Source organism: Frankia sp. EI5c (assembly GCF_001636565.1).
Lineage (GTDB): Bacteria > Actinomycetota > Actinomycetes > Frankiales > Frankiaceae > Parafrankia.
Genome location: NZ_LRTK01000005.1, coordinates 1 through 57671, shown reverse-complemented (window position 1 = coordinate 57671; position 57671 = coordinate 1). Strand labels below are relative to the sequence as shown.

Below are 57671 nucleotides of genomic sequence, written 5' to 3'. Positions count from 1 at the left end.
GGTGTGTCCGCCGGGACGTCCGCCGGGCCCACCAGAGGCACCGCCGCGGGGGCGCCGCCGGCCGCGGGCGGGCGGCCCGGCCCGGCTCCTCCCCCCGGCCACCCGGGGCCGGCGGTGCCCCCGAGTGGCCTTGTCACGAGGCCCGGAACCGCAGCACGGCGTAGTTCTCGTACACCCGGGTCGGCAGGCCCTGCTCCAGCACCTCGTCGGCCACGGGGCGCCGCTCCTGCAGCGTCGTCCGAACCTGGGTGCAGAGCTCCTCATACGTCCGGTAGGCGCCGGAGCCGGCCATGAAGACGGTGTTCGGCCCCGCCTCGGCCAACGCGCGCTCGGCGACCGTGACGCCGTTGGCGGACTCGTTCCGCTCCTCGTAGTCGACCCAGTTCACCCGGTCCGGCGGCGCGTAGGTCGGCACCACGTAGACCTTGAGCCAGGACGGGAGGGTGCGTGCCAGCCCGGGCCCAAGCTGGTCCGGGCACACGAGCAGCACATCGCCCGGCTTCGACAGCCGGGTGAGGACGGCCGCGGCCTCGCCCGCCTGCGACCGCTCCCGGCGTACGTCGTTGGTTCCGGCGATCACCCCGGCCAGCGCGGCCAGAACAAGCACACCGCGGAACACCCGGCGGTCCACCAGCATGGCGGCGCCGAGTCCGACCACGAGCAGGAACGGCACGAAGGCGGTCGCCGTGTACCGGTCGGCCCAGGCGTTGCCCACGGCCTTGCCGGCCGCGACCGCGACGATCAGCGTTCCGGTCGCCAGGAAGAACAGGGTGCGGCCCGGCTCAAGGCCCCGGAGGTCGAGCAGCATGAACCGGCCGCCGAGCGGGCGCCCGGCGATACCGGCGGCGACCAGGCCCGTCACCAGGAACAGCAACAGCCGGCCGAGCGTGGTCGGGCCGCCGGCCCACTGCCCGTAGGCGTGGGTGACCGCGGCGAAGGTCGCCGGCTCGCCCCAGGGCGTACCGGTGTGCGCGAGCTGGGAGAGGAAGTTCGGCAGCCAGGGCGAGAAGACCAGTCCGCCGGCGACGAGCCCGACGATGCCGGCAAGCGGGCCGCGCCGGTGCCAGCGCGGGACGGACCGGCGCTGCCCGCCGGCCGCGTCGGCGAGCAGCTCCGCCGGGTTCCGGTCGCCGTCGCCGTGGCCGGTGCCACCGGGAGTACCGGCCGCCGCCCCGGTGGTGGGCACGGGCGACGCGGGCAGCGCCGGGCCGGCCGCGGCCCGCTGGGGACGGGGCGCACCCGACCGGTGTCCACCGCGCCGGGCTCCCGGCCTCGCCGAGCGTGCCTGGCGAGCGGCCTGCGCCGCGGTGAGCCGGGGGAGGACGACGACCAGCCCGATCAGCCAGGCACCGACGGTCAGCAGCAGGTACAGGCACCAGTAGTGGGTCAGCGCGAGCGCTCCCGAGCACAGCGCCAGCAGCGCGACGTTCTTCGCGTTCGGTGCGCGCAGCACCCGTTCCAGCACCAGGCCGCCCAGCGCGGTGAGCAGCACGATGAGGCTGTACATCCGCGTCTCGGTGCCGAAGTACAACGCGAACGGGGAGGTCAGGTACAGCACGACCGCGACCTTCGCCGCCCGCTGCCCGACCAGGTTGCGTCCCAGGAAGTACAGCGGTACCGCCGAGCCCAGGTTGATGAGCGCGGACAGCGCCCGGACCGCGCCCGCGCCCTCGCCGACCAGGCTCACCCAGAAGTGCAGCAGGATGTAGTACAGCGGCGGCGAACCGTCTTCGAGGAGTCCGTCCCACATCGTCGGACCGACGCCGGACAGCGGGAGGCGGGCGATCGCGACGCTCTGTGCCTCGTCGAGCCAGAGCGGCTGGCGCGCGCTGAAACGCACCACCACCGCCGCGGCGATGATCAGTACCAGCGCGGCCCGGAAGATCCGGTCCTCGCGGCCGGGTCGCGTTCCGACCCTGTCGACCGGCTCGGGGGGGTTTTCCGCCGGCCGCACCGCGACGTCGGTCACGGTCAGTCCCTTCGGTGCCAGGGGCCCGGTACGCCGCGGCCGGAACCCCGCGGGCGGGCCCCCGGCGCGCGCTCGCGCCCATTACTGCTGCTGAACGTGGACGCGCTCACCATGACGCGTGCGACCGCGCGCCAGCGCGGCGGAAGCGCCCGGGAGTCCGCGGGATCCCACCTGATCGCTGGTGGGATCCCGCCGGCCCGGGCACTTCCGCGCCTTAGGCGCGCTTCGGGGAGGAAACCTCCTCGTGGTAGTCCTCCTCGACGTTGACCTCCCAGACGTCGTGGGACTTCCCGTCGATGATGTTCTCGACGGTCAGCATCGCGGTGAGCATCGAGTGGTCCTGGTTGTTGTACCGATGCATACCGTTGCGGCCCACCGGGTGCACGTTGGGGGCGTTGTCGGCCAGCCAGCCACGGATGATGTCGACGTTCTTCTTGTAGTCCATGTCGTAGTACGGGTAGGCCTTCGGCATCCGCACCACATAGCCGGCCTCGACCTGGTTGGCCCGGACCAGGCCGAGCCGGGCCAGTTCCCTGGTGCCCAGCGCGATCAGGTCCTCGTCCGAGGAGTTCCAGGTCTCGTCACCCTCGAAGACGAAGTACTCGAGGCCGAGGCAGGTCTTCCCGTCCTTCACCAGGTAGGGCGACCAGGAGGCGAAGTTCTGGATACGGCCGACCTTGACGTCCGNGGCGTGAATGTAGATCCAGTTGTCCGGGAATCCGACGGACTCGGGGACGACCAGCGCCACGGTCAGGAAGTCGCGGTACTTCAGGGCGTTGGCGGCGGCGAGAACACGCGGCGGAACCGGCGGGTCCATCACCCGCACGAGCGAGGAGAACGACATCGAGGAGATGAAGTGGTCTCCGGTGTACTGGAGCTCGGCGCCGAGGTCGGTCCGTGACGCCTCCGGCGCGCCGGCACCGGGCCCGTAGCCACCCGTGACGACGGTGGTCACACCGGTCGCCCGCCCGTTCTCGTGGTGGATCTTCTTGACCTTCTCCTCGAAGACGATCCGGCCGCCCTGCTTGACGATCTTGTCGGCGGCGGTCTCCCACATCATTCCCGGCCCGTACTTCGGGTACTGGAACTCCTCGATGAGGGAGGTGATGTCCTTCTGGTTCCGCTTCGGCAGCACCGCGTTGATGATGGCGTTGCTCAGCGACAGGCTCTTCACCCGCTGGGCCGCCCAGTCGGACGGCATGTCACTGACCTGCACACCCCAGAGCTTTTCGGTGTAGGTCTTGAAGAAGGTGCGGTAGAGCCGCCAGCCGAAGCGGGCGACCAGCCAGTTCTCGTAGTTCGACTGGTCCTTCGGCGGCCGGACCCGGGAGACCGCGTAGGAGCCGATGCAGCGGGCGGCCTCGAGCACACCGAGCCCGCNCAGGGCGTTGCCGGCCTTCAGGGGGTAGTCGAAGAACTTGCCGTTGTAGTAGATGCGGCTCGCTCGGGGCCGGAGCAGGAAGTCCTCATCCGGCAGGATCTCGTGCCACAGCTTCTCGACCTCGGGAACCTTGGTGAAGAAGCGGTGCCCCCCGATGTCGAAGCGCCATCCATCCCGCTGGGCCGTGCGGCTGATCCCGCCGACCACCGAGTCACCCTCGATAATCGTCACGGGGATCTCCCGCTTCATCAGCTCCCAGCCGGCGGAGAGACCGGCCGGCCCGGCTCCGATGACGACTACCTCTGGCTTTTCGGTCACTGTGCCGGACCTCTCCTCAACTACATCGTCCGCTGTCAGTCGGGTCGGGGCGCGCAGGCGGCGCGATTCGCGCCCGCGGCTGACGGGACCCCTCCCGGCGCCGGAACCTGTTCATCCGGCCTCCGGGGCAGTCTCGCATGGGAGTTACCGCCGCTTCACCGGACCCCCCGCTCCGGGCCCGGCGGCGGGTTCCCGCTTCATCGGGCCCGGGGTGGGTGACCCGCTTGCCGCCGGCTTCGTGCTCCGTCGGCTGACCATTTCGGCCGGGATCGGCAGCGGTGGGTGACATTCGGGGCGTCGCGGGCTCCCGAGGTAGGCGCTCTGGCATCGTGCGGGCATGCCCCGCGCCCTACCCGACCCCTGTGCGCCGGAGGCGGGCGAGCCACCCCGCCGACCGGACCACCCCCGCGGGGGGAGCGCGCGACCCCGCCCGGCCGCCGGGGTCACCTCGGGTGTCGCGGGGCGCGTCCCGGTGGCGGCGCTGCTGTTGGCGGGCTGGTGTGGTGTCGCGGTGGGCATCAGCCTGTCCGACGGGCGCTACAGCCCACTGGCTCTGATCTCGGTGTTGCTGGGCGCCGCGGCGGTGGCCGGCTCGGCCGTGGTGACGCGCGGCTCGACCGGCCCGGTGGCCCGCCGGGTCACCGGCGCGGCGCTCGCGCTGTGCGCCGCGGTGGTTCTCGTCGGCCCGCTGGTGCGCCATCCGCGTTACTACGCCACCGGCCCGGCCGCGGCGGCCGCCGACGTGCTCGCCGCGGCCGCGGGAGTGCTTGCCGGCTCGGCGCTGCTCGGCGCTGCTCGGCCGCTGTGTCGCCGCGCCCGGCCGGCGCCGCGCCACCCGGCGGGGGAACGGCCTGCCTGGTGGACGCGCGGATGGGTGTTCTGGACGGTGCTCGTTCTCGCCGTCGCGGCGGGCGCCGCCACCGTTGTGGCCGCTCCACAGCCCAGGATCGACGTCTTCCACCTGCTGCAGGTCTCGACCGCCGGCCTCGCCGACGGCGAGAACATGTACCGCCAGCAGTGGGGGGCGGACAGGGCGACCTACAGCGCCACCGCCGGCGGCCTCTTCGACGTCTACCCGTACCTGCCCGGGACCTCGTTGCTGCTCGCGCCCTTCCGGTGGCTGCTCGGTGACGTCCGCTACGGGCTCCTGCTGGCCCTGGCCCTGGCGGCCGTCGCCGCCCGCGCGGTCGGTCGGGCCNGGGGGGATCCGGAGGTCGCGTCCGTGGCCGNTGGGCTCCTGCCACTGCTGCTCGTGGTGTTCCCGGAATCGATGTACGCACTGCAGCAGTCCTGGACGGAGCCGCTGCTTGTGCTGCTGCTGGCCGTGACGGTCCAGGCGACCCTCACGGGGCGGGGCCGGCTGGCCCTGGTGGCCTTCGCGCTCGCCCTGGCCAGCAAGCAGCACGTGGCCCTGCTCATCCCGCTGGCCGCCTGCTGGCCGCAGTTCGGCCTGCGACGGACCCTGGCCTCGGCCGGGCTGGCGGTGGCGATCGTGGCGCCCTGGCTCGCGGCCGCCCCCCGGGACTTCCTCGACGACGCCGTGCGCACCAACCTCGGCTACCAGGTCCTGGACCACTCGTTGTCGGTTCCCGGCTGGGCCCACCACTTCGGTGTCACCCTGGGTTTCGGCCCGGCCGCCGTGGTGCTGGGCGCCAGCTACCTGCTGGCCTGGCGGCTCCGCGGCGGCGCGGCCGGCTTCTGCGCGGGTTCGGCCCTTGTTCTGCTCGCCCTGAATTTGATGAACAAGCAGACCTTCTTCAACCACTACACCCTGCCGATGGCACTGCTCGTCCTGGCGGTGTGCGCCGCGGCGCCGGCCCGCTGTGCCCCCCCGTGCCCCCCGTGCCCGCCAGGACGGCCGGGACGGCCGGGACGGCCGTGACCGACGCGGTCAGCGCAGGGTGGAGAACCGTTCCAGCGAAGCTCCCTCGTAGAGATTGCGTTTCTCCACCTGTAGCGCGCGGTCGCGCAGGGCCGCGAGCTGGTCGGAGAGCACCGCACAGGCGCCTTCCAGGAACCGGTATCCGTCCGCGCGCACCAGCAGCACGGCGTGGTCGGGCCCGGCCAGTTCGTTGACCTCGGTGGCGAACGCGGTCCCGTTCGCGCGCTTCATCCGATCGGCGTAGTCGACCCAGTCGACGAGAGCCGGCCCGGCCTCGTCGGCGTAGACGATCTCTCGGACGTCGATGTCCCCCCGGCGCTGGATGGCCCGGTGCACCGCGGGGCCGAGCTGGTCCGGGCAGTAGGCGACCACGTCACCCGGGCGGGCGATCCGCGCGATCCGGTCGGCGATCTCGCCGGCCTGGGTCCGTTCGGTGCGTGCGAGCTGGTAGCCCCCCAGCAGCCCGCTGATCGAAGCCGTGACGAGCACCGCGACGAAGGCGCGGTGCACGGGCAGGTGGGCGATGCCCAGCGAGGCCAGCAGCAGGCAGGCGGGCAGGGCGATCCCGGTGTAGCGCTCCGCGTAGGCGCTGCCGCCGAACATGTTGACGAAGTACGCCAGCACCAGCGGTGCGAGCCAGATCGCGGCGAGGTACCGCCCGGGCGACCGCCCGGAGATCTTGACGTGGAGCTCCCGGCCCAGCGGCCTCGCGGTCAGCCCGATCAGCGCCCCGCCGAGCAGGATGATGCCCAGCAGCGCACCGGTCGACTGCGGCCCCGCCCAGTCGAAGACGGTGTCGAGCAGCACCTGGGCCTGTACCCGGGGCGCCCAGGGAGTCCCGGTGTGCAGCATCTGGAAGAGGAACACCGGCATCCACGGAGCGAACAGCACTGCCGAGGCGGCCATGGCCGCGAAGGCGCGCAGTGCCGGGCGCCGGTAGTGAGCTCGACGCCTCGCCTGGATGAGCAGGAAGGCGGCGACGGTGAACACCAGCAGGAACGTCCAGTAGTGCGTGTAGACCAGCGCCGCCGTCGCCAGCGTCAGCAGGCCCAGCCGCGGGAGGTCGGAGCGGTTGAGGGCCGCGACCGCGGCGAAGCCGAACACCAGGACCAGCAGCACGACCAGCGAGTACATCCGGGTCTCGCTGCCGTACCGGATCGCGTACGGCGAGCAGGCGAACAGCAGCAGGGCGGCGAGACCGACGCGCCGTTCGGCGGTCGGGCCGCCGCTGCCGAGGGCGGTCGCGGCGCGGCCCACCCGCCGCCCGGCGAGCCACGCCAGCGGCAACGTGCTCAGCGAGAGCAGGCCGGAGAGCGACCGGACGGCGATGTCGCCGTCCCCGAACAGGCTGATCCACCCGTGCAGCAGGAGGTAGTAGAGCGGCGGCGAGCCATCGTGGCGCAGCGCCTCCAGGAGGTCCGGTATCGGGCGGGACGCGATGCCGACCGTCAGCGACTCGTCCAGCCACAGATGACTCGGGGTGGCGAACCGCAGGATGGCGCCGCTCACCAGCGCCAGCACGACCCCCACACACAGGATCTGGGGCGCCACGGCGATGACCCATCCCCGGACGAGACCGGCCGCGGCCGCCAGGCGGATCCGCCCGTCCCGCGGTGTGCCGGGCTCCGCTTCGGTGCCCGGCGCGGTGGGCTTCGTCGTGCTCGTGCTCGTGGTTGTGGTCGCCGGCTCGCCGGCCGGAAGCCGGACCGGTGACTCCGCCGGGCTCCCGGGGGTCGCCGACCGGCTCGCGGGCACGGGGTGGCGTACCGGAACGACCTGCTCGCTCGGCCCCGCCCGCTCGATCGGCACCTGCTCGGCCGCCGCCGGAACCCCCGGATCCGGGGTGGACTCCCTGACCTGTCCGGCCGGCAGGTCGTCTGCGCTCACCACCCGAACGCTACCCATTCGTGCCACCCGCGATCTCGGCCAGGTGCTCCGGACGCTCGCTCACCAGCATGATGACCATCCCGCTCACGCGCCGGCCGGTGCCGGGACACCGCTCGCCGTGAGGCCGCCCCTCGCCGTGAAGCCGTCCACGGTGTCCTCGGCCGCGAAGTCATCGTCGTCCTCCACCAGGCCGAAGGGGTCGGCCGAACCGCCGGCGAGCAGCGCCGGGAGCAGCGTCGCCCGGCGACGCCCGCCGGCGTCGCGAACCGCCGAACGCAGGGCCGGTCCGTTCACCGACACGATCGACAGATGACTGCGGGCTCTGGTCATCGCCGTGTAGATCAGCGGCCGGTTCAGCATGCGGCCGGCTTCGGGTGGGAAGACGCCGACCACGGCGGCCCATTCGCTGCCCTGCGCCCGGTGCACCGTGACCGCCCAGCCATGCCGGAGATCCACCACCCCNTGCGACGGTATGTCCAGTTCCCCACCGGGAAAGGCCACCCGGAGCGCACCCCGCTCGCCGAGCGCCACCACGACACCGATCTCGCCGTTGGCGAAGCCCAGGTCCAGGTGGTTGGCCGTGGCCACGACCCGGTCACCGACGTCGAACCCGGAGACCGCCCCCGGGCCGGGGTTGAGCGCGGCCTTGAGCGCGCTGTTCAGCGCCGTCGTCCCGGCCGGCCCGCCGTGCACGGGCGTGACGACCTGCACCTCGGCCGACGGGATGCCGAGCGCTCGCGGGATCGAGTCGGTGACGAGCTGGACGACGCGATGCGCCGCCTCACCGGAGGAGCGCGCGGGCACGACGACCACCTCGCGGCCCGGGCCCGCCGGCGGAGGCGGCAGCTCGCCGCGCCGGACCGCCGCGGCCAGCACCGCGATCGCCCCGCCGTCCGCCTGCCGGTAGAGCCGGGTCAGTTCGGTCACCGGGACGGTCTCGGATTCCAGCAGGTCGGCGAGCAGCTGGCCCGGGCCGATGCTGGGCAGCTGCGCGGGGTCGCCGACGAGCAGGAGGTGGGTCCCGTCGGCACAGGCATCCAGCAGCGCGGCCCCGAGCTCGGCGTCGAGCATCGAGGTCTCGTCGACGACGACGAGGTCGGCGTCGAGCGGATTGTGTTCGTCCCGGGTGAAGCCGCCGCCCCGACCCTGGGCGCCGAGCAGGCGGTGCAGGGTGCTGGCCGGAGCGCCGCACAGCTCCTCCAGACGCTTGGCGGCCCGCCCCGTCGGCGCGGCGAGTGCCACCTCGAACCCCGCGGCCTCGGCGAGGCGGACGACCGCGGCGACGGTGCGGCTCTTGCCCGTGCCCGGACCGCCGGTCAGCACACTGACCCCTGCCTCGAGCGCGGTGCGGGCGGCCCGGAGCTGGGTCTCGTCCAGCCCGGCGACCGCCTGGTCCGCAGCGGCGGCGGAATCCACGGGTTCGTGGTCCGCGCCACCTGCCCGGCTGCCGGCCGCCCCGCTGTCGGCCGCCCCGCTGTCGGCCGCCCCGCTGTCGGCCGCTGAGGCGCCCCCGGGTGACGCCGCCGGCGCGGGACCGTCGCCGCCCGCCCCGTCGCCGAACATCTCGTCGTCGAACATCGGCACCGGCGCCGGCTGGTCGGGCGGTGCGGCGGCGGCCGACCCCGGACCGGCCTGGTCGGCCGCCCCCGCCTCGCCCTCGGCGGGCCGGCGGCGCCGGCGGGCCGGGCCGTCCTCACCGGCACCCTCCGGGCGCAGCGGCTCGGCGGTGGCGAGCAGCCGCTCCACCCCGTCGGAGATCGCCTGCTCGGCCATCGCGTACCGCTCCAGGGCGACGAGGTCGTCGACCTGGATCACCCGCCCGCTCTCGAAGGCCGCCGCCAGGGCCGCCGACGGCTCCGTGACCCCTTCGCGGACCGCCGCGCGGGCAACGTCCGCCAGCGGCGCGGCGGTGTCCCCCGCCCGGCTGGCGGCCCGGCCGAGCAGGTGCGCGATGACCGCCGGGCCGCGGCGCGGGTCGGTGCGGTCCAGGCCGAAGTGGCGGGCGAGGCGATCGGCGTCGCCCAGCTCCGCCTCGCCCCCCTCCAGCAACGACCACGGGTCGGCCCGCAGCGCGTCGGCCGCCGTGGGGCCGAGCGCCTCGGCAAGGCCCCGCGCGAGCCGGGCGGGCAGTCTCGCCGCCACCAGCAGCTCCACCGCGGCGTAGCTGGACTCCGCGGCGCGGAAGGCGTCGAGCAGGCGTCGCGCGCGGGGACCGGAGACGCCCGGCACGGCGGACAGCCGGGCGAGGTCCACATGCTCGCGGCGTTCGATCCCCGCCTCGCCCAGCCGGCCGGCCGTCGTCCGCCCCAGGCCGGGCCACAGGCCGGCGCCGCAGAAGGCGGTGAACACGTCGGCGTCGTCCGGCGTCGTGCCCGGCCCGTCGGGCCCGGAAAGGGTGCCGAAATCGCGTCGCCCCGTGCCGGGGGAGGTGGGGCCGCCCTCGGTGGCGGCGGGCGCAAGCGGGATGTCGACGGCGTCTTCGGGCATGGCCGAAGCGTAACGAGGCCGCCGGGAGCGCCGGGGTTGCCCGCTCGGTAGCGTGGTGGGGCGGGTGGTCCGTCGGTGGCCCGGTTCACATCGCGTGGCGTCGGCTCAGGGACGGTGTCGCGCCGCGTCCGTCCTGGTGGTGGGGCAGGTCCTGCGCTCGCTGGCGGGCGCCTCGGCCGCGTTGGTACCGCCCGTGTGCCTGCATGTGTCCGCCTGGCGGTCATCCGGTCGCCCGGCTACGTCAGCCGCCCGGTGGCGGGTGACCGCCCACCGCACGTGTTGAAGTGGAGTCAGGGTTGACCACCGTTCTGCTGGTCCGGCACGGCCTCACCGAGGTCACCGGCAAGATCCTCCTCGGCTGGACGCCGGGAGTGGGTCTCGACGACCGGGGCCGTGCGCAGGCCGCGGCCCTCGCCGAGCGCCTCGCCGGGATCCCGCTGGCCGCGATCGTCTCCAGCCCGCTCGACCGCTGCCGGCAGACCGCCGAGGCGATCGCCGGCCGCCGCCCGGAGGGCCCGGCGGCGCCGGGCGGCACCCAGCCGGTGGAGATCGACGAACGGGTCGGCGAGTGCCACTACGGCGACTGGACGGGCAAGGAGCTGTCGGTCCTGGTCAACGAGCCGCTGTGGAAGGTGGTGCAGAGCCAGCCGAGCGCGGTGACCTTCCCGGGCGGCGAGGCCCTGCGCGACACCCAGGCCCGCAGCGTGAACGCGGTGCGCGAGTGGAACGCCCGCCTCGGCCCCGACGCGACCTGGCTGCTGTGCTCGCACGGTGACGTGATCCGGACCGTGGTCGCCGACGCGCTGGGGATGCACCTGGACATGTACCACCGGATCACCGCCGACCCCTGCTCCTTGACCGTGGTGCGCTACGGCGAGCACCGGCCGTTCGTCCGGCGGCTCAACGACGTGGGCGGATCCGTGGCCGATCTGCTGCCGCCCCCCGCCGCCGAGCGAGCCGCCGCGGGCGGACCGGGCGAGGACGAGATCGTCGGCGGCGGCGCGGGTGCCGTCCGGTGACGCGCGCCGTATCGCACGCCGCATCGGGCGGAGCCGCTTCTCCTGTGCCGCCCTCGGCGTCCAGACTGCAACCGTGAGCCTTTCCGCGGCCGGGCCCGACCCGGGAAGCAGCCTTCCGCTGGACCCGCTCGACTGCGGCGGGCTGGACGCCGCACAGGCGCTGGAACTGCTGCGCGCCGGCGAGCTGGAGATCACCGGCCGGCTGGTCGACGCCAGCAACGCGACGCTGCTCTGCGAGATCGGAGCGGAGGGCGTCAGTGCCCGGTGCGTCTACAAGCCGGTGCGGGGTGAGCGCGCGCTGTGGGATTTTCCCGACGGCACGCTGGCGGCCCGCGAGCTCGCCGCCTACGAGGTCTCGGCGGCGATGGACCCGGGCGTCGTCCCGCCGACCGTGCTGCGGGCCGGTCCCTTCGGCGACGGGATGGTCCAGCTCTGGATCGACGTCGACACGACCGTGGACCTCGTCGCCCTGACCCGCGCCGACGATCCGCGGCTGCGGCGGGTCGCCCTGTTCGACGCGGTGATCAACAACGCTGACCGCAAGGGCGGCCACCTGCTGCCGGCGCCGTCCGGCCGCGTCTACGGCATCGACCACGGTGTGACCTTCCACACCGACGACAAGCTGCGCACCGTGCTGTGGACCTGGCGCGGCGAGCGACTGACCGGGGCGGAGACCGCGACCCTCCGTCAGCTGGGCGAGTCCCTCGACGCGAGCCTGGGGGAACGCCTGGAGCCGTTGCTCACCACCGCGGAGCTGGCGGCGCTGCGGGCCCGCGTCGACCGGTTGCTTGACCGGGGCCGGTTCCCGCTGCCCTCGGGGGACTGGCCGGCCATCCCCTGGCCGCCTTTCTGACCTTTCTGGCGCCTCTCGGGGCTTGCCCCACTCGGGGGCAGCCTGCGCAGCTCGTCCCGCATCCGGGGCGAGCCCGGTTACCCTGACACGCATGTACGCGTGGCCCTCTCCTCAGCTGCCCAGGCTTCCCGGACAGGGTCGCGACCTTCGTGTGCACGACAGCGCGCTGGGCGAGTTGCGGGCCCTGCGACCCGGGCCGACGGCCGGCCTGTACGTCTGCGGGATCACCCCCTACGACGCGACGCACCTGGGTCACGCGTTCACCTACCTCACCTACGACCTCCTCCAGCGGGTGCTGCGGGATGCCGGGCACGAGGTGCGGTATGTGCAGAACGTGACGGACGTCGACGACCCCCTGCTCGAACGCGCCAACCGGGACGGCATCGACTGGCGCGACCTCGCCGGGCGGGAGATCGAGCTGTTCCGCGCCGACATGACCGCGCTGCGCATGCTGCCGCCCGACCACTACGTCGGNGTCGTCGAGGCGGTGCCGCTCATCGTCGAGATGGTCGCCCAGCTCGTCGAGCGTGGCGCCGCCTACCCGGTGGACGGGGATCTCTACTTCTCGGTGGCCTCGGCGAACGAGTTCGGCCAGGTCGCCGGCCTCGACGCCGCGCGGATGCTGGCGCTGTGCGCCGAGCGTGGCGGCGATCCCGCCCGGCCGGGCAAGAAGGACCCGCTGGACCCGCTGCTCTGGCGGGCCGAGCGGCCGGGAGAGCCGTCCTGGCCGTCGCCGTTCGGGCCGGGCCGGCCGGGCTGGCACGTCGAGTGCTCGGCCATCGCCCGCCACCACCTGGGCGTCACCATCGACATCCAGGGCGGTGGCAGTGACCTGATCTTCCCCCATCACGAGTGCAGCGCGGCCCATGCGGAGGTCGCCAACGGCGCGGGACCGTTCGCGCGTGCCTACGTGCACACCGCGATGGTCGGGCTGGACGGGCACAAGATGTCGAAGTCGCGGGGGAATCTCGAGTTCGTCTCCCGGTTGCTGGCGAACGGGGCCGATCCCGCCGCGATCAGGCTCGCGTTGCTGCAACACCATCACACCGTGGACTGGGAGTGGACGGCCGACGACCTCCCGGCCGCGACGCGCAGGCTCGCGCGGTGGCGGGCCGCGGCGGCGCTTCCCGCGGTGCCGGACGCCCGCCCGGTCCTCGCCCAGGTCAGGGCCCGCCTTGCCGATGGACTCGACGCTCCCGGCGCGGTGGCCGCCGTCGACGAGTGGGTGACGGCCGCCCTCGGGGCCGGCGGCACGGGGGCGGGAGCCCCGGGGGACGCTTCGTCCGGTTCGGGTGGTTCCGGGGTGAACAGTTCCACGCCGGGTGGTACGGGCGCGCGGGAGCAGGTGACCGTGCGCGATATTGTCGACGCGTTGCTCGGTATTGATCTTGGCTCTGCCCTACCGAGAGGAACCTAGCCGATGGGGGCGCACCGCCGCCGGGACGAGCCCGGCGCCGCCATGGACCAGCCGGCCTTCGACGAGGTCGCCCAGGGGTACGACCGCCGCCAGGTCGACGACTACCTCGGTGTCCTGTGGCGGTACGCGAACGAGGTGACGTCCCGCGCGGCCGCGGCGGAGTCGGCGTTGCGCCACGAGCGGGACCGCCGGGAGGCGGTGGAACGGCTTGCCGAGGGGCTGCCCGCGCAGGCCGGCGGGCGCATCGGGCTCATGCTCGAAATCGCCCAGCGGGAGGCCGACGAGATCATCTCCGGAGCGCGGGAGATCGCCCAGACCGCGCTCCGCGAGGCCGTGGTGGAGGCCGGCGCCAGCCATCCGATCGTGCGTGAGGCCCGTGAACAGGCGGAGAAGCTCCTGCTCGACGCCGTGGAGGAGAGCCGGCGGCTGGCGCTGGCCCGACACGAGGACCTCGAGGCCCAGATCACCCGGGACACCCATTCGCTGGAGGCGCTTCGCCGCCAGCAGGGCGAGATCGTCGGCGCGGTCCTCCGGCTGCGCCGGCTGCTTGGCGAGGACGAGATAGACCGGGCCGTGACGGACCTCGTCCGTGCCGGGATCTCCCCGGAGGACATCTACGGGCCCGCGGGCGGGGCCGCCCCGGCCGGGGAGCCGGCTCCCGGCCCGTACGCGGCCGGCTCACCCGCCGGCGCCGGCTCGCGCGCCGCGGGCGCCGGCGGGCCGTCCACCGCCGGCTCGGCCGCCTTCACCGCGGCGTTCACGGCGGGCGGCACCCGCGCCGCGGCGTCCGGCGACACCCGTACCGCGGCGCCCGGCGACCGGGCACCCGACGACTGGGCGGGTGCGGTGCGGCGCGGCCCGGGCCGGCACCGCCAGCAGCGTGACGTCGCCGATGCCGAGCCCTACCCCGCGGCCGAGCCGGCGGGCGGGTTCGGGCCGGTTGACGGGCAGGAACAGGGGCACGCCCCCGGGGCGGCCGGCATGGCCGCCGCGGGCTACCGCCCGGCCCGCGAGGAGGACATCCTCGACGCGGAGATCGTCGAGGAGTGAGTCCACCCCCGCGCGGGCGCTACTCGCCCCGGCGGCGCAGATAGCGCTCGAACTCCCGGGCGATCGCGTCACCGCTGGCCTCGGGCAGGGCAGTCTCCGGCTCGCGTGACTCCAGCGAGCGGACGTACTCGGCGACCTCCGTGTCGCCGGCCGCCAGCTCGTCCACCTGCCGTTCCCACGCCTTCGCCTTGTCCGGCAGGTCACCCAGCGGGATCTCCATGTCCAGGAGGTCCTCGACCCTGCGCAGCAGCGCGAGGGTGGCCTTCGGGCACGGCGGGTTGGCCACGTAGTGCGGCACCGCCGCCCAGAACGACACCGACGCCAGCTCCGCCCTGGAACACGCGTCGGCGAACACACCCACGATCCCGGTGGGTCCCTCGTAACGGGACGCCTCCAGACCCAGCCTGGCAGCGGTCGCCGGGTCGCCGGCGGTGCCGCTGATCGGCACCGGGCGGGTGTGCGGTGAGTCCGCGAGCAACGCGCCCAGGGTGATGACCATGTCGCTGCCCAGCGCGTGCACGGCCTCGATCAGCTCATCGGTGAAGCCCCGCCAGCGCATGTTCGGCTCCAGGCCGCGCACCAGCACCAGATCGGAGTCCGACTTCGCCGGCCGGGCGACCGAGAGACGCGTCGTCGGCCAGGCGATCTTGCGAGACGCGCCGTCGGTTCCGCTGACCGTCGGCCGGTTGACCTGGAAGTCGTAGTAGTCGTCAGGGTCGATCGCACCGATCACCCGGGCGCCGAAGACGTTCTCCAGGTGCTCCACGGCCGCCGACGATGCGTCGGCGGCGTCGTTCCAGCCCTCGAAGGCGGCCACGACCACCGGCGACCGTAGCTGGCCGACGCCGGAGAACTCGATCACCTACCACCTCCTGCCGCCCCGCGGCGGCCCCCAGCCCCCGTGACGGGGCAACGGTACGTTCTCGCCGACCGCGAGAACGTCTGCCGTCCAGTCTGCCGCGTGATCGCAACCTCCGCCTCAAGGGCGCCGAAGATCCGGGCCCGGCGGCCTGCCCGCCGGGGCCCCGATGTTCCGTGACGTCCTGTCCCGTCCGAGAGGTTATGCCGGACGAGCGCCGTCTGGTTGACGGCGGTATCGCGGATGCGTCCGGGACGGGACTTCCGTCCTGTCCCGGTACCCTTCGAAGACGCGTTCCGGGCGGCCCGGAATCCGGCCGCGCGCCCGTGACGGTGGGCGGTCGGTGGCGGTGCGCGCCGTTCCGCCGAGCGCGGTGCCGGGCCGCCGACCACGGCGCGGACCCTGCCGGACCACGGCACCAGACCCTTCGGAGGGCGACACCCTGTGAGTGACATGCCGGCGGCGGTCCTGCTCGACATGGACGGACTGCTCGTCGACACCGAGCCGCTGTGGACGATCGCGGAACACGAGGCCGCCGCCCGGCTCGGTCGGGAGTTCACCCCCGAGATGAAGCAGGCCATGATCGGGCACGGCATCGACACCGCCGTTCCGATCATGATCGCGATGCTGGGCTGCCCGGAGTCCGACGAGCCCGCGACCGCGGAGTTCCTGCTGCGTCGCTCCGCCGAGCTGTTCCGCGAGCCNGGCGCGATCGTCCCGCAGCCCGGTGCGGCCCGGCTGCTGGGGGCGCTGGCCGCCGCGGGGGTCGCGACCGCACTCGTGTCCTCCTCGTTCCGGTCGTTGGTGGACCCGGTCGTCGCCGTGCTCGGCGCCCGGCACTTCACGGTGACCCTGGCGGGCGACGAGGTCGCGCGCCGCAAGCCGCATCCCGACCCGTACCTCGAGGCCGCCCGGCTGCTCGGGGTCGACCCCGCCGTCTGCGTGGTGCTCGAGGACAGCCTCACCGGCGCGGCCGCCGGGGTCGCCGCCGGCTGTCCGACGGTGCTGGTGCCCTCGATGCCGCTCCCGGCCGGCGTCGACGTGCCGCCGGTCCAGGCCCGGGTCGGCAGCCTGGACGAGGTCGATCTGGCGATGCTCGCCGGCCTGGTCCGGCACCGGCGGCACGCCTAGAACCGGGACACCTGGCCGGGACGCCTGGGACCGGGACGCCTGGCCGGGACGGCTCAGGTGGTCGCGATCGCGCGCAGGATGTCCATCCGCGCGGCCCGCCGGGCGGGGAAGACCGCGGCGAGCACGCCCAGGACCGCGCCGATGACCATGACCACCAGGATCGTGGCCACCGGGTAGGCGAAGGTGGTCACACCCTGGCTTTCCAGGGCCCCGGTGAGCGCCCACCCGAAGAAGCTGCCGACCAGCACACCGAGCACCGCGCCGAAGACCGAGATGATCACGGATTCGACGATGACCATCAGCCGCATCTGCGGCCTGGTCATTCCCACAGCCCGGAGCATCCCGATCTCCCGGGTTCTCTCGATCACCGAGAGCGCGAGGGTGTTCACGATGCCGAACAACGCGATCACCACGGCCAGCGCGAGCAGGACGTACACGAACCCCAGCAACTGGTCGACCTGCTGCTCCTGCTGGGCGACGAACTCGCTCTGGTCCCGCACCTCGACGTTGCCGAAGGGCTCGGCCACCCTGTCGATCTCGGCGCGGACCGCGGCCGGGTCGGCGCCGTCGGTCATGGTGACCATCACGAAGAGGTCGAGCCGGTCACTCGTGTGTTTCTCGTACTCGCCCGTCGAGATGATGACCGGACCGGCGATCTGGCTCTTCTCGTAGGTGCCGACCAGGGTCAGCTCCTTGGCCCCGTCCGCGAACGTCACCGGGACCGGCCCCCCGACCCGCAGGCCGTGGTCCGCGGCGGTCTCCTCGTCCACCGCGACCTGGCCGTCGCCCAACGTGCCGAGGTCGCCGTCGACCTGTTTGATCGCGAGCGACTGGATCAGGCCGGCNGGGTCACCGGCCAGCACCGAGGAGTCGTCCGAACCGATCTTGACAACGCCGCTGCGCACCCCGGTCGAGGTGGCCACGCCGGGCAGATCCCGCAGCCCGGCGGCGACCTCCGGGCTGAAACTGGCGAAGTTGGCCCCGGAGACGTAGAAGTCGGCCCCCAGGCTGCCCGAGACCGTCTCGCGCACGGACTCCTTGATGGACTGCCCGAGCACCGCGAAGGCGCTGACCAGCGCGAGGCCGATCATCAGGGCCGAGGCCGTCGACGCGGTCCGCCGAGGGTTGCGGATGGCGTTCTCCTGCCCGAGTCGACCGGTGGTGCCGAAGGCCGCGCGCAGCGGGACGCCGACGATTCTGGTCACCGGCGGGGCGAGCAGCGGCGACAGCGTGGTGATGCCGAGGAAGACCCCCGCCGCGCCCGCTCCGACGATGGTCGCGTTCGCGGTCTCGCCCATGGCCAGCCCGGCCACCACGCCGATCGCGCCGAGCGTGGCGATCACAGCGCCGGCGATGGCGCGGGTACGTAGCGACCTCGTCGGCAGTACGTAGGTCTCCCGCATGGCGGCGACCGGCGGTACCGAGGCCGCCTTGCGGGCCGGGACGAACGCCGCGACGCCGGTGACGACCAGGCCCACCACATAGGCGAGCACGACCGTCCGCGCCTGGAACACCAGGCCGCCCGCGGGCAGCGCCACCCCGAACGCGCCCACCGCCGCCCGCAGGCCCAGCGCGAGCAGCGCCCCGAGGAGCAGTCCGGCGGTGGCGCCGACGAAGCCGACGATCACCGCCTCCACCTGGACGGAGAGCTGCACCTGGCCGCGGCTGGCGCCGATCGCGCGCAGCAGCGCGAGCTCGCGGACGCGCTGTGCGACCAGCATGGTGAAGGTGTTGAAGATGATGAAGGCACCGACGAACATCGCGATGCCCGCGAAGACGAGCAGGAAGGTCGAGAACCCGCTGACCGCCTCCTGTACGGCGCTGGCGCTCTCCTCCGCGAGGGCTTCGCCGGTGATCGCCTCCACCCCGGCGGGGAGGGTCGGCGCCACCCGGTCGCGCAGCTCGGCCTGGGAGAGCCCGTCGGCAGCGGCGAGGTTGACCGAGCTGAACTGGTCGGGTGCGAGCAGGAGCCGTTGGGCCGTCGCGGTGTCGAACAGGGTGACGACCGCGCCACCCATCGTGTCCTGCCCGCCGATGCGGAAGGTGCCGACGACCGTGAACTTCTCCGGCCTGCCGGTGGACTGCACCGTCAGCCGCTGACCGAGGCTCAGGTGATGTCGCTCGGCGCTCGCCCTGTCGACGACGATCTCCTGGCCGTTCGGCGGCCGGCCCTCGGCGATCTCCTCGGAGCTCGTCGGGGAGTCACCGGTCCAGTTGGTTCCGATGCTGGGCGCTCCGCCGTTGCTGATGCGGTCGCCCGATGCCGGGTCGATGAGCGTGGCCTCGCCCCGGACCACTCCGGTCGCGGCCCTGACCCCGTCCACCTCCGACAGGCTCTGCACCAGCGAGGCCGGTACGGGAAGGCGAGCGTTCTGGTCGCCCGAGCCCACCGCGTTGACGGTGCGCACCGACACGCTGACGTTCTTGTTGATGTCGCTGAAGAGGGTGTCGAAGGTGCGGTTCAGGGTGTCGGTCAGCACCAGGGTGCCGGTGACGAAACTGACACCCACGACGACCGCGAGGGCGGACAGCGCCAGCCGGACCTTGCGGGCCAGCAGGCTCCGCAGCGTTGCGCGCAGCATCCGTCAGGTCCACCCGCCCGGGTTCCCCGGGCCGAGGCCGTGGCCACCGGTGGCGGCGCCGCCGGAGTAGCCCTGGGGGTGCGGTGGGAAGCCACCGGACGGTGGGCCGGACGCCGGGTGTTCCCCGACGGGGTAGTCGGCCGCCGGGTAGCCCGCCGCGTAGTCGTCGGCGTAACCGCCCGTGGGGAAACTCCCCGTGGGGAAACCGCTGTCGGGGAAACCGCCGTCGGGGTAGTCGCCGTCGGGGTAGTCGTCGCCGGGGTACTCCGCCGCGGCCGGGTACTCGTCGTCCTCGCCGTAGGCGGGGCCCCGGTGGTCCCGGGGGCCGCGCGGCGTGGGCGGCATGGCGTCCACGCCGTGCTCCGGTTCTGCGGTGGCCTCGCCCCGCACCAGCGCGTCGAGGTGCTTCATCCGGTCCAGGACCGCGTCGGGCGTGGGATCGGCCATCGCGTCCACGAGCCGGCCGTCCGCGAGGAAGATCACTTCGTCCGAATAGGAGGCGGCGGTCGGATCGTGGGTGACCATGACGATGGTCTGGCCCAGCTCCCGCACCGAGTCGCGCAGGAACGACAGGACCTCCGCGCCTGAACGGGAGTCGAGGTTGCCGGTCGGTTCGTCGGCGAAGACGATCTCGGGCCGGGTGACCAGCGCGCGGGCGCACGCGACCCGTTGTTGCTGCCCGCCGGACAGCTCCGGCGGCCGGTGCCGCAGCCGACGCTCCAGCCCCACGGCATCGACCACCATCTGCATCCACTTCTTGTCCGGCTGGCGTCCCGCGATGTCGAGCGGCAGCGTGATGTTCTCGGCCGCGGTGAGCGTGGGCAGCAGGTTGAACTGCTGGAAGATGAAGCCGATCCGGTCACGGCGCAGCTGGGTGAGCTGCCGGTCGCCCAGGCGGGACAGATCGACGTCACCGATGAAGACCCGCCCACTCGTCACCGGGTCCAGCCCGGCCAGGCAGTGCATCAGCGTCGACTTGCCCGAGCCGGACGGCCCCATGATCGCGGTGAACCGCCCGTACGGGAACGTCAGGTCGATGCCGCGCAGCGCGGTGACCGCGGTGGCACCTGTGCCGTAGACCTTGGTGACCCTGGAGGCACGCGCGGCGACGGACCCCCGCCCGCGGCCGGAACCGGCGGGGGAGTCGTGGTGGTCCGATGCGCTGCGCCGGGCCATGCGTTTCCTCCAAGTCGCGAACTGTCGGGCAGTCGGCGGACCTCTCCCGTGGTTCCCGCAGACGTGGCTCCCGGAGAGAGGCTCCGAAGGAACAACGGGGAAGGCGTGATCGTCATCTTTCGGGCTGACATGTTCGCTGCCGACGGTAACCGCCAGCACCTTGGGTGGTGTCGCCGGATCTTCCGGATGTGCGTCCGGCTGCCTGCCGACGGACTCGCCGCCGGCGCCGGCAGCGCGTCCCGAAGGCGCCGCGCGCACCCCGAACGGGTGGCTCACGGGGTGGCCGGCCGCGGAGCGCGGACCCGCTGTGGGGCGGCGGCCGCTGGTCAGAAGCCTGCGCGCCGGCTGGCAGCCGGCGCGTCACCCGTCGGCCTCGCACACGGCGGGGACCGCGTCATCCACCGGCAGCTCGGTTCGTGCCTCCGGCAGCGGCGGTGGTGTCCCACCGAAGGCGGGACACCGCGACTTGTGATCACACCAGTCGCACAGCCGCCCGGGGGTCGCCCGCCAGTCGCCGGTCCGGTGCGCACGCTCGATCGCCGCCCACAGCGCCTCGATCCGGCGCTCGGTCGCCCGCAGCTCGGACTCCTCCGGAGCGGCCCGCAGCCAGCTGCGGTCGCCGAGGTAGTACAGCCGCAGCTCCCGCGGCAGGACGCCCCGTGACCGCCACAGGACCAGTGCGTAGAACCGCATCTGGAACATCGCCGCGCCCTCGAAGGCCGGGCCCGGCGACCGCCCCGTCTTGTAGTCGATGACGCGCAGCGCGGTGCCCTGCGGCGTCTGGGCCTCGTCGAGCCGGTCCACGTACCCGCGCAACCGCAGGCCGGACTCCAGTACGTGCTCCACGTAGAGCTCGCGGGCGGCCGGGGCGAGCCGCCGGGGGTCCTCCAGCGTGAAGTAGCCGGTGAGCAGATCGCGGGCGCTGTCGAGCCACGCGCCCAGGGCGGCCGGCTCGTCGAAGAGGGCCGCCAGCGCGGGATCCCGGGCCAGCAGGTCCGCCCACACCGGTTGGACCAGGCTGGCGGCGGCCGGGGGCGTCCGCTCCGGCGCGGGGAGGTCGAACAGCCGCTCCAGGACGGCGTGCACCACCGTCCCGCGGGTCGCCGCCTCGCTCGGCGGTTCCGGGAGCCGGTCGACGACCCGGAAGCGGTAGCGCAGCGGGCAGTTGACGAAGTCGGCGGCCCGGGACGGCGACAGGGACGCGACTACCCGGGCCCCCTCGGTGGGCACGGGTGGCTCCTCATGCCGGCCGGGCCCGATCGCGGCCGGCCCGCGGGAGCGGGCCGCGCGGGCCGGAGCGGCGGGTGCGGCCGGGGCCGCCGGTGCCGGAGTGGCGGGGGCTGGCGGCGTGGTCATGGCTTCGACCCTAGAACCCGTCACCGACAGGATCGGCCCGGCGTTGCCCGCCAACGTGCCGTTCCGTCCCGGCGGCGAACCGGGACCACCGTGCAGCGGCGGGCATGACCGGGCAATCCGGGCGGGCGCGCCGTCCTACACCAGACACGGCGTCGGACGGTCCGTAGCATCTACACCTATGAAGGATCAGCCCGCTCCGGGCCAGCATGGCGTGTCGGGTGGCAACGAGCCCCCCGAGCGGCGGCCGGCCGAGCGCCAGCAGGGGCTGCGCGTGGGGCGGGTGCACGGGGTTCCGATCTTCGTCTCGCCGCTGGCACTCGTATTCGCCGCCCTGATCGCCTCGCTGCTGGTCGGGACGATCGGGCACCGGCTGCCCGCCGCCACCGACGAGCACGTGCTCGCGCTGTCCCTGCTGGTGTCCGCGGGTTTCGTCCTCTCCCTGCTCGCGCACGAGCTCGGGCACGCGCTGACCGCGCAGAGCTTCGGGCTGCGGGTCCGTTCGGTGACGCTGCACGGTTTCGCGGGTTTCACCGAGTTCGAGCCCGAGCCGGCGACCGCCTCCCGGGAGTTCCTCATCGCCTTCGTCGGCCCCGCGGTCAACGGCGCGATCGCCGGCGCCTGCTACCTGGGCCTGCTGGCCGTGCCGGACGACGGCAGCGTCGGGACCGTGCTGTTCTACCTCGCCATCACGAATCTCGCGCTGTTCGTGTTCAACCTGGCCCCGGGTCTGCCGCTGGACGGCGGCCGGGTGGTGGTCGCCGCGGTGTGGGCGATCGGGCACGACAAGCTGCGGGGCCAGCGGGCCGGCGCCTACGGCGGCTTCGTCGTCGCCGCCGGGCTGGTGGTGTGGGGCACGGCGACGAGCACGGACGGGTTCGGCGCGCTGTACGCCTACGTGCTGGCCGGCTTCCTGGCCTTCGGGGCTTATCAGGCTCTGCGGCTGGCGAGGGTTCGGGAACGGCTGCCCGGGCTCTCCGCCGGCCGGCTGGCCCGCCGCACGCTGCCGGTCGAGGGCGCGGTGCCGCTCGCCGAGGCGCTCCGGCGCGCCCAGGAGGTCGGCGCGACGGCGGTCGCGGTGATCGACCGCACCGGCAGTCCGGTCAAGATCATGAACGGGCTCTCGGTGGACGCCATGCCGCAGCACCGCCGGCCGTGGACGACCGTCGACGAGGTGAGCCGGACCATCGGCCCGGGGATGACCCTGCAGGCCGAGCTGGAGGGCGAGGAGCTGCTGGCCGCGGTCCAGCGGGTACCCGCCCCGGAATACCTGGTGGTCCAGCGTGGGCGGCCGGTTGGTGTGCTGGCCATGGTCGATCTGGTGGCTCGGATCGACCCCGCCGCCGCGGCCCGTATGGTCTCTTCTCGGTAACGCATCGAGCAACAGGGCGTGCCAGCCGCGGCGAGGCCGCGGGCCGCGCCGAGAGGACATCGAGATCAGTACTGACCCGACCACGCCGCACGCGGTCGCGCTCGGCACCCATGCCCCGGAGGCTCTGGGCACCGCGGACGCCGCCCCGGAGGCTCTGGGCACCGCGGACGCCGCCCCGGAGGTCCTGGACACCCCGGACGCCGCCCCGGAGGCCGCGGACACCGCTCCGGAGACTCCGGAGAGCCAGCCCCGTCTCGGGGAGAGCCAGTCCGAGGCCGGGGCGAGCCAGCCCGATCTGGGTGAGATCCCGCCCGATCTGGGCGAGATCGCCGCCGGGCTGGGCCCGACGGGCGCCGCGCGCCGGCGCGGGCGGTTCACCAAAGGCGACCGCGTCCAGCTGACCGACCCGAAGGGCCGGCGCCACACGGTGCTCCTGGAGCCCGGCAGGCAGTTCCACACCCATCGCGGCGCGATCCCGCACGACGACCTTCTGGGGCAGCCGGAGGGCATCGTCGTCCGCAGCACCGGGGGTACCGACTACCTCGCGCTGCGCCCGCTGCTGGCGGATTTCGTCCTGTCGATGCCGCGTGGCGCCACGGTGGTGTACCCGAAGGACGCGGCCCAGATCGTCATGTACGCGGACGTCTTCCCGGGCGCGCGAGTCCTGGAGGCGGGGGCCGGGTCGGGCGCGCTGTCCTGTGCCCTGCTGCGCGCCGTCGGTGATGCCGGCCGCCTCGTCTCCTACGAGCGCCGGCCGGACTTCGCCGAGGTGGCACGCCGGAACGTCGAGGCGTTCTTCGGCGGGCCACACCCGGCCCACACCCTCCGGGTGGGGGATCTGGCCGAATCGGCCGAACGGGGGATGGATCGGGTGATCCTCGACATGCTCGCCCCCTGGGAAGTGCTCGCCGTGGCCGCCGAGGCACTCATACCCGGTGGCGTCGTGTGCGCCTACGTAGCCACCACCACCCAGTTGTCCAGGACGGTCGAGGCGATGCGGGAACACGGCGCGTTCGCCGAGCCCGCGGCCTGGGAGTCGATGATGCGGGACTGGCACGTCGAGGGCCTCGCGGTGCGCCCGGGCCACCGGATGGTCGGGCACACCGGCTTCCTGGTCACCGCCCGCCGGCTGGCCGAGGGCGTGACCGCCCCGCCGCGGCGGCGCCGGCCCGCCAAGGGCTCCTACCCGGCCGCTGCCGAGGACACTGCCACGGACACGCCCACCGGCGTGGGGGGCGAGGGCGCTCCGGCGGTGTAGCCGGGGCGCACGGGTAGCCGCCCGGCGGGTGGGGTAGCCACCCGCCGGGCCGCGGTGCGGGTCCGCCGAGCCGGTTTACCCGGCGCGGCGGGCGGAGAGGTCTGCCGCGTGACGTCTGCCAGCCATCGCCAGCAACAGGCCTCGGCTATTCCTGGGGGCCGCCCGCCACCAGGGTGCCGTCCGCGTTCTCGATGTAGATGCAGGTGCCCGGGCACTGCTCGGCGGCGTCACGGACCTCGGTGAGCAGCGGCAGCGGCACCGGCACGTGGGTTCCCGGCTCGGTCCGGAGCTCGCCGTCGGAGTTCTTGACGTACGCGAGGCCGTCGATGTCGAACTCGAACACGGACGGTGCATACTGGACGCACAGACCGTCGCCAGTGCAGGAGTCCTGATCGATGCGGACCCGGAGACCAGGCAAATCGCCCGGCTTCGTTGGTGTTGCCACAGGGCTCCGATCTTCTGTCACCATGGCACCGTAACCCGCTGTTTACGGCAAAGCCGGGTCGTCATCGCGCGACCGGCCTGCCAGCGGCTCTCACAACGGTAGTGTTGGGTGCGTCCCGGTCGGCACGGGGGAGGTGGAGGCGCGGTGTCCGGTCCCCGTTCGGGCTCTGGCTCCGGTGGGAGCACGGGTCGTCCTGGTGACGCCGATTCGCAACGGTCGGCGTACGAGAAGGAAGTACACGAACTCACGACTCAGGTCACCTTCCTGGAGGAAGAAGTGGCCATGCTGCGACGGAGACTGTCTGAATCGCCCCGACAGGTACGTGTCCNGGAGGAGCGACTGGCGCAGGCACAGGCGGAGCTACAGACCGCCACCGGCCAGAATGACAGGCTCGTCGCCACCCTTCGGGAGGCGCGTGACCAGATCATCTCGCTGAAGGAGGAGGTCGACCGACTCGCGCAACCGCCGAGTGGGTACGGCGTCTTCATCCATGGCTACGACGACGGCACGGTCGACGTGTTCACTCAGGGCAGAAAGCTCCGGGTGACGGTGTCGCCGAACGTCGACATCAAGCTCCTGCAGCCCGGTCAGGAGGTCATGCTCAACGAGGCGCTCAACGTCGTGGAGATCCGCGCGTTCGAGCGGCAGGGCGAGATCGTCCTGCTCAAGGAGGTCCTCGAGAGCGGTGACCGGGCGCTGGTGATCGGCCATACCGACGAGGAACGGGTCGTCATGCTGGCCCAGCCACTCCTCGACGGGCCGATCCGGGCGGGTGACTCGCTGCTGATCGAGCCTCGGTCGGGCTTCGCCTTCGAGCGGATCCCGAAGTCCGAGGTCGAGGAGCTGGTCCTCGAGGAGGTGCCCGACATCGGGTACGAGCAGATCGGTGGGCTCAAGGGTCAGATCGAGTCGATCCGCGACGCCGTCGAGCTGCCGTTCCTCTACAAGGAGCTGTTCCTGGAGCATCAGCTCAAGCCACCGAAGGGCGTGCTGCTGTACGGCCCGCCCGGCTGTGGCAAGACGCTGATCGCCAAGGCGGTGGCGAACTCCCTGGCCAAGAAGGTCGAGGCACAGACTGGCCAGGGCTCCGGCCGGGCCTTCTTCCTCAACATCAAGGGTCCGGAGCTGCTCAACAAGTACGTCGGCGAGACAGAACGGCAGATCCGGCTGGTGTTCCAGCGGGCGCGGGAGAAGGCGTCCGAGGGGATGCCGGTGATCGTGTTCTTCGACGAGATGGACTCGATCTTCCGGACCCGTGGCTCGGGTGTCTCCTCGGACGTGGAGAACACGATCGTCCNGCAGCTGCTCAGCGAGATCGACGGCGTCGAGCAGCTGGAGAACGTGATCGTGATCGGCGCGTCCAACCGGGAGGACATGATCGACCCGGCGATCCTGCGGCCGGGCCGGCTGGACGTGAAGATCAAGGTGGAGCGCCCCGACGCCGAGGCGGCCAAGGACATCTTCGCCAAGTACGTCCTGCCCGAGCTCCCACTGCACGCCGACGATCTCGCCGAGCACGGTGGCAACCGGGAGGCGACCTGCCAGGGCATGATCCAGCGGGTTGTCGAGCGGATGTACGCCGAGAGCGACGAGAACCGCTTCCTCGAGGTCACCTACGCCAACGGTGACAAGGAGGTCCTGTACTTCAAGGACTTCAACTCGGGCGCGATGATCGAGAACATCGTGGCTCGGGCGAAGAAGATGGCGGTCAAGGACCTCATCGAGGCCGGCGTCCGGGGCCTGCGCATGCAGCACCTCCTGACGGCGTGCATGGATGAGTTCAAGGAGAACGAGGACCTGCCCAACACCACGAACCCGGACGACTGGGCCCGGATCTCCGGCAAGAAGGGCGAGCGGATCGTCTACATCCGCACGCTCGTCACCGGAACGAAGGGCACCGAGGCCGGGCGCTCCATCGACACCATCGCGAACACCGGTCAGTACCTGTAGTCCGGAGCGGGGCCCGGCGTCGGGCCCCGCCTGCGGACGCACGCGGCGGCCGTCTCGTCACGACGAGACGGCCGCCGCGCCGTCTCCGGGCGTCGTCGGTCGTCTGACGGTGTCTCCGGGCGGCTCGTCGGAGCCTGTCCGCGCCCATCGTCCCGATGAAGATAGTCAACTATGTTGACGAAAGTCCGGGAGAAAAATGATCATCGATTCGGGCTGGTCAGGGCAATGCCCGCACTCCGGAACGGCCTCCCCGGCTTGGCGCCGGGGGCCCGGTCGGTCCCTGCCGACCCCGGACGGAAGCATTCGGGCGGATGGGTCGGAACGACCAAGCGTGGCGTCCGGCCGACCCGGTGGCCCGCCAGCACCTACGCTTGCAGTGTGAGCGTGCGGCGGATCATGGGGACTGAGACCGAGTACGGCGTGTCCGTGCCCGGTCAGGCCAACACAAACCAGATGCTGGCTTCGTCGTTGGTGGTGAACTCCTACGCCAACAGGGCCGCGACCGGGGGCAGTCGTGCCAGGTGGGACTTCGAGGAGGAGTCACCCCTGCGGGACGCCCGCGGCTTCGAACTACCCCGGGAGCCGGCGGTCGATCCAGGCGCGCCCGCGAACGAGGACGACCTGGGCCTGGCCAACGTCATCCTGACCAACGGGGCCCGTTTCTACGTGGACCACGCCCACCCGGAGTTCTCCACTCCCGAGGTGACGAACCCGCGTGACATCGTCCTGTGGGACAAGGCCGGTGAGCGGGTCATGGCCGAGGCGGCCCGGCGGGCACTCTCCGTCCCCGGCACGCTGCCGGTCAACCTCTACAAGAACAACACCGACAACAAGGGTGTCTCCTACGGCTGTCATGAGAACTACCTCATGGCCCGGGCGACACCCTTCGGTGAGATCGTGCGGCATCTGACGCCGTTCTTCGTGTCCCGTCAGGTGTTCTGTGGTGCCGGCCGGGTGGGGATCGGGGTGGACGGGCGGGAGTCCGGCTTCCAGATCAGCCAGCGCTCGGACTTCTTCGAGGTCGAGGTCGGCCTGGAGACCACCCTCAAGCGCCCCATCATCAACACCCGGGACGAGCCGCATGCCGACCCGGAGAAGTACCGGCGACTCCATGTGATCATCGGGGACGCCAACATGAGCGAGATCTCCACCTACCTCAAGGTGGGGACGACGGCGCTGGTGCTCGCCATGATCGAGGAGGGCTGGCTCGACGTCGACCTCTCGGTTGACGCGCCGGTCGCCACGTTGCGGGCGATCTCGCACGACCCGTCGCTGCGGTACCTGCTGACGCTGCGGGACGGCCGGCGGATGACCGCCGTCCAGCTGCAGATGGAGTACTTCGAGCAGGCCCGCAAGTTCGTCGAGGACAGGTTCGGGGCGGACGTCGACTCGCAGACCGCCGACGTGCTCTCCCGGTGGGAGTCGGTGCTCGGCCGCCTTGAGGTCGACCCGATGACCTGCTCCCGCGAGCTGGACTGGGTGGCGAAGCTGGCGATCCTGGAGGGCTACCGCTCCCGCGACGCGCTCGGCNGGGACTCGCCTCGGCTGCAGCTCGTCGACCTGCAGTACCACGATGTGCGGCCGGAGAAGGGCCTGTACAACCGGCTGGTGGAGCGCGGGCGCTTCGATCTGCTCCTGAGCGAGGACGAGGTCGTCAGGGCGATGACCGAGCCGCCCGAGGACACCAGGGCCTACTTCCGCGGTCGCTGCCTGGCGCAGTACCCGCAGCAGGTGGCGGCCGCGTCCTGGGACTCGGTCATCTTCGACATCGGTCGTGACTCGCTGCAGCGGGTGCCGACCCTGGAGCCGCTGCGCGGTACCAAGGCCCATGTGGGCGCACTGCTCGCCCGCTGCGAGACCGCTTCCGATCTGGTGGACGCCCTGTCGGGAAACTGACATATCTCCGCCNTACGGGCGGTTTTCCGGCTGGGCGCGCGCCGGTGGCGGTTTGCTCGGCAGCGGGTGGTGACGCCCTGGCGGACCTGCGTGTTTTGCGCCCTCGGCGGACGCCGCGACGTGGTCGCGGGTTCGTGATGGAGTGGACCTCGCACCGGTCCACCGGAAGTAGTCGGCGGAGCGGGATAGTGTCGCCCCAGGCGATCGAAGGAGGCTCCCATGGCCCAGAGGGACACCGGAGGCGGGCAGCAGCGCACCGGCCGCCGCAACGACGAGACCGGCGAGGCCGAGGTCGAGGAATCTGGCGCCTCGGATCTCAAGGAAAGGCACGAGAAGCTCTCGGAGGACGTCGACTCCCTCCTGGACGAAATCGACGACGTTCTCGAGGAGAACGCCGAGGAGTTCGTGAAGGGATACGTCCAGAAGGGCGGCCAGTAGGTTCTGCCGGCTCCGCGGCTGGTTCGGCCGGGCGAATCGGCCCGGCTGGGCCGTGGCGGTACGAACCAGCCGCGGGGGCCGGCCCGGCGACCTGGGCCGCGCCCGGCCAGGGCCGCCCTACCGGCATGTGGTAGGGCTCCGCCAGGCCGGGCGGGGGCCGGGCTCGCCCCACCGGTCCGGCGCGTGGCAACGCGTGGCATTGGCAACACGTGGCATGTTGTGCGTCACCCGCGGCGTCGGGCTGGGCTGTCAGGGCCATCCCACGCCGCCGGGCCATAGCGACTATCTGAAGGGGGATGCGTGCCTGATCCAACGGGAGTCGGGCGTCTACCGGCTGTGTTCATGACACCGGGAACGTCGTCGTTCACCGATTTCCTGTCCGTGGCGGCCCCGGACCTGCTGCCAGGCGCCCGGGGCCCGTTGCCCGCTCCGGTGACCGACGCGGCTCACGGCACCACCATCGTGGCCGTGACCTTTCCCGGTGGCGTGATCATGGCCGGCGACCGCCGTGCCACACAGGGCCACATGATCGCGCAACGGGACGTCGAGAAGGTCCAACACGCGGACGAGTTCTCCTGCGTCGGGTATGCCGGCACGGCGGGCGTGGGTGCCGAGCTGATCCGGCTGTTCCAGGTCGAGCTGGAGCACTACGAGAAGATCGAGGGCTCCACCCTGAGCCTGGACGCGAAGGCGAACCGCCTGGCGTTCATGGTGAAGGGGAACCTGCCCATGGCCATGCAGGGCCTCGCGGTCATCCCGCTGTTCGCCGGTTACGACACGGAGACCGGCCAGGGGCGGATCTTCTCCTACGACGTCGCGGCGGCGAAGTCCGAGGAGCGGACCTACGAGTCGATCGGGTCGGGTTCGATCTTTGCCAAGGGCTCGCTCAAGAAGCGGTTCCGGCCGGATCACAGCGAAGCCGACGCCATCCGCATCAGCGTCGAGGCTCTCTACGACGCCGCGGACGACGACTCGGCGACCGGTGGTCCCGATCTCATCCGCAAGCTGTACCCGATCGTCGCCTCGGTGACCGCGGACGGATACCGTCGCCTCACCGATGACGAGGTCGCGCCGGTGATCGATTCGATCATCGCCGGCCGCGCGCAGAACCCAGGAGGCTGACGTGACCATGCCGTTCGGCTACGCGAGTCCCGAACAGCAGGTCCGGGACAAGTCCGAGTACGCGCGCAAGGGCATCGCCCGTGGCCGGAGTGTGGTCGTCCTGACCTACGCCGACGGGATTCTCTTCGTCGCGGAGAACCCCTCGACGACGCTGCACAAGGTCAGTGAGATGTACGACCGCATCGGGTTCGCCGCGGTGGGGAAGTACAACGAGTTCGAGAACCTCCGTACCGCGGGTATTCGCATCATGGACACCCGGGGCTACATGTACGACCGGCGCGATGTCACGAGCCGGGCGCTCGCGAACGCCTACGCCCAGACCCTGGGTGCGATCTTCACTGAGAGCATCAAGCCCTACGAGGTCGAGATCGTTGTCGCCGAGGTCGGGCAGTCCGCCGCGGAGGACCAGATCTTCCGGCTGACCTATGACGGCTCGATCGCGGACGAGCGGGGCTTCATCGCGATCGGCGGGCAGTCCGAGCAGGTGATGGCCTCCCTGCGGGAGCACCACACCGAGGGGCAGCCGCTCGCGACCGCGCTGCGGGTCGCCGTGTCGGCGCTGACGGCCGGCGCGCCGCCGGCGACGGCGCAGAACGGGGAACGCACCCTGACGGCCGCCAATCTCGAGGTCGCGATGCTCGACCGTGGTCGGGCCCGGCGGCTGTTCAAGCGGATCGTGGGTGCCCAGCTCGAGAACCTGCTCACCGAGACGGCCCCGTCGGCCTCCTGATCCGAGGCCCGCACCCCGCCGGCGTCGGTGCGGTTCTCCGGGGATCTCCCCGGTGGCGGTTTCCGGGTGATCTGTGGCCTCCGCCTGCCTTTCGGGCGGGGCGGAGGCCACCGATCGCGCTATCGCGCGAGGGCCGTCACCGTCGCCCGCCGTGCCGTTGGCGGTCTGCGTACATCCGGCGCTGTTCCCGGTGGATGCTCTTCCATCGGGCGCGTTCCTCGGCCGCCAGTCGGGCGTCCTCGCGGGACCGCATCCAGGCGCTTTCGCGCTGTAGTTTTCGGTAGCTCGTCAGTCGCCGGGCCGGCAGCGAGCCGTCCTCCACCGCGGCGAGCACCGCGCAGCCGGGCTCCGTGCGGTGCTCGCAGTCGGTGAAGTGGCAGCCGGCCGCGAGATCGGTGATCTCGGCGAAGGCTGAGTCGACTCCGTCACCCGAGCCCCACAGCCCGATGCCGCGGATGCCCGGTGTGTCGATCAGTACTCCTCCGGAGGGCAGGGCGACCAGTTCACGGCGGACGGTGGTGTGCCTCCCCTTGCCGTCGGTGCCGCGGACGGCTCCGACGGCGAGTCGGTCGGTGCCGAGCAGGGCGTTGACGAGTGTCGACTTCCCGACCCCTGACGGCCCGACGAGAACGGCGGATCGGCCGGCCGAAGACCTCCCGATCGGAGCGCTCCCGATCGGAGCGCTTTCGACCGCCGAGGCCCCGGCCAGCTCACCGCGCAGTCCTTCCAGGCCGAGACCGCTCCGTGCGCTGACCGTCAACGTCCGTATGCCGGTCGCGACTGCCTCCACCGCCGCCTGCCACGAAGGGTCGAGGTGGGCGGGGTCCGCGGAGGGAGCTGCATCCGCCTTGGTCAGGACCAGGAGCGGAGTCGCTCCGCTCTCCCAGGCGAGGGCGATCAGCCGCTCCAGGCGGGCCGGTCTGGGCGATTCGGTGATGGCGGCGACGACCAGGACGAGGTCGATGTTCGCCGCGAGAACCTGCCCGGTGGAGCGGCGTGAGGCCCCGGATCGGACGAGTGCTGTCCGGCGCGTGAGNACCTCGACGATGACCGGCTCTGCCTGGATGCCGGCCGGTTCCGGTGTGCCTGGCGGTGTGCCTGGCGACGCGGTGGCCGGTGCTCGGGAGCTGACGGGTGCCAGTGCCACCCAGTCACCTGTGCAGGGGGCATGCTCGGGGTCGGAGACGGGCCCCGGTGCGAGCCCGGCGGCGCCCGGTCCCTGCTCGGTGATCAGGTCACAGCGGTGCCGGTCGCGGCGCAGCACGCGGGCGGGTACCAGCCCGGCGCGTCGGCGGGACGTGAACGCCGCGTCATCGTCGTCGCTCCAGCCATAGTGCCTGAGCCCATACTGCCTGAGCCCGTCGTGGCCGAGTTCGTGGTGCCTGAGTTCGTGGTGCCCGGAGGCCGGGCTGGTCCCGTCGGTTGAGGTGGGACCGGGAAGCTGCTCGGGAGAAGACGATCGCGCAGAAGACGCAGAAGACACTGTGGAGACCCTTGGGTCGGGGCNTCACGGTTGGCGCGCCCCCTGAGGCGCGGCCCGGGGATGCCCGGGCGGCGAGGGGAGGGCGGTCAGCGGGAGGCCCTGCGGACGGGACGGAGTGAGTCGCCTGAAACGGGCACAGTCCGCGTGGCCATGGCCACCTCTCCGTGGGTTCCGTCCGCGGTGTCTCGCGGAGTTCGGGGTGGGTGTGGGCTGTGTCGGGGGACGCCGGACCGTCCGGCGTCCTGAGTCGACGCGCGGGAGATTACCGGGTCGGCGCGGGGCCACCAAGTGGTTTTCCCGGTGCGGCGGGGCCAGGTGTCCGCTGGCCTGACCCCGCCGCACCGGCCTGGCTGGCTGGCCGCTCAGGCTGCGCCCACGTGCCTGTCCAGGAACGCGAGGGTGCGCCGCCAGGCGTCGGCGGCGGCCTCGGGACGGTGGACGGCGGGCCGGTCGTGGCTGTGGAAGGCGTGGCCCGCGCCGGGGTAGGTGACCAGTTCCGTCGGCTGGCCCGATCGGGCGGCCGCGGCGCGCAGGTCGGTGATGTCGGCCATGGTGATCATGCTGTCCTCCTCGCCGTACAGGCCCAGCCAGGGGCTCTGGAGGGCTGGTGCGAGATCGAGGAGCGGCGGCACACCTGGCCAGGCCGGGGAACTGACCGCTCCGCCGTAGTACGAGACGGCCGCTGCCAGGGGGCGCCGGGCGGCGGTGGCCAGGGCCACCGTCCCGCCCATGCAGAAGCCGATGACGGCGGTCTGCGCGGTGCCGAGGCCGGCGTCGGAGAGGTGGTCGAGGCAGTCGTTCACGTCGGCGTGGATGCCGTCACCGGTCAGTGTGCCCATCTGCGGGATCGCGCCGGCCCACGAGTCGGTGGGGTCGACCTCGGCGAGGCCGTCGCGGTGGTAGAGGTGCGGGGCGATCGTGAGATAGCCCGCGTCCACCAGGTCGTAGCAGACGGAAAGCAGGTAGGGGGTGATCCCGCGGGCATCCTGGATCACCACGATTCCGCCGCGCGGCGGGTCGTCGGCGGCGGGGGCGATCACGGTGGCCGGGGTGCGGTCCCGGGCTGACACCTCGGTCCGCAGGTGGCGGTGCTGCTTCTCGTTTGCCTCGGCTGTCATGACGGCCATCTTTCCCCGCCGGCCGGGCAATGCATCCGGGCACATGTTCACGGTTCTGCCCTGGTCCCACCCGGACACGCCGCGCGGCGCCCCACCCCGTCCCACTGGCCCGACCTGCGCGACGCTACCCGGCAGTCGCAATCGGTATCTGGTCGGATACGACTAGTGGTTGTTCTTGTGGAGGGGTGGATGGTGTTGACGTCGGAACGCGGACGATGGCCACACCGGCGGACGGGCGCGGGCGTGAAGGCCCTCCAGCGTGCGAAGGCCGCCGGGTCCGCCGGGTCCAAGGGGTCCGCCCGGCAGGCCGGCTCCAGCGGGCGCGTCGGGCTTTCCGGGCGGGTCGGGCTGCGCGGGCCTGCCGGCGGCAACCGGCCGGGCGGGCCGGCCGGTTCCGCCGACCCGGGTGAGGGCGTGCCCGTGGGCCACCGGAAGCCCGAGTTCGGCCGGGTGGCGAAGATCGCCGTGCCGATGGCCGTCCTGCTCGGCCTGGTTGTCTGCCTCTACGGCTCGACGGTCACCTCCGTGCGTCCGCGTGGGCTTCCGGTAGTCGTCGCGGGCCCGGAACCGGCGGCCAAGGCGTTCGCCGGCGAGGTGGAGCGGATGTCGCCCGATGCCCTGGACATCCAGGTGGTCGGTGATGTCGCCGCCGCCGACCGGGCGCTGCGGCATCGCGAGGCCTACGCGGCCTTCATATTCACCGCCGACGGGCTGTCGCTGCGGCTGGCCTCCGCGGCGAGCCCGGCGGTCGCCGAGGCCCTCGTGCGTGGCATGGCCATGACGTTCCCCGACCTTCGCATCCCCGTGGTCGACGTCGTCCCGAACGCGGTGGCGGACCGGCAGGGGGGCGGCGTGTCGGCGGCCTACCTGCCGCTGGTGCTGCTCGCGGCCGCGGCGGGCGTACTGCTGGCCCGGCTGGTCCGAACGAGGCAGGAGCGCCTGGTGGGCCTGGCCGCCTTCATGATCGTCGGTGGCGTGGTGGGCACCCTGGCGATGAGCGGTGGGCTCGACGTCCTGCCCGACAACTTCCTGCGCTGCGCGGTCGTGCTGGTGGTGGTGCTGGCCGCGGCGACGGCGCCGGTGACCGGGCTGGGAGCTGTGGCCGGGGGCCGAGGTCTCGTCGCCGCCGTCGNGGGCACGGTGGTGGGTGTGGCTCTGTCCGGGGCGTCCTCCGCGCCGGAGATGCTGCCCAGACCGTGGGGCGCGCTCGGTCAGCTGCTGCCGCCCGGGGCGGGCGTGACCCTGGTGCGGTCCACGCTGTACTTCGACGGAGCCGGTGGTGGCCGAGCCGCCGCGGTGCTCGCGATCTGGGCGGTCATGGGGATCGCGTTCGTCCTGCTCGGCCGGGAGCGGGCGGCGGGCGAGGCGGCCGGCGGCCCTGGGTTGGCCGTCGATCCTGCCGGGCCGGCGGTGCCTGCCGGGCCGGCGGTGCCCGCGGTGCCCGCGGCGCGACCGGCGCCCGATGCGACCGCTCGGGTCGACGGCGCGCCGGTCGGCGGAACGTCCACCGGCGGTGTCCAGGATGTCGCTTCCGCCGCTGACCGGGGCGCCGGTGCCGACCGCGCGGCGGATGGCCCCGCCCCGGATGCGGGGGCGATGCCGCGAACCGGGCGGATCGTTCGCCCCCAAGAGGGTGGACTCGAGATCAGCCGCGGCGTCCCGCCACGCGAGGAGGGCTTTCGAGCATAGGGTCGGTGACGTGGATCGCCGCATCTTCGGTCTGGAAAACGAGTACGGCGTCACCTGTGTGTTCCGGGGGCAGCGCAGGCTGTCGCCGGACGAGGTGGCCCGTTACCTTTTCCGCCGTGTCGTGTCCTGGGGCCGTAGCAGCAATGTGTTCCTGAAAAACGGGGCGCGGCTCTACCTGGACGTCGGAAGCCACCCGGAGTACGCGACTCCCGAGTGCGATTCCGTGCCCGATCTGGTGACCCACGACAAGGCCGGCGAGCGCATCCTTGAGGGCCTGCTCGTCGAGGCGGNGCGCCGGCTGCGCGAAGAGGGCATCGCCGGCGACATCCACCTGTTCAAGAACAACACCGACTCGGCCNGGAACAGCTATGGCTGCCACGAGAACTACCTCGTGGGCCGGCACGGGGAGTTCAGCCGGCTGGCGGACGTGCTGGTGCCGTTCCTGGTGAGCCGGCAGATCCTCTGCGGGGCGGGGAAGGTGCTGCAGACTCCCCGCGGGGCGGTCTACTGCATCTCCCAGCGCGCCGAGCACATCTGGGAGTCGGTGTCCTCGGCGACCACCCGCTCGCGGCCGATCATCAACACGCGCGACGAGCCGCACGCCGATGCGGAGCGGTTCCGCCGCCTGCACGTCATCGTCGGTGACTCGAACATGAGCGAGACGACGATGCTGCTCAAGCTGGGCTCGACCGACCTCGTGCTGCGCATGATCGAGGCCGGGGTGGTGCTGCNGGACATGTCGCTGGAGAACCCGATCCGGGCCATCCGCGAGGTGTCGCACGACATGACCTGCCAGCGCCGGATCAAGCTCGCCAACGGCCGTGAGGTGAGCGCGCTCGACATCCAGCGCGAGTACTACGCGAAGGCCGTCGAGTTCGTCGAGCGCCGCGGCGGGGACGCCGTCGCGAAGCGGGTGCTCGACCTGTGGGGCCGCACCCTGCTGGCGATCGAGACCGAGGACCTGGAGCTGGTCGCCCGGGAGATCGACTGGGTGACGAAGTACGTGCTGATCGACCGGTTCCGGCACCGGCACGGGCTCTCGCTCGCCTCGCCGCGGGTCGCCGAGCTGGACCTGAAGTACCACGACATCCACCGCGGCCGCGGGCTGTACTACCGGATGGAACGCGCCGGCCTGGTGGAGCGGGTCTCCCGCGACCTGGACATCTTCGAGGCCAAGTCGGTGCCGCCGCAGACCACCCGCGCGCGGTTGCGCGGGGAGTTCATCAAGCGGGCGCAGGAGAAGCGGCGCGACTTCACGGTGGACTGGGTTCACCNGAAGCTCAACGACCAGGCCCAGCGCACCGTGCTGTGCAAGGACCCGTTCCGCTCGGTGGACGACCGCGTCGACAAGCTGATCGCGAGCATGTAGGTACGGGGCGCTACGGGCGCCGGCTCACCGGTGTCCGTGGTGTGGTCCTCTACAGTCGTCTGACACATGCAGCCAGCTCGTCAGAGCGTTGCGCCGACTCCGCGGCCCGGCTTCGGTCGCCGTGGCGGCGCCGCGCGCAAACAGAGGATCTCAGCTTCCGTGACCTGTTTCTCCCGTGGCCTCCCCGCCCGTCGCCGTCGCGGCCTGGTGGCCGGAATCGTCCTGCCCGCCGCACTCCTGGTGCCGTTCGCCGCGTGCAGCTCGTCGGACGCGCCCGACGGCACGGCGGTCGCCCCGGTGCCGACGGCCGCCCTGGAGGCCGCGCGCGCGGGCGGTCCGCCGGCGGTGGAGAACGCCACCGACCTGACGCGTAAGCCGGTCGCGGCGGCGGGCAAGGGCGCGGCGCCGTCCGAGCTCGTCGTCAAGGACCTGGTGACCGGCGATGGAGCCACGGCCAGCGATACCAGCACCGTGACCATCCAGTACGTCGGGACGATCTGGAAGTCCGGCAAGCAGTTCGACGCCAGCTGGGACCGGGGCGAACCCGACACCTTCCCGCTGCTGCGGACGGTGACCGGCTTCGGTCAGGGCATCAGTGGGATGAAGGAGGGCGGGCGGCGGCTCATCGTGATCCCGCCCGACCTCGGCTACGGCCCGATGGGCGGCCAGCCGCCGACGATCCTGGCGGACGACTCGCTGGTCTTCGTCGTCGACCTGCTGTCGGTGGCTGCCGACGGCAGCGGTTCCGGGCAGCCCGAAGGCGGCGGCTCGGCGGGTACGGGGGACTCCACCGCCGGGGCGCTCTGAGGCCTCGTCGACATGGCTCGGCGGCTGCCCGGTGGGCGGCGTGGTCCGCGGGATCGCGCCGCGACACCCGCCGGCCGGTTGCCGGCGTCACGCCGAGTGCGACTAGCCTGATCAGCTGTGTCCCGCCGACGGCTGGAGCGTCTGCTCAACCTGACGATGTGCCTCATGGCGACATCGCGTTTCCTCAGCGTGTCCCAGATCGGGGCCATGGTGGAGGGCTACGAGCCGGGGGAGTCCGAGGAGGCCAGGGAGGCGTTCCGCCGGATGTTCGAGCGGGACAAGCAGTACCTGCGCGAACTCGGCATCCCGGTCGAGACCGGCTCCGATTCCGCGTTCAGTGACGAGCTGGGCTATCGCATTCCCCGCGGCGACTACGCGCTCGGCGAGATCTCGCTGGAGCAGGACGAGTTCGCGGCCCTGGCCCTGGCGGCCTCGCTGTGGTCCAACGAGACTCTCGCCGCGCCGGCGGCGAGTGCCCTGCGCAAGCTGGCCGCCGCCGGGGCTCCGGTGCGCCCGGTCGCGCTGGGCGGGCCCGATCCGCTGGCGGCCTCGTCCTCGTCCGGCGGCGGTTTCGGCGGTTTCGACGGTTTCGAGCCGCGGGTCGACGCGACCGAGCCGGCGTTCGAGGCCGCGCTCGCCGCCGTCCAGAGCCGGCGGGAGGTGCGTTTTCCCTACCGGCGTCCGGGCCAGACCGAGGACACCGAGCGACACCTGCAGCCGTGGGGTGTGCTGTCCTGGCGCGGGCGGTGGTACCTGGTCGGTCATGACCTGCACCGGGGAGCGTCCCGGGTGTTCCGGCTGTCGCGGGTGACCGGCCCGGTCCGCGCGGTCGGCCCCACCGGCGCGTTCACCGTTCCGCCCGATGTGGACCTGCGGGCGATGGTCTCCTCGACGGAGCCCGCCGAACCGACCCGCACCGCGGTGCTGCGGGTGCGGCGTGGCTGCGGGCACGCGCTACGCCGCCATGCGCGTCCCGTCGACCCAGGCCGCCCGGGCCAACCGGCTGACGCGGGCCGGCTGGGTCGGCCGGCCGCGGCGGCCGCGCCGGGCGAGTCGGCGCAGGCGCCCAGCGGCGGGCACCCGGACTGCGACCTGCTGCGGGTCGACTTCTCCGACCTGGAGCGCTTCGCGCGCTGGGTGGTCGGCTACGGCCCGGACGTGACGGTCCTGGAGCCACCGGACCTGCGCCGTGAGGTGGTGCGCCGGCTGCGCGCCACCCTGCTGGCGACGGCGCCGGGCGAGGCGTTGGCGGGAAGCCGGCCCCGGTGAGCGGGTCAGCGGACCGTTTCAGTCGGCTACTGGCGTTGGTGCCCTGGCTGCGGGCGCATCCCGGGGTGTCGCTGGACGAGGCGGCGGCGGAGTTCGGCATCACCGTCCGGGAGCTTCGGGCTGACCTGGACCTGCTGTTCGTCTGTGGGCTGCCGGGCGGCGCCCCCGGGGACCTGATCGATGTGAGCTACTCCGGCGACCGGGTCACCGTGGTCGACCCGCAGACCCTGGACCGCCCGCTGCGGCTGTCCGCGGACGAGGCCATGGCGCTGCTCGTCGCGGCCCGGGCGCTGACCGATGTGCCGGGGCTGACCGGCCGGGAGGCGCTCGACCGCGCGGTGCGCAAGGTCGAGGACGCCGTCGGCCACGAGTCGGCCCGCCATGTCCGCGTCGCGCTCGACCCGCACGACGAGGTCCTCGCCCGGTTGCAGGAGGCGATCCGGGAGCGCCGCCGGGTACGCCTGCGCTACCTGGTCTGGGCCCGTGACGAGATGACCGAGCGGGACGTCGATCCGATGCGGGTGCTGGTGCGCGGTGGCTACTGGTATCTCGAGGGCTGGTGCCACCGGGCGGCGGCCGTACGGCTGTTCCGCCTCGATCGGATCGACGGCCGGGACGGGGTGGACGTGCTGGACATCCCCGCCCAGCCACCGCCGGACGCGACGCCGCGGGACACCGACGACGGGGTGTATCGACCCGGTCCGGATGCCGTACCGGTCCGGCTCGACCTCGACCCGCGGGCCCGCTGGGTGGTCGACTACTACCCGGTCTCGGACGTGCGTGACCTGCCNGACGGGNGGGTCTCGGTCGCGCTCCGCGTGGCNGACCTGGCCTGGCTGAACCGTCTGGTGCTGGGTCTGGGGGAGCTGGTGCGCGGGGTGGAGCCGGCCTCGGTGGCGGCGAGCGTGCACGAGCTGGCGGGCNGGGCGCTCGCCGGCTATCCCGACGAACTCGTAGGGTGATCGGTGTGCCTCTTCTGCTCGCTCATCTGATGCTGATCTTCGGGTCCCTCGCCGTGCTGGTGCTGGCCGCGCTGAGGCTGTGGAAGCAGGTCCGCCTGACGAGGTCCGCCGCTGTCGAGCTGAAGGACCGGGCCGCCGAGCTCGGAATCAGGGTGACGGAACTCGCCGAGCGCCTGGACTCCACCCAGGTGACCGAGCGGCTCGCCAGCCGGGCCGGGTGAGTGATCGGAGCGACCGACCCGTGGCGGTGGGCGGTGGTCGCCGCGGGTGACCGATCTCCCCGGTGACCGGGCCCGTGGCNGGACGACCAGGTCAGCGGGGGCGTCAGGCCAGAAAATCCGTGGTCGGAGCGTTCCCGGGCGGTTGAGACCCCGACCCGGACCGCAGCGGAAAGTGCCGGTGAGACAGCTCATCATCTGCGCGTTGCCAACAAGTCACGTGAGGGATACCCGGATACTGTCTATACCTTCCTAGGCTGGCCGACGTAGCATCGAGCCGCACCGGTCTGTTGATCGAGCGGCACCGGTCTGTTGACCGCACCGGTAACTGGAGGACGACTGCCATGCCAAACCTGGGCACGACCGAGATCATTATCATCGCGCTGGTAGTGCTGGTGCTCTTCGGCTCGAAGAAGCTTCCGGACGCGGCTCGTTCCTTTGGTCGCTCGCTGCGCATCTTCAAGGCGGAGACAAAGGGCCTGCGCGAGGATGATCTGTCCGCCAACGCCGCTGCTCCCGCTCCGGCTCCGGCCGCGCAGCCCGTCACGCCGCTCCCGATCGAGAGCCGTCCCGCCGCCGCGCCGAGCCCCTCGGTCAACGGCGCCGCTCCGGTTGACGCCGAGCGGCGCTGACCGGTCCGAAGGTCCGGGTCGCCGTCCCGGTCGGGCCGATCTCGCTGGTCAGCCCTGGCGCCGGTTTGGCGGGTCCGCGTTCTGTGTTCCCGATTCGGTCACGCTGGCCTCGGTGAACGTGCCGGCCATCGTGTCCGAGCGGGGCAGTGCGTAGGTGTGGGCCCTGCCGCGGGTGCCGAACGCGTCCGCCCGTCAGAATTCATCGTCTTCACCGAGCAGGAGCCTCAGCCCGTGCCACGGTTGCCAACGCCGCGCACGCTCGCCTCGTCGGTGCAGCAGCGGCGCACTCGCACGGTCGAGGACAGCAAGATGCCCCTCACCGAGCACCTGCGCGAGCTGCGGAACCGCATGGCGAAGGCGCTGGCCGCCTTCGCCGTCGCGTCGATCGTCTGTTTCATCTTCGAGCCACACATCTTCCAGTGGCTCATAGATCCCTACTGCTCGCTGCCCGCCGACAAACGCGGTGACTTCGGTAAGCCCGACGAGTCCTGCAAGCTCTACTTCTTCGGCATCCTCGACGCCTTCACCATCCGGCTCAAGATCTCGATGCTGTCCGGGATGGTCTTCTCGGCGCCGGTCTGGCTCTACCAGCTGTGGGCGTTCATCACTCCCGGGCTGCACCGGCACGAGCGCCGCTGGTCGCTGACCTTCGTCTGCGCCTCGCTCGTGCTGTTCGCCGTGGGCGGCCTCATGGCCTACTTCACGCTGGAGACCGGCCTCAACCTGCTGCTCGGTTTCGGCGGCGACGGCCTCGTCAGCGTTCTCGACGGAAACAAGTACCTGAGTTACGTCATCGCGATGCTGCTGGTCTTCGGGCTCTCGTTCGAAGTGCCCCTGATCGTCACGATGCTGAACCTCGCCGGCCTGGTCTCCACCGCCAAGCTGCGCTCCTGGCGGCGGGCCGAGATCTTCCTCGTGTTCGTCTTCGCGGCGATCGTCACGCCGAGCCAGGACCCCTTCACCATGCTGGCCCTGGGCCTGCCCATGGTCGTTCTCTNCGAGGTGGCGCTGGTCATCGGGTGGGTCAACGACCGGCGCAAGACTCGCCGGGGCGACACCTCGCCGTACGCGGACCTGGCGGACGACGAGGCCTCACCGCTCGACTTCGACGACACCCGGAGCGGTCGTGGAGCCGGTCCGGCGCGGGTCGCCGAGCAGGGGGCGGATGTCAGCGCGGGTGGGGCCGCACCGGGCGACACCCTGGTTGCCGGTGCTGCCGGCCCGTCACCGGCGGACAGCACGCACGGCGACGTCACCTGATCCGCGCCGCGCACCCACTATTTGCGCCACGCCAGTCAGCGTAGGGTGAATGACGTGTCGTCCGCGCCCGGCGCCGTCGAGGAGTTCGCGGCCCGGTATCCGTTCGGGCTTGACCCGTTCCAGTCCGAGGCCGTGGAGGCCCTGGCCCGGGGTGAGGGTGTGCTCGTCGCGGCTCCGACCGGGGCCGGGAAGACCGTTGTCNGGGAGTTCGCGGCGCACCTGGCGCTCGCCACCGGCACCCGCTGCTTCTACACCACGCCGATCAAGGCGTTGTCGAACCAGAAGTACACGGATCTGGTCAACCGCTACGGCGCCGCCTCCATCGGCCTGCTGACGGGCGACACGTCGCGTAACGGGGACGCCCCGGTGGTGGTCATGACCACCGAGGTCCTGCGCAACATGCTGTACTCCGAGGCCGCGGGCGGCAGCCGGCTCGGCGCGCTCGGCTACGTGGTGATGGACGAGGTCCACTACCTCGCCGACCGGCAGCGCGGCGCGGTCTGGGAAGAAGTGATCATCCACCTTCCGCAGCACGTCCGGCTGGTCTCGCTGTCCGCGACGGTGAGTAACGCGGAGGAGTTCGCCGAGTGGCTGGTCACCGTGCGTGNCCACACCAGGGTGATCGTGAGCGAGCATCGTCCGGTGCCGCTGTACCAGCATGTCCTCGCCGACCGGGCGCTGCACGACCTGTTCGTCGAGCCGTCGGCCGGGCCGGTGCGGTCGGCGCCCGCAACCGGGCGGAGTCGTCCCGGAAGCGGGGCCGCGGCTGGTGTGACAGCGGGCAGTCCGTCCGCGGGCGGCCAGGCTGTGGGTGGTCAGGCTGTGGGTGGTCAGGCGGCGGGCGGTCGGTCCGTCAACCCCGATCTGCTCCGGCTGGCGCGTGAGGAGTCGCAGTCCGGCTTCGAGCGGGGGCGTGGATCCCGCCCGCCGCGATCAGGCCGGGCCGGTCCCGGACCCGGCGGCCGGCGCCGTTTCGGGCCGCCGAGCCGCCCGGATGTGATCGTCCGGCTCGATCGGGCCGGGCTGCTGCCCGCGATCCTGTTCGTCTTCAGCCGGGTCGGCTGCGACGCCGCCGTCACCTCCTGCATCTCCGCGGGTCTGCGTCTGACGACGTCCGATGAACGGCGGGAGATCAACGCGCACGTGCGGGCGCGGACCGCGGGAATCCCGCAGGCGGACCTTGAGGTCCTGGGCTACTGGCAGTGGCTGGACGGGCTGGAGCGGGGCATCGCCGCGCATCACGCGGGCATGCTTCCCACCTTCAAGGAGGTGGTGGAGGAGCTGTTCGTGCGCGGGCTCGTCCGCGCGGTGTTCGCCACCGAGACGCTGGCCCTGGGGATCAACATGCCGGCGCGCACCGTCGTGCTGGAACGCCTCACGAAGTTCAACGGCCAGACCCGCGCGGACATCACTCCCGGTGAGTACACCCAGCTCACCGGGCGGGCCGGGCGGCGGGGAATCGACGTGGAGGGCCACGCGGTCGTGCTGTGGCAGTCCGGTCTGGACCCGCTGGCACTCGCCGGGCTCGCCTCGACCCGGACATACCCGTTGAAGTCGTCGTTCCGACCGTCCTACAACATGGCGGTCAACCTGGTCGGCAGGCTCGGTGCCGAGCATGCGCGGACCGTGCTGGAGTCCTCGTTCGCCCAGTTCCAGGCGGACAAGGCGGTGGTCGGGATCGCCCGCGCCGTCCGCCGCAACCAGGCGGCGATCGAGGAGCTCGGCGCCGCGTTGGAATGCGACCGCGGCTCGGTCGCGGAGTACGACGGGCTGCGGCGCGAGATCCGGGAGCGGGAGACCAGCCTGTCGCGTGCGGGCACGGCACGCCGGCAGTCCGAGGTGGCCGCGGCGCTGGCGAAGCTGCGCAGCGGGGATGTGGTGCGCGTGCCGGCCGGGCGCCGCGGCGGGCTCGTGGTGGTGTTGGACGCGGGGCTGGACACCGGTTCGGGTGAGGGGCCCCGCCCGGTCGTGTTGACCGTGGACCGGCAGGTGCGGCGACTGTCGATGATCGACTTTCCGGTGGCGGTGGAGCCGCTGGCCCGGGTGCGGATTCCGAAGTCGTTCAACGCCCGCTCGCCGCAGGCGCGGCGTGACCTGGCCTCGTCGCTGCGTAACGTCCGGTTGCCGGAGGAGCCTGGGCGCCGGGAGCGGCTGCGCTCGCTGGCGGCGGACGACGTCGAGCTGGCCCGGTTGCGCCGCGCGATGCGGGCGCACCCCGTCCACGACTGCCCGGAGCGTGAGGCCCACCTGCGCTCGGCGGAGCGCATCGACCGGCTGCGCCGGGAGACCGCCGGGCTGGAGCGCAAGGTGGAAGGACGGACGAACACCGTCGCCCGCACGTTCGACCGGGTCCGCGACACGCTCGCCGAGCTCGGCTACCTCGCCCCTGACGGCGACGCCGTCACCGAGGCCGGCACGATGCTGGCCCGCATCTACACCGAGCAGGATCTTCAGGTCGCGGAGTGCCTGCGCACCGGGGTGTGGGACGGTCTGACCCCACCGGCGCTGGCCGCGGCGGTGTCGACGCTGGTGTTCGAGCCGCGCGGGGACGACGTGCCGCCCCCCGCCCTTCCGGGCGGCGCGGCGCNGCGGGACGCGCTGGCCGAGATGGCGAACGTCTACACCCGGCTCAGTGCGGTGGAGGACGATCACCGGCTGGGCTTCCTGCGCCCACCCGATCTGGGGTTCGTTCCGGCGGCCTTCGGCTGGGCTTCCGGTCGAGGGTTGGAACGGGTGCTGTCGGAGGCGGGCGCCGACCTCACGGCGGGCGACTTCGTCCGCTGGATGCGGCAGCTCATCGATCTTCTTGATCAGATTGCGCAGCTCGCGCCCGCCGCCGGGGTCGGCAAGGCGGCCCGGGCCGCCATGGACGCTGTCCGCCGTGGAGTCGTGGCCTACTCGATGTCCGTGTGAGGCCGGTCCCGCGTCCTTTTGCGGTGTGACCGGGTGAACTCGCTGTTGACTATGAGTTCACAAAGCTCGTAGCCTGACACCGATAGTCGTGATGTTGACTGGAAGCCGGTGAGATTCCGGAGCGGCCGCGCCACTGTGACCGGCTGGCGAGATTTACTCCCAGCAGGAAGCCAGACCCGTTTCATCGCGAAGCAACCAGCCGGACGCGTGATCCCTGGGAGGTCCTCGCATGGCCGATTCCGTCGCCGCCCCGTCCAACGTTTCAGCGCCCCTGGCAGGCGGGGGCACGCGGCCGCTGCAGCTTCCGTTGCGTGAGGTCATCCCGTGGGCCGTTCTCGTCGGCACCCTGATGCTGCTGGTGATCTACTTCGTGGGTTCGGAGGAAGGCGCCTTCTCGGCGGTGGGCGGCACCTGGATCCACGAGTTCGTGCATGACGGCCGGCACCTGCTGGGTTTCCCCTGCCACTGATTCCACCGGATACCGGCGGAGTTTTCTCCGTCTGACGGTGGAGGGCCGTTTCGCATGATGCGCAGACTGCTTGTTTTTGGCATGCTCACAGGTCTGTTCGCGGGCCTGGTCGCGTTCGCTTTCGCCTCGGTTGCGGGCGAGCCGCAGGTGGACGCGGCGATCGCGATCGAGGAGGCGGCGATCGCGGTCGAGGAGGCGCCCGCACCGGCCACCGGCGACCATGCCGAGTCGGCGGAGGTGTCCCGGAACACCCAGAAGGGTGTCGGCCTCGCGGTCGCGACCGGCCTGTACGGCGTCGCGATGGGTGGCCTGTTCGCGATCGCGTGCGCCGTCGCCTACGGCCGCATCGGAACATCGCGGATGCGGTCCACCTCCGCGGCGGTCGCGGCGGGGGGTCTGGTCGCGGTGGCACTCGTGCCGTTCGCCAAGTACCCGGCGAATCCGCCCGCTGTCGGGGATCCGGGCACGATCGACCGTCGTACCGGCCTTTACGTCGTGCTGGTGGCCGTCGCGGTGCTCGCGGCGCTGATCGCCGCCCAGGCCGGCCGGGTGCTCGCCGCCCGGGTCGGCCCGTGGAACGCCGCGCTCGCGGCGGCCGGGGTGTTCACCGTGCTGGTGACGGTGGCCGCGGTTCTCCTGCCCGTCGTCAACGAGGTCCCCGACTCCTTCCCACCCGAGCTGCTGTGGCGTTTCAGGTTGTCCTCGCTGGGCGCCCAGGCGCTGGTGTGGGTGGTGCTCGGGCTCGGATTCGGCCCGTTGGCCGACCGGGTGCTCAATCCCGCGCCGTCGCGGGCGGCCCGGTCCGTTGCCGCCTCGGCCGCATCCAGTCCGTCAACCGGGTGAGGGCGCACCGCGCGGCCGGGTGGGATGCGGCCGGGTGGGATGCGGCCGGGTGGGATGCGGCCGGGTGGGATGTGGCACGAGACAGGAGAGGAGCGCGGGTGTGAACCGTGCTCGCGCACTGGGGCTGCTGCTCGGGGCGGCCGCCGACGCGCTGCTCGCCGATCCGGCGCGGGGTCATCCGGTCGCGGGCTTCGGGCGGATCGCCGGCAGCCTGGAACGTGCGGTCCACCGCGACAGTCGGCTGGTCGGCGCGGCGTATGCGGCGGTTCTCGTCGCCGGCCCCGCCGTGGTCGCCGGGCGGGTGGAGCGCGCCCTCGGCGCCGGAGGCCGGGCCGAGGCGGGTGTCGGTGTCGGCTCCGTGGCCGAGATCAGGGTGGGGTCCGAGATCAGGGTGGGGTCCGAGGTCGGGGTCCGGGGGCCGTGGTCCGGGGTGGCGGTGACGGCGCTGACCGCCGTGGCGACCTGGGCGGTCCTCGGGGGCACCTCGCTGCGGCGGGAAGGACACCGGCTCGCCGACGAGCTGTCCCGCTCGGACCTCGCCGCCGCCCGGGCCCGCCTGCCTTCGCTGTGCGGGCGTGACCCGGCGGTGCTCGACCGTGACGGGCTGGCCCGCGCCGGAGTCGAGTCGCTGGCCGAAAACACCTCGGACGCCGTCGTCGCCCCGCTGCTGTGGGGGGCCGTCGCCGGGCTGCCCGGGCTCGTCGGCTACCGCGCGGTGAACACCCTGGACGCGATGGTCGGCTACCGCAACGCCCGCTTCCGCCGCTTCGGCTGGGCGGCGGCGCGGGCCGACGACCTGGCCAACCTGGTGCCGGCGCGGATCTGCGCCGTGCTGACCTGCGTGTGCGCTCCGGTGGTCGGCGGCTCGCCGGCGCGCGCGCTGCGGACGGTGCGCCGCGACGGTCGGCGCCACCCGAGCCCGAACGCGGGCATGGCCGAGGCGGCCTTCGCCGGGGCGACCGGCCTGCGGCTCGGTGGTGAGCTGCGCTATGCCCATGGTGTCGAGCACCGCCCCGAGCTGGGATCGGGGCCGCGCCCGCGGCCCGCGGACCTGGCTGCCGCCGCCCGCCTGTCGGGTGCCGTCACCGTTGCCGCGGTCGCGGTGAGCGTGGGCGTCGCCGCGCTCCGGCCGGTGGCGGGCCGTGCGGCGCGGGGTGCGCTGGAGCGCTCGCGGTGACCGGTGCGGCCGCCGGGGGCGCGCCGGGTGGGGCGCTGCTGGTCGCCGGCACCGCGTCCGACGCCGGGAAGAGCGTTCTCACCGCGGGCCTGTGCCGGTGGCTGGCCCGTGAGGGTGTGCGCGTCGCGCCGTTCAAGGCGCAGAACATGGCGCTGAACTCGGTGGTGACCGCCGACGGCGCCGAGATCGGCCGCGCGCAGGCCATGCAGGCCGCCGCGGCCGGCATCGAGCCCGAGGCCGCGATGAACCCGGTGCTGCTCAAGCCCGGCTCGGACCGGCACAGCCAGCTGATCGTGCTGGGCCGTCCGGTCGCCGAGGTCGACGCGCTCGGTTACCGTCCGCACAAGGGGCATCTTCTCGGCATCGTGCTGGACTGCCTCGCCGACCTGCGCCGCCGGTTCGACGTGGTGATCTGTGAGGGGGCCGGGTCACCGACGGAGATCAATCTGCGGGCGTCCGACATCGCCAACCTGGGCCTGGCCCGGGCGGCCGGCCTGCCGGTGCTGGTCGTCGGGGACATCGACCGCGGTGGCGTGTTCGCCGCGCTGTTCGGCACACTCGCCCTGCTCGACCGGGCCGACCAGGCGCACGTCGCCGGCTGGGTGATCAACCGTTTCCGCGGCGACCCACGGCTGCTCGAACCCGGGCTGCGCCAGCTGGAAGGGCTCACCGGACGTCCCGTCCTGGGGGTTGTGCCCTGGCTGCCGGGGCTGTGGCTCGATGCCGAGGACTCCCTGGATCTGCGCTCGCACCCGGAGCCGGAGGCGGAACACGCCTGGGCGGCGGGCCGGACCGGGCCGGTGGACACGGGTCCGGAGCGGCTGCGGGTCGCCGTCATCAGGTTTCCGAGGCTGTCCAACGTCACCGACCTCGACGCGCTGCGGGCCGAGCCGGGGGTGTCCGTCCGGCTCGCCACCACGGTGGACGACCTCAGCGACGTCGACCTGGTTGTCCTGCCGGGAACCCGGGCCACGGTGTCCGACCTGGCCTGGCTGCGCCGGCGCGGGCTCGCCGAGGCCGTCGTCGCCCGGGCCGCCGCGGGCCTGCCCGTCCTGGGGATCTGTGGTGGCTACCAGATGCTCGGCGCGCGCATCGACGACGACGTCGAGTCCGGGGCCGGCGAGGTGCCCGGGCTCGGACTGCTGCCGGTGACCACCCGGTTCGCCGCCGACAAGGTGCTCGGGCGGCGGGCGGGTGTGACCGCGGACGGCCACCCCGTCACCGGGTACGAGATCCGCCACGGCCGGCCGGTGATCGGCGACGCGCCCGGCCCCGGCGTCCGCGGGCTGACCACCGGGTGCGGCGATGGCAGCGCCGGCGTCGAGCCGTTCGCGGCGGACGGCGTGCGCCGTGGCGGTGTCGCCGGAACGAGCTGGCACGGCCTGCTGGAGAACGACGAGTTCCGGCGTTCCTACCTGGCCGCCGTGGCGGCTGCCGCCGGCCGGTCGTTCCGGCCCGCGCGGACCTCCTTCGCGGCGGTGCGGCAGCGCCGCCTCGACGCGCTCGGCGACCTGGTCGCCGACCACCTCGACCTGCCGGCGGTGCGCGCGTTGCTGGAACGCGGCGCGCCGGCCGGACTTCCCTTCGTCCCCCCGGGAGCGCCCTGAATGCCGACGGAGCAGCCGACGGACCAGGCGACGGAGCAGGCGACGGGACAGGGGTGGGAGCAGGCGGCGGAGGGGCGGCCGGCCGCGGCCACCGGCCCGGTCGAGCCGGTGATCGCGCTGATCTCGACCGCCGACACCGAGCTGCTCGCCGCGCGGGCCTGCGGCCTGCCATGGCGGGTCGCGGGGACCGCGCGTCTCGACGCCGCCGAGGTGCCCGCGTTCCTGGCCGGTGTCGACATTGTGGTGGTGCGCCTGCTCGGTGGTGAACGGGCCTGGCCCGAGGGCCTGGCGGCCGCCGTCGCCAGCGGGCTGCCGGTCGTCGCGCTCGGTGGGGAGGCGACCCCGGACGCCGCGCTGATGGCCCTGGGGACGGTGCCGGCCGGGGTCGCCACCGAGGCGCTCGCCTACCTGGTCGAGGGAGGTGTGGCCAACCTCGCCGAGCTCTACCGGTTCCTTTCCGACACGCTGCTGCTCACCGGCCTGGGCTTCGCCGCGCCGGTGGTCCTGCCGGCGCACGGCGTGCACGGCCGGCGGGCGGCCAGGGCCGGCCGCCCGACCGTCGGTGTCGTGTTCTACCGGGCCCATGCCACCGCCGGCAACACGGCGTTCGTCGACGCGCTGTGCGACGCGCTCGAGGGCGCCGGGGTGAACGCCCGTCCCGTGTTCTGCTCCACCCTGCGGGGGGCTGCCGCCGGCGGGGTCCTGCGTGATCTCACCGGGGTGGACGCCCTGGTGGTGACCGTGCTCGCGGCCGGCGGGACCCGGCCGTCGGACGCGTCGGCCGGCGGCGACGAGGATGCCTGGGACGTCGGGGCGCTCGCGGAGCTGGACGTCCCGGTCGTGCAGGGGCTGTGCCTGACGTCGACCCGTGCCGGGTGGGTGGACAGCGACGCGGGCCTGTCCCCGATGGACGCCGCCATGCAGGTGGCGATCCCCGAGTTCGACGGGCGGATCATCACCGTTCCGTTCTCCTTCAAGGAGGAGGGGCCGGACGGCGTCCCGGTGTATGCGGCCGATCCGGAACGCACCGCGCGCGTCGCGGGCCTCGCAGCGCGGCTGGCGGCGCTGCGGCACACCCCGCCCGCGCGGAAGAAGATCGCGATAGTGCTGTCGTCGTACCCGACCAAGCACTCGCGGGTCGGCAACGCCGTCGGCCTGGACACGCCCGCCTCGGCGGTTCTGCTGCTCGACGCGCTGCGGGCCGCCGGCTACGACCTCGGTGACGGCTTCCCGGGCGAGGAGCTGCGCCACACCGCCGGAGGCGCCGGAGGAGCCGGCGAGGCCGGTTCGGCCGGCGAGGCCGGTTCGGTGACCGCGAACGCGCGGCCGGCCGCGGCGGTCGGTGACGCGCTGATCCACGCCCTGATCGCGGCGGGCGGGCACGACGTCGAATGGCTGACCGCCGAACAGCTCGCCGCCGCGCCCGCGCGGGTGCCCGCGTCGACGTATGAGAGCTGGTTCGCCCGCCTGCCGGAACCGCTGCGGAGCGGGATGGTCGAGCACTGGGGACCGCCGCCGGGCTCGCTCTACGTGGACGACGGCAGTCTCGCCGGTGCCGGCGGGCCCGGTGCCGGGATACCCGGTGGCAGTGGGCGCGGGGACGGTGAGCCCGGGCGCGGGGGGCGCGGGCGCGGGGGGCGAGGGGGGCGCGGGCCGGAGCCGGCGATCGTGCTGGCCGCGCTGCGGTTCGGCAACGTCGTGGTGATGATCCAGCCGCCGCGCGGGTTCGGGGAGAACCCGGTGGCGATCTACCACGATCCCGACCTGCCGCCCTCGCACCACTACCTGGCGGCGTACCGCTGGCTGGACGAGGTCTTCGGCGCGGACGCCGTCATCCACCTCGGCAAGCACGGAACGCTGGAGTGGCTGCCCGGCAAGGGCCTGGGGCTGTCCGCCGGGTGCGCGCCGGACGCCGTCCTCGGCGATCTGCCCTTCGTGTACCCCTTCCTGGTCAACGACCCGGGGGAGGGCACGCAGGCGAAACGCCGAGCGCACGCGGTGATCGTCGACCACCTGGTGCCGCCGATGGCGCGGGCGGACTCCTACGGCGACCTGGCCCGGCTGGAGCAGCTCCTCGACGAGTACGCGACCCTGGCGGCGCTCGACCCGGCGAAGCTGCCGGCGGTGCGCGCCCAGATCTGGACGCTCATCCAGTCGGCCCAGCTGCACCACGACCTCGGGCTGACCGACCGGCCCGGCGACGACGACTTCGACGACTTCCTGCTGCACGTCGACGGCTACCTGTGTGAGGTCAAGGACACCCAGATCCGCGACGGCCTGCACATTCTCGGCGTGGCCCCGGCGGGTGAGGCGCGGACGAACCTGGTCACCGCGATCCTGCGCGCGAACCAGCTGTGGGCGGGCCGGGCGGGCGCGGTACCGGGCCTGCGCACCGCCCTGGGGCACACCGAGGGCGACACGGAGGCCACGCGCGCCCAGGTGGACGCGTTCGAGGAGACCGCGCGCTCGCTGGTGGCCGAGCTGGCGGCGGCCGGCTGGGCGCCGGCGGCGGTCGGTGACGTCGTGGCCCGTCACCTGGTCGGGGCCGGTGCGGGAGAGGTCCGATCCGGGGTTCCGGCGGCGGCGCGGGGCGAGGTCGAGCGGGTCCTGACGTTCGCGGCGGCCGAGGTCGTCCCCCGGCTGGCCCGCACGCCGGACGAGATCACCAACACGGTTCGGGCGCTGGACGGGCGGTTCGTCCCGCCCGGGCCCTCCGGCTCGCCGACCCGGGGGCTGGTCAACGTGCTGCCCACCGGGCGCAACTTCGCCTCCGTCGACCCGAAGGCCATCCCGTCCCGCCTGGCCTGGGAGACCGGCCGCGCGCTGGCCGACTCGCTGATCGAGCGCTACCTCACCGACACCGGTGCCTACCCGGCGTCGGTCGGCCTGACCGTCTGGGGGACGTCCGCCATGCGCACCCAGGGCGACGACATCGCCGAGGTGCTGTGGCTGCTGGGCTGCCGCCCGACCTGGGATGACGCCTCCCGGCGGGTCACCGGGTTCGAGATCGTCCCGGGTCCGGAGCTGGGGCGTCCGCGGGTGGATGTGGTGGTGCGGATCTCCGGCTTCTTCCGGGACGCGTTCCCGCATGTCGTCGCGCTGCTCGACGACGCGGTGCGGGCGGTGGCCGCGCTCGACGAGCCGGGCGAGGTCAACGCGCTGGCGGCGCACGTCCGCGCCGATCTGGCGGCGCTCGCCGCCGGGGCGACGGGTGCCGGGGCGATGGATTCCGGGGCGATGGATTCCGGGGCGATGGATACCGGGGCGACGGGCGCCGCCGGGGTGGACCCGTCCGCGTTGCGCCGGGCGACGACGCGGATCTTCGGGTCGAAGCCGGGCGCCTACGGCGCGGGCCTGCTGCCGCTGATCGACTCACGGCAGTGGCGCTCGGACGCCGACCTCGCCGAGGTGTACGCGGTCTGGGGTGGCTACGCCTACGGCCGGGGCCTGAACGGAGCCGAGGCCCGCGCGGACATGGAGACGGCGTTCCGCCGCATCCAGATCGCGGTCAAGAACCAGGACACCCGGGAGCACGACCTCGTCGACTCCGACGACTACTTCCAGTACCACGGCGGGATGGTCGCCGCCGTGCGCGCGCTGACGGGCACGTCACCGGCGGCGTACGTCGGCGACAGCGCGCTGCCGGACGTGGTCCGCACCCGCACGCTGCAGGAGGAGACCCACCGGGTGTTCCGCGCCCGGGTGGTGAATCCGCGCTGGATCGCCGCGATGCGCCGGCACGGCTACAAGGGTGCCTTCGAGCTGGCCGCGACCGTCGACTACCTGTTCGGCTACGACGCGACCGCCGGCGTCGTGCAGGACTGGATGTACGAGTCGCTGGCCGCGTCCTACGTCTTCGACCCCGAGACCCGGGAGTTCCTCCAGACGGCGAACCCGTGGGCTTTGCGTGGCATGACGGAGCGGCTGCTGGAGGCCGCCGAACGTGGGCTGTGGGCGGCGCCGCAGGAGCGCACGCTCGCTGGGCTGCGGGCCACCTACCTGGAGCTTGAGGGTGAGCTGGAGGCCGCGGGCGAAGGGGGCTGAAGGGGGCGGGAACGGCGTCGGCCGCGATTGTCCGGGCCGCGTCGCCGCGCAGCGATGAGTTTCTGTCGGTGGGTAGGTCCAAGGTGTCGACAGCACGCGAACGGCGAACCGCGGGCGCACCTCCCGCGCACCGGGCGCCGCGTGCGACGACGGCGAAGGAGCCCGAGATGCCCGCGCACGAGAACACCCTGACCGGTGCCCCCTGCTGGGTCGACCTCATGACCTCGGATGTGGAGGGGGCACGCAGCTTCTACGGGGAGCTGTTCGGCTGGGTCTCCGAGGACCCGAACCCCGACTTCGGCGGCTATTTCAACTTCACGAAGAACGGCCGGCGGGTCGCCGGTGGCATGCCCAAGCAGCAGCCCGAGCTGCCCGACGTCTGGTCGGTCTACCTGCTGACGCAGGACGCGGAGAAGACGGCCGCCGCGGTCTCCGAGCACGGCGGGACCGTGATGATCCCCCCGATGGCGGTCAGCGACCTCGGCACCATGTCGGTGGCGGTCGACCCGGGTGGCGCCGTGATCGGCATGTGGCAGCCGGGCGCGCACCGCGGCTTCGAGCTCACGGCCGAGCCGGGGGCGCCGGGCTGGTTCGAGCTGATGACCCGCGACTTCGCCGGCGCCATCCCGTTCTACCGGGACGTCTTCGGGTGGCAGACGAAGGCGATGGGTGACAGCGACGACTTCCGCTACACCGTCCAGGTCGACGACGCCGGTGAGCAGTACGCGGGAGTCATGGATGCCGCGTCCTTCCTCCCGGAGGGCGTCCCGCCGCACTGGGGCGTCTACTTCGCGGTGGAGGACACCGACGCCACCCTCGAACTGGTCGGGAAGCTCGGCGGTGCGGTCGCCCAGCCCGCGGTGGACACCCCCTACGGCCGGCTCGCGATCGCGGCCGACCCGACCGGCGCCGCCTTCAAGCTCGTCGGCCCCAACAAGGAGGAGCAGCCGAAGACCTGAGGCCCCCTCCTACCTGGGCGCCAGTCGGCCCCGCGGCCACACCGTCTCGACTGCCGTCGAAGCTGTGCCGGTCGCCGCGGGGCCGGCGCACCGCCGAGACCGGCCGTCAAGAGACCGGCCGTCAGAAGTCGAGCAGGTTGTCGCGGAACAACTGGTGCGGGTAGGAGGAGCGCATGAGCCCGCGGCGGCGCAGCGCCGGAGCCAGACCGTCGGCGATCTCGCTGACGGACCGGCGGTGGACGGGGGNGGCGATCAGGAAACCGTCGCCGCCGACGGCGTCCATCACCTCGCCCATCTGCACGGCGACCGTGTCCGGGGAGCCGACCAGCTCCACCGACTCCACGGTGTCATGGTCCATCACCGTCTCCCGCAGCGTGCGCCCGCCGGCGGCCGAGGCGAAGCGGGCCATCGAGCTCTGGTGCCCGTTGACCTTGCCGGTCAGATCCGGGAAGGGCTCGTCCAGGTCGAACTGCGCGAAGTCGACGCCGCTGAAGTAGGACATCTGCCCGAGGATCGTGTCCATGACGTCGGGGTCCTGCTGCCGGGCGCGGCGGCGGGCCAGCGTCGCGCGGGCCTCGGCGTCCGTCTCGCCGATCACCGGGCTGACCAGGAAGAGCACCTTGCAGTCGGATGGCTTGCGCCCGTGCCGGAGCATCCGCTCCGAGATGTCGTCCCGATAGGCGCGCATGGCGTCCACCCCGTGCGGGACGGCGATGATCGTGTCGGCGTGCTTCGCGGCGAGCTCCCGGCCGGCAGGTGACCCACCGGCCTGGCAGACCACCGGGCGGCCCTGCGGCCCGGCGGGGGCGTTCAGCGGCCCGCGGCTGCGGTGGAAGCGCCCTTCGAAGTCGATGGTGTGCACCTTGCGGTGGTCGGCGAAGACCCCACCGGACGCGACGACCGCGCCGGGCTCCCAGGAGGAGAGGAGCCGGTCCACCAGCTCCATCCACTCGTCGGCCATCTCATAGCGCAGGTCATGCTCGAAATGCTCCGCATAGCCGAAGTTCTGGGCGGAGCGGTGACTGCTGGAGGTGACCAGGTTGGCCCCGACCCTGCCCGCGGAGAGATGGTCGAGCGAGGCCAGCATCCGCGCGGCCATGAAAGGCGGATAGAACGAGGTGGAGATGGTCGCGACCAGTCCGATCCGGGACGTCGCCTGGCTCATCACCGCCACCGCGGCCATCGGGTCCAGCCGCGGGGACTCCCAGGCGTGCGCGAGGTCGACCTCCATGGTCCCCTTGTAGGTATCGGTGATCATGAGGCCGTCTTCGAGAATCAGATAGTCGAAGAAGGCGCGTTCGAGGGAGCGGGCGAGGTCGGTGTAGAAACCGCCCCGGGTCCATTCCGCGGCCAGCGTTCCCGACCACGTGTCGTTCCACGCCTGCGGGCCGAAGCCGCTGCCGACGAACCAGCCCAGGTGGAACATGCGCGTCTCCCTCGCGGTCGCATCACGGCCGACGGCGGCAGTCGTGGCCGGGGCGGGCGTGCGCGGTCGGTTGATCGGACTGGCGGCAGTCTTGCCGCCGCGGATTGCCGGCCCGGTACCGTCCGGTTGCCTGGCCGTTGCGCCGGCCCCACCGCGGCGTAGCGACTGGCTGGTGCCCACTCCGGCCCGTTCACGCCGCCGCGTGTGCGGCGCCCCGGCCCCGACCCGGGCTCCGCTGTGGCACGCGGGAACTCCGGGTGGCCCCGGGACTGTCCCGGTGGGGCCGAAGCCGCCGTGCGGATCTGTGGGCGGTGGAAAACGGAAACGTGGCGGGACTGGTGCGGCCGGTCGCGGGCGCTGGCCAGGCCCGATGAATGTCGCGGGCGTGCCGCGCCCCGCGGGCGTCACCACTCCCTTTCCTGAACTCGCTGCCGGCCGGGCGAGGAAATCGGCCGAGGCCGTGAAACCGCCGCCGGCGCCGGTAATCCGTCGTTGTGGAAGCGGGCCGGTTTCCGTCCGGGCAACGCCTGTCGGTAAGGCGACATGGTGGGCCTGGACCGGCTGATTCAGAGTGGATCGACGGTCACTAGGCTGCTGTCCACAGGTGCCGTGTACAGATGAGATCTGGCACTGAACGTACGCGGGGGTGTCCGGGGTGCGCAGGCTGCGACGGGGGCGTTCGCTCCGATCCGTCTCGGCCGCGGTGGCTGCCGCGGTCGCGGCTCTGACGTTGCTCGGGGCGCTCGGCGCCAGCCCGGGAACGGCGGTCGTCGAACTCACCGACGGCGGCTCCTGGTTGTGGAGCACGGCCAAAGGCTGGGTGACCCACGTCAACGGCCCGTCCGGCAAACCGGATTTCAACGTGGAGCTGGCGGCGTCCCGGGGGCATCCGGTCGAGCTGACCCAGGATGGTGTATCGGTCCTGGTCACCGACCTGGAAACGGGTGAGGTGAGCCGGATCGACCCGGCGACGATGGAGCTGGTGTCGAGATCGTTCGGGGAGTCCGCGGCGGTGCGGGTGGTGGCGCTCGGTGACCTCGCCTATGTGATCGAGACCGACACCGGAGTGGTGACCCGTATCGATCCGCGGACCCTGGACATCATCGGAGAGCGGATCCACCTCGACGCGCCGGTCACCGGTGCCGGCCTCGACGCCGACGGTGTGCTCTGGGTGGCAGTCGCCCGCAGCGGTGAGCTGATCGCCGTCCGGGACGGTCGGCGGTTGCTGGCCGTCCCGGTGAGCGCGCCGGGTTCCGCGCTGACGATGACGGTGGCCGGCGGGCGCCCGGTCGCCGTGGACGCGACCACGCCCGCGCTCCTGCCGGTCGCCTCCGCCGGTGCGGATCAGGTCGAGAGCCGGGCGGCGGACCGGTCGGTGGCGCTTCCGCCGCCGGCCGGTGGGAACCACCGCCTGACCGTCGCCCCGACGATCGACGGTCGGGTCGTGCCCGTCCTGGTCGAGGACACCGCCGTGGTGCTGCTCGTCGACCTGGACGCGAACGACGGCGATGCCTCGGTGGACCGGGTCGAACTGGCCGGTCAGCAGCCGTCCGCCGACCTGGGGGCGCCGGTGATCGCGGCGGGGCGGGTGTACGTGCCCGACAACCAGGCCGGCCGCGTTCTCGTCTACGACAGGGCGGCCGGTCGGTTCGAGGAGCCGATCCAGCTCGCCGGCGGCCCGGGAATGCTGACGCTGTTCGTTCGCAACGGCACGGTGTGGATGAACGACGCGGCCGGCACGAACGCGGTCGCGGTGGACAGCGACGGCCGGCGCCACCGGGTCGACAAGTACGCACCGGACGCGGTGGTGCCGGTGGTCGACAAAAGCGTCCCGGCCCCGCCGCCACCGGTTCCGGAACCGTCGGCGACGCGGCGTCGGCCCTCCCCGCCGGAACGGTCTTCGCGGCCGCCCGCCACGGCGCCGGTTCCCGGACCGCAACCGGCTCCGCTGCCCGGGCCGACCTCGACGGCACCGCCGCCGGCCCTCCCCCTGCCGTCGCGGACCACAGCGCCACCTGCCACGACACCACCCACCACGACACCACCCACCACGACACCACCCACCACGACACCGACGACACAGGCGCCCGCGGCGCCGGGTGCGCCGTCGGTCAGTGTGCGCTCTGCGTCAGGGGCTGTCGTCTACACCGTGACGGCGGGGGCCGGTGGGCCCGCCGTCACGTTCGCCATAACAACCAGCACCGGTGAATCCACGACCATCTCCGGGCCCGGGCCGACGACCAACACCTCGGTAACCCATCGAACCGACTGCCCGACCGTCCAGGTCACGGCGGTCGCCATCGGCCCGGGTGGTGAATCGCCGGCCTCCGTGCCCGCGCAGGCGCTCGGCTGTGTACCACCGGGCCCGATTCAGAACGTCACCCAGGTCGACAACGGCGCGCAGAGCGGCAGCGGCTGGGCGAAGGTAATCAACTGGCAGCCGCCGGCGGACGACGGAGGCGGGACGATCACCTATGTGATAACAATGTCCGACCACCCGGGTGGGTCGCCTCCGTATACATATACTGATGATTCCCCGACCATCGACCGTCTGGGCGGGGCTATCGACTACCAAAAGGCCGTTATCCAGGCGAGAAACGCGGCTGGAGCCGGGCCTGGTACTAAGAAGAACGAAAGTATCTGGACTCGCTACCAGTTGATGTAGGCGAGGTGGGGATCGCCGAAGAATCCCATGACGAGGCCCGGGTTTTCCTGGAGCCTGCGGAGCGCCGCGAGAACATTGGAATACAGGTCCGAAACCGATGTGATCATTTTTCGGCCGACCTTGGCGGTCTTGACGTTGTTCCAGACCCATTCGTCTGGGTTGGTGTCGGGGGCGTAGGGAGGGAGG

General features: G+C 72.7%; 36 protein-coding genes, 24 pseudogenes and 1 riboswitch (1 of these 61 running past the window's edge). Of the genes and pseudogenes, 41 read left to right on the top strand and 19 right to left on the bottom strand.

The features are described from left to right. From UG55_RS01895 to UG55_RS01870, 8 genes and pseudogenes are all read right to left on the bottom strand, one after another. Positions 1–32, bottom strand: partial view of a mannosyltransferase family protein gene (locus UG55_RS01895; RefSeq protein WP_242423603.1) — the 5' portion only. 1297 nt of this gene lie to the left of the window's left edge; the window shows 32 of its 1329 coding nt (coding positions 1–32); the start codon lies at positions 30–32; its stop codon lies off the left edge, out of view. Positions 33–133: 101 nt separating this feature from the next. Then, on the bottom strand, positions 134–1969 hold the full coding sequence (locus UG55_RS01890) for a glycosyltransferase family 39 protein (RefSeq protein WP_066061902.1): 1836 nt from the start codon (positions 1967–1969) through the stop codon (positions 134–136). Positions 1970–2183: 214 nt separating this feature from the next. Beyond that, a pseudogene (locus UG55_RS31260) lies at positions 2184–2656 on the bottom strand (FAD-dependent oxidoreductase); the annotation flags it as partial. Between the two features lies 1 nt (position 2657). Continuing rightward, positions 2658–3349: pseudogene (locus UG55_RS31255) on the bottom strand (FAD-dependent oxidoreductase); the annotation flags it as partial. A 1-nt stretch (position 3350) separates the two neighbouring features. Continuing rightward, positions 3351–3668, bottom strand: a 318-nt coding sequence (locus UG55_RS31250; RefSeq protein WP_242423602.1) for an NAD(P)-binding protein, incomplete at its 3' end; no start/stop codon positions are given. Positions 3669–5559: 1891 nt separating this feature from the next. Next, the gene (locus UG55_RS01875; protein WP_083986304.1) at positions 5560–7455 is read right to left on the bottom strand and encodes a glycosyltransferase family 39 protein; all 1896 of its coding nucleotides are present in this window, start codon (positions 7453–7455) and stop codon (positions 5560–5562) included. 66 nt (positions 7456–7521) lie between these two features. Further along, a pseudogene (locus UG55_RS31240) lies at positions 7522–7899 on the bottom strand (ATP-binding domain-containing protein); the annotation flags it as partial. Position 7900: 1 nt separating this feature from the next. Then, the coding region (locus UG55_RS01870) for an AAA family ATPase (protein ID WP_242423601.1) at positions 7901–9924 on the bottom strand (2024 nt) is incomplete at its 3' end. 296 nt (positions 9925–10220) lie between these two features. Here UG55_RS01870 and UG55_RS01865 point away from each other — a divergent pair. From UG55_RS01865 to UG55_RS29335, 5 genes and pseudogenes are all read left to right on the top strand, one after another. Continuing rightward, positions 10221–10943, top strand: coding sequence for a histidine phosphatase family protein (locus UG55_RS01865; protein ID WP_066061891.1), 723 nt, complete (start codon positions 10221–10223; stop codon positions 10941–10943). A gap of 73 nt (positions 10944–11016) precedes the next feature. Next, complete coding sequence (locus UG55_RS01860) at positions 11017–11796, top strand: SCO1664 family protein (RefSeq protein ID WP_066062545.1); 780 nt, start codon at positions 11017–11019, stop codon at positions 11794–11796. Between the two features lie 91 nt (positions 11797–11887). Further along, positions 11888–12270 (top strand): annotated as a pseudogene (locus UG55_RS31235) (class I tRNA ligase family protein); the annotation flags it as partial. Position 12271: 1 nt separating this feature from the next. Next, on the top strand, positions 12272–13213 hold a 942-nt coding region (locus UG55_RS01855), incomplete at its 5' end, for a class I tRNA ligase family protein (RefSeq protein ID WP_242423600.1). Positions 13214–13216: 3 nt separating this feature from the next. Next, the gene (locus UG55_RS29335; protein ID WP_066061888.1) at positions 13217–14263 is read left to right on the top strand and encodes a DivIVA domain-containing protein; all 1047 of its coding nucleotides are present in this window, start codon (positions 13217–13219) and stop codon (positions 14261–14263) included. A 19-nt stretch (positions 14264–14282) separates the two neighbouring features. Here the strand turns inward: UG55_RS29335 and UG55_RS01845 are convergent, their stop codons facing one another. After that, positions 14283–15125 carry a PAC2 family protein gene (locus UG55_RS01845; RefSeq protein WP_066061885.1) on the bottom strand — a complete coding sequence of 281 codons (843 nt, stop codon included), beginning with the start codon at positions 15123–15125 and terminating at the stop codon, positions 14283–14285. A gap of 441 nt (positions 15126–15566) precedes the next feature. Between UG55_RS01845 and UG55_RS31230 the strand changes: the two are divergent. Together UG55_RS31230 and UG55_RS31225 are read left to right on the top strand one after the other, a co-directional pair. Beyond that, positions 15567–15826 (top strand): annotated as a pseudogene (locus tag UG55_RS31230) (HAD family phosphatase); the annotation flags it as partial. A 1-nt stretch (position 15827) separates the two neighbouring features. Beyond that, the coding region (locus UG55_RS31225; protein ID WP_242423599.1) for an HAD family hydrolase at positions 15828–16253 on the top strand (426 nt) is incomplete at its 5' end. A 53-nt stretch (positions 16254–16306) separates the two neighbouring features. Here the strand turns inward: UG55_RS31225 and UG55_RS31220 are convergent. The 4 genes and pseudogenes from UG55_RS31220 to UG55_RS01825 form a co-directional block, all read right to left on the bottom strand. After that, positions 16307–17098: pseudogene (locus tag UG55_RS31220) on the bottom strand (ABC transporter permease); the annotation flags it as partial. A gap of 1 nt (position 17099) precedes the next feature. Then, a partial coding sequence (locus UG55_RS01835) for an ABC transporter permease (RefSeq protein ID WP_242423598.1) occupies positions 17100–18835 on the bottom strand: 1736 nt, incomplete at its 3' end. A gap of 3 nt (positions 18836–18838) precedes the next feature. Then, positions 18839–20011: an ABC transporter ATP-binding protein gene (locus tag UG55_RS01830; protein WP_066061880.1), complete on the bottom strand. Its 1173-nt coding sequence runs from the start codon at positions 20009–20011 to the stop codon at positions 18839–18841. A 360-nt stretch (positions 20012–20371) separates the two neighbouring features. After that, positions 20372–21367, bottom strand: a complete 996-nt coding sequence (locus tag UG55_RS01825) for a PD-(D/E)XK nuclease family protein (RefSeq protein WP_066061877.1) — start codon at positions 21365–21367, stop codon at positions 20372–20374. Positions 21368–21545: 178 nt separating this feature from the next. Between UG55_RS01825 and UG55_RS01820 the strand changes: the two genes are divergently transcribed. Then, positions 21546–22736 (top strand): site-2 protease family protein, encoded by a 1191-nt coding sequence (locus UG55_RS01820; RefSeq protein WP_066061874.1) that lies wholly within the window; start codon positions 21546–21548, stop codon positions 22734–22736. Between the two features lie 427 nt (positions 22737–23163). Next, positions 23164–23994, top strand: a complete 831-nt coding sequence (locus UG55_RS01815; RefSeq protein WP_396230787.1) for a tRNA (adenine-N1)-methyltransferase — start codon at positions 23164–23166, stop codon at positions 23992–23994. A 145-nt stretch (positions 23995–24139) separates the two neighbouring features. Here the strand turns inward: UG55_RS01815 and UG55_RS45085 are convergent, their stop codons facing one another. Continuing rightward, entirely contained in the window at positions 24140–24463 is a 324-nt protein-coding gene (locus tag UG55_RS45085) for a ferredoxin (protein ID WP_066061871.1), read from the bottom strand. 120 nt (positions 24464–24583) lie between these two features. On the opposite strand from UG55_RS45085, the pseudogene UG55_RS31210 reads away from it, so the two are divergent. The 8 genes and pseudogenes from UG55_RS31210 to prcA all read left to right on the top strand — a co-directional run. Further along, positions 24584–24767 (top strand): annotated as a pseudogene (locus UG55_RS31210) (proteasome ATPase); the annotation flags it as partial. Position 24768: 1 nt separating this feature from the next. After that, positions 24769–25736 (top strand): annotated as a pseudogene (locus UG55_RS31205) (AAA family ATPase); the annotation flags it as partial. Position 25737: 1 nt separating this feature from the next. After that, positions 25738–26389 (top strand): AAA family ATPase (locus UG55_RS31200; RefSeq protein WP_242423596.1); only part of this gene is annotated, 652 nt, incomplete at its 5' end. A gap of 378 nt (positions 26390–26767) precedes the next feature. Then, positions 26768–27919: pseudogene (gene dop, locus UG55_RS01800) on the top strand (depupylase/deamidase Dop); the annotation flags it as partial. Between the two features lies 1 nt (position 27920). Continuing rightward, a partial coding sequence (locus tag UG55_RS31195) for a proteasome accessory factor PafA2 family protein (RefSeq protein WP_242423595.1) occupies positions 27921–28285 on the top strand: 365 nt, incomplete at its 5' end. Positions 28286–28504: 219 nt separating this feature from the next. Next, entirely contained in the window at positions 28505–28723 is a 219-nt protein-coding gene (locus UG55_RS01795; protein WP_066061865.1) for a ubiquitin-like protein Pup, read from the top strand. A gap of 300 nt (positions 28724–29023) precedes the next feature. Further along, positions 29024–29845, top strand: a complete 822-nt coding sequence (gene prcB, locus UG55_RS01790) for a proteasome subunit beta (RefSeq protein WP_242423594.1) — start codon at positions 29024–29026, stop codon at positions 29843–29845. A gap of 1 nt (position 29846) precedes the next feature. Further along, on the top strand, positions 29847–30575 hold the full coding sequence (prcA, locus tag UG55_RS01785) for a proteasome subunit alpha (RefSeq protein ID WP_066061859.1): 729 nt from the start codon (positions 29847–29849) through the stop codon (positions 30573–30575). Positions 30576–30711: 136 nt separating this feature from the next. Here the strand turns inward: prcA and rsgA are convergent. After that, positions 30712–31611, bottom strand: a pseudogene (gene rsgA, locus UG55_RS01780) (ribosome small subunit-dependent GTPase A); the annotation flags it as partial. Between the two features lie 809 nt (positions 31612–32420). Then, complete coding sequence (locus UG55_RS01775; RefSeq protein WP_066061853.1) at positions 32421–33185, bottom strand: dienelactone hydrolase family protein; 765 nt, start codon at positions 33183–33185, stop codon at positions 32421–32423. Between the two features lie 1690 nt (positions 33186–34875). Here UG55_RS01775 and UG55_RS31190 point away from each other — a divergent pair. From UG55_RS31190 to UG55_RS01700, 23 genes and pseudogenes are all read left to right on the top strand, one after another. Next, a pseudogene (locus tag UG55_RS31190) lies at positions 34876–35155 on the top strand (proteasome accessory factor PafA2 family protein); the annotation flags it as partial. Between the two features lies 1 nt (position 35156). Then, a pseudogene (locus UG55_RS31185) lies at positions 35157–35223 on the top strand (hypothetical protein); the annotation flags it as partial. 1 nt (position 35224) lies between these two features. Further along, a pseudogene (locus UG55_RS31180) lies at positions 35225–35596 on the top strand (proteasome accessory factor PafA2 family protein); the annotation flags it as partial. A gap of 1 nt (position 35597) precedes the next feature. Next, positions 35598–36139: pseudogene (locus UG55_RS31175) on the top strand (proteasome accessory factor PafA2 family protein); the annotation flags it as partial. A 1-nt stretch (position 36140) separates the two neighbouring features. Further along, on the top strand, positions 36141–36234 hold a 94-nt coding region (locus UG55_RS31170; protein ID WP_242423661.1), incomplete at its 5' end, for a hypothetical protein. A 159-nt stretch (positions 36235–36393) separates the two neighbouring features. After that, positions 36394–37041, top strand: a complete 648-nt coding sequence (locus UG55_RS01760) for an FKBP-type peptidyl-prolyl cis-trans isomerase (RefSeq protein ID WP_066061848.1) — start codon at positions 36394–36396, stop codon at positions 37039–37041. A gap of 156 nt (positions 37042–37197) precedes the next feature. Continuing rightward, positions 37198–38310 carry a helix-turn-helix transcriptional regulator gene (locus UG55_RS01755; RefSeq protein WP_396230786.1) on the top strand — a complete coding sequence of 371 codons (1113 nt, stop codon included), beginning with the start codon at positions 37198–37200 and terminating at the stop codon, positions 38308–38310. After that, positions 38307–39100, top strand: a pseudogene (locus UG55_RS01750) (WYL domain-containing protein); the annotation flags it as partial. The gene UG55_RS01755 and the pseudogene UG55_RS01750, both read left to right, overlap by 4 nt. Positions 39101–39134: 34 nt before the next feature. Next, positions 39135–39233: pseudogene (locus UG55_RS31160) on the top strand (WYL domain-containing protein); the annotation flags it as partial. Positions 39234–39277: 44 nt separating this feature from the next. Next, a complete protein-coding gene (locus tag UG55_RS01745; RefSeq protein WP_242423592.1) occupies positions 39278–39493 on the top strand; it encodes a hypothetical protein in 216 nt (71 codons plus the stop codon). 341 nt (positions 39494–39834) lie between these two features. Next, positions 39835–40122: a Sec-independent protein translocase subunit TatA gene (tatA, locus tag UG55_RS01740; RefSeq protein WP_066061836.1), complete on the top strand. Its 288-nt coding sequence runs from the start codon at positions 39835–39837 to the stop codon at positions 40120–40122. Between the two features lie 231 nt (positions 40123–40353). Continuing rightward, positions 40354–41119, top strand: a pseudogene (gene tatC, locus UG55_RS01735) (twin-arginine translocase subunit TatC); the annotation flags it as partial. Between the two features lies 1 nt (position 41120). Then, a pseudogene (locus UG55_RS31155) lies at positions 41121–41382 on the top strand (twin-arginine translocase subunit TatC); the annotation flags it as partial. Between the two features lie 54 nt (positions 41383–41436). Continuing rightward, a pseudogene (locus tag UG55_RS31150) lies at positions 41437–41583 on the top strand (DEAD/DEAH box helicase); the annotation flags it as partial. A gap of 1 nt (position 41584) precedes the next feature. Then, a pseudogene (locus UG55_RS31145) lies at positions 41585–41989 on the top strand (DEAD/DEAH box helicase); the annotation flags it as partial. Between the two features lies 1 nt (position 41990). Beyond that, positions 41991–43969, top strand: a pseudogene (locus UG55_RS01730) (helicase-related protein); the annotation flags it as partial. A 1-nt stretch (position 43970) separates the two neighbouring features. Further along, positions 43971–44295, top strand: a pseudogene (locus tag UG55_RS31140) (RNA helicase); the annotation flags it as partial. 100 nt (positions 44296–44395) lie between these two features. Further along, a riboswitch (cobalamin riboswitch) is annotated at positions 44396–44471 on the top strand. Positions 44472–44524: 53 nt separating this feature from the next. Beyond that, a complete protein-coding gene (locus tag UG55_RS01725) occupies positions 44525–44764 on the top strand; it encodes a CbtB-domain containing protein (RefSeq protein WP_066061827.1) in 240 nt (79 codons plus the stop codon). Between the two features lie 54 nt (positions 44765–44818). Beyond that, a complete protein-coding gene (locus UG55_RS01720; protein ID WP_066061824.1) occupies positions 44819–45607 on the top strand; it encodes a CbtA family protein in 789 nt (262 codons plus the stop codon). A 100-nt stretch (positions 45608–45707) separates the two neighbouring features. After that, positions 45708–46784: a cobalamin biosynthesis protein gene (locus UG55_RS01715; protein WP_066061821.1), complete on the top strand. Its 1077-nt coding sequence runs from the start codon at positions 45708–45710 to the stop codon at positions 46782–46784. Then, complete coding sequence (locus UG55_RS01710; RefSeq protein ID WP_066061818.1) at positions 46781–48391, top strand: cobyric acid synthase; 1611 nt, start codon at positions 46781–46783, stop codon at positions 48389–48391. Before UG55_RS01715 ends, UG55_RS01710 begins: the two co-directional genes overlap by 4 nt. Beyond that, the gene (gene cobN / locus UG55_RS01705) at positions 48392–52435 is read left to right on the top strand and encodes a cobaltochelatase subunit CobN (RefSeq protein WP_242423590.1); all 4044 of its coding nucleotides are present in this window, start codon (positions 48392–48394) and stop codon (positions 52433–52435) included. A gap of 167 nt (positions 52436–52602) precedes the next feature. Then, the gene (locus tag UG55_RS01700; RefSeq protein ID WP_066061815.1) at positions 52603–53394 is read left to right on the top strand and encodes a VOC family protein; all 792 of its coding nucleotides are present in this window, start codon (positions 52603–52605) and stop codon (positions 53392–53394) included. A 121-nt stretch (positions 53395–53515) separates the two neighbouring features. On the opposite strand, the pseudogene UG55_RS31135 reads toward UG55_RS01700, so the two are convergent. After that, positions 53516–53640 (bottom strand): annotated as a pseudogene (locus UG55_RS31135) (hypothetical protein); the annotation flags it as partial. 1 nt (position 53641) lies between these two features. Continuing rightward, positions 53642–54820: NtaA/DmoA family FMN-dependent monooxygenase (locus UG55_RS01695; RefSeq protein WP_242423589.1), on the bottom strand; the 1179-nt coding region annotated here is incomplete at its 3' end. A 655-nt stretch (positions 54821–55475) separates the two neighbouring features. On the opposite strand from UG55_RS01695, the gene UG55_RS01690 reads away from it, so the two are divergent. Beyond that, the gene (locus UG55_RS01690; protein WP_083986345.1) at positions 55476–57485 is read left to right on the top strand and encodes a hypothetical protein; all 2010 of its coding nucleotides are present in this window, start codon (positions 55476–55478) and stop codon (positions 57483–57485) included. Here UG55_RS01690 and UG55_RS29040 read toward each other — a convergent pair. Continuing rightward, a pseudogene (locus UG55_RS29040) lies at positions 57470–57671 on the bottom strand (IS630 family transposase); the annotation flags it as partial. The gene UG55_RS01690 and the pseudogene UG55_RS29040 sit on opposite strands and share 16 nt — an antisense overlap.

What these genes read in the sequence shown, in the direction of transcription:
- UG55_RS01825 (WP_066061877.1), bottom strand. Translation starts at nt 21,367, where the DNA reads ATGACCACGCCGCCAGCCCCCGCCACTCCGGCACCGGCGGCCCCGGCC.
- UG55_RS01830 (WP_066061880.1), bottom strand. Translation starts at nt 20,011, where the DNA reads ATGGCCCGGCGCAGCGCATCGGACCACCACGACTCCCCCGCCGGTTCC.
- UG55_RS29335 (WP_066061888.1), top strand. Translation starts at nt 13,217, where the DNA reads ATGGGGGCGCACCGCCGCCGGGACGAGCCCGGCGCCGCCATGGACCAG.
- UG55_RS01755 (WP_396230786.1), top strand. Translation starts at nt 37,198, where the DNA reads ATGTGCCTCATGGCGACATCGCGTTTCCTCAGCGTGTCCCAGATCGGG.
- UG55_RS01700 (WP_066061815.1), top strand. Translation starts at nt 52,603, where the DNA reads ATGCCCGCGCACGAGAACACCCTGACCGGTGCCCCCTGCTGGGTCGAC.
- UG55_RS01775 (WP_066061853.1), bottom strand. Translation starts at nt 33,185, where the DNA reads ATGGCCGTCATGACAGCCGAGGCAAACGAGAAGCAGCACCGCCACCTG.
- UG55_RS01720 (WP_066061824.1), top strand. Translation starts at nt 44,819, where the DNA reads ATGATGCGCAGACTGCTTGTTTTTGGCATGCTCACAGGTCTGTTCGCG.
- tatA (WP_066061836.1), top strand. Translation starts at nt 39,835, where the DNA reads ATGCCAAACCTGGGCACGACCGAGATCATTATCATCGCGCTGGTAGTG.
- UG55_RS45085 (WP_066061871.1), bottom strand. Translation starts at nt 24,463, where the DNA reads ATGGTGACAGAAGATCGGAGCCCTGTGGCAACACCAACGAAGCCGGGC.
- UG55_RS01875 (WP_083986304.1), bottom strand. Translation starts at nt 7,455, where the DNA reads ATGGGTAGCGTTCGGGTGGTGAGCGCAGACGACCTGCCGGCCGGACAG.
- UG55_RS01795 (WP_066061865.1), top strand. Translation starts at nt 28,505, where the DNA reads ATGGCCCAGAGGGACACCGGAGGCGGGCAGCAGCGCACCGGCCGCCGC.
- UG55_RS01820 (WP_066061874.1), top strand. Translation starts at nt 21,546, where the DNA reads ATGAAGGATCAGCCCGCTCCGGGCCAGCATGGCGTGTCGGGTGGCAAC.
- cobN (WP_242423590.1), top strand. Translation starts at nt 48,392, where the DNA reads ATGCCGACGGAGCAGCCGACGGACCAGGCGACGGAGCAGGCGACGGGA.
- UG55_RS01725 (WP_066061827.1), top strand. Translation starts at nt 44,525, where the DNA reads ATGGCCGATTCCGTCGCCGCCCCGTCCAACGTTTCAGCGCCCCTGGCA.